Genomic DNA, 46,901 nt, shown 5'->3' with positions numbered 1-46,901 from the left:
AAGCTAGTAAGATCCCTGAAAGATGATCAGGTTGATAGGTTCGAGGTGGAAGCATGGTGACATGTGGAGCTGACGAATACTAATAGATCGAGGACTTAACCATATAATATGAAGCAATGTTATCTAGTTTTGAAAGAATATAAAAAACTTGTTGACTTTCGAAAGTAAATAAGTTATAATAATTCTTGTCTTAAATGAATACAGTCTGGTAATGATGGCAGAGAGGTCACACCCGTTCCCATACCGAACACGGAAGTTAAGCTCTCTAGCGCCGATGGTAGTTGGGACCTTGTCCCTGTGAGAGTAGGACGTTGCCAGGCAAATGGAGGATTAGCTCAGCTGGGAGAGCACCTGCCTTACAAGCAGGGGGTCGGCGGTTCGATCCCGTCATCCTCCACCATTTAGCCGACTTAGCTCAATTGGTAGAGCAACTGACTTGTAATCAGTAGGTTGGGGGTTCAAGTCCTCTAGTCGGCACCAGAAATCATGGCGGTTGTGGCGAAGTGGTTAACGCACCGGATTGTGGCTCCGGCATTCGTGGGTTCGATTCCCATCAGTCGCCCCATTTTTCTTAAATAAATTAATATGCGGGTGTGGCGGAATTGGCAGACGCACCAGACTTAGGATCTGGCGCCTTTGGCGTGGGGGTTCGACTCCCTTCACCCGCACTTTTAATTAAATAACTCATACATGTCTTGCGGAAGTAGTTCAGTGGTAGAATACAACCTTGCCAAGGTTGGGGTCGCGGGTTCGAATCCCGTCTTCCGCTCCAATTTTCAATATGACATGCCGGGGTGGCGGAACAGGCAGACGCACAGGACTTAAAATCCTGCGGTGGGTGACCACCGTGCGGGTTCGACCCCCGCCCTCGGCACCATATGCGCCCGTAGCTCAATTGGATAGAGCGTTTGACTACGGATCAAGAGGTTAGGGGTTCGACTCCTCTCGGGCGCGCTTTTATTAACGGGAAGTGGCTCAGCTTGGTAGAGCACCTGGTTTGGGACCAGGGGGTCGCAGGTTCAAATCCTGTCTTCCCGATATTCCTAAAAAACATGGGGCCTTAGCTCAGCTGGGAGAGCGCCTGCCTTGCACGCAGGAGGTCAGCGGTTCGATCCCGCTAGGCTCCACTTATATTAATATCATTTATGGCGGTGTAGCTCAGCTGGCTAGAGCGTACGGTTCATACCCGTGAGGTCGGGGGTTCGATCCCCTCCGCCGCTACCATAAAGGACCTTTAGCTCAGCTGGTTAGAGCAGACGGCTCATAACCGTCCGGTCGTAGGTTCGAGTCCTACAAGGTCCACCATTAGACGTATATATCTCGGAGGTATACCCAAGTTCGGCTGAAGGGATCGGTCTTGAAAACCGACAGGCGGCGAGAGTCGCGCGGGGGTTCGAATCCCTCTACCTCCTCCATTTTTTCTAAAGTAAATATTTTATCATCGCGGGGTGGAGCAGCACGGTAGCTCGTCGGGCTCATAACCCGAAGGTCGCAGGTTCAAATCCTGTCCCCGCAACCAAATGGTCCCGTGGTGTAGTGGTTAACATGCCTGCCTGTCACGCAGGAGATCGCCGGTTCGACCCCGGTCGGGACCGCCATTTTTACATAAAGGCTCGGTAGCTCAGTCGGTAGAGCAGAGGACTGAAAATCCTCGTGTCGGCGGTTCGATTCCGTCCCGAGCCACCATTTTGAAGTCGCAAGCCGACTTAGCTCAATTGGTAGAGCAACTGACTTGTAATCAGTAGGTTGGGGGTTCAAGTCCTCTAGTCGGCACCACTTTCAAAATGAGCCATTAGCTCAGTTGGTAGAGCATCTGACTTTTAATCAGAGGGTCGAAGGTTCGAGTCCTTCATGGCTCACCATTTACAATTTAATGCGGGTGTAGTTTAGTGGTAAAACAAGAGCCTTCCAAGCTCTGGTCGAGAGTTCGATTCTCTTCACCCGCTTTTCAATTATGGGCCTATAGCTCAGCTGGTTAGAGCGCACGCCTGATAAGCGTGAGGTCGATGGTTCGAGTCCATTTAGGCCCACCATAATTGTTCCGCAGTAGCTCAGTGGTAGAGCTATCGGCTGTTAACCGATCGGTCGTAGGTTCGAGTCCTACCTGCGGAGCCATATTTATAGAGAAGTACCCAAGTGGCTCAAGGGGCTCCCCTGCTAAGGGAGTAGATCGCGAACGCGGTGCGAGGGTTCGAATCCCTTCTTCTCTGCCAGAAATGGCCCGTTGGTCAAGTGGTTAAGACACCGCCCTTTCACGGCGGTAACACGGGTTCGAATCCCGTACGGGTCATACTAAAAGAGATAGCATAATCTGCTATCTCTTTTTTGTTGTATAAAAATGGACTTTGGATAGTCTGCTTTTTTATGCAATAGAAGAAATATGAAGTATTCGCTGTTGCAGTTGGGTACATAGAGAGCCGTAAATACAATCATGTTAATTATTTGGACCTGTATGAATATGAAGGAATTAACTTCAACTTGAACTTTTACCCCAGCTGTATGGCTGTAGCCTCCTACACTTGGAGAAACCGATGAAAAATGCATCTGGGAGCTACTGTGGAAAATAAATAATATATAGAAGAAGTTGCTTTCTCTCAATAGCTGTGATCTACTGAAGACAGTTTTTTTATGTTGTCAGTATTGTCGAGTTTTGTCGGTAAGTCGATATATTGCAAAAATCGCTGATATAATTTGAGTTACGATCGATAAATTTTAATAATCGCTGATATATTTGGAGTTACGGTCGATATATTCTAAAAATCGCTGGTATAATTTCACTTACCGACAAAAACCACAAGAAAATCCCTTTCACAATCTAAAGAAAACGCCTCCATTGAAATGGATTCCACACCTATTCCAATAACTTTACACTCTATGTGAAAAAGTTCACAAATAGGTCATAATTTGTGAAGTAATTCACAATAATACGTGCTACAATATGAATGTAAAGAAGTTAAACAACATTAAATTAGTATTTTAATTAATTACTTAAACAATCATAAAAAAATATATGTGAACAATAGAGAGGGGAAATTACCATGAAAAAAGGTATCAATCGTGTAGTATTAGTAGGAACAGGAGCTGTAGGTTGTAGTTACGCTTACTCAATGATCAACCAAGGTGTAGCTGAAGAATTCGTATTAGTAGATGTTAATGAAGCAAAAGCAGAAGGGGAAGCAATGGACTTAAGCCATGCGGTACCATTCTCTCCATCACCAACAAAAGTTTGGAGCGGTAGCTATGCAGATTGTAAAGATGCAGATTTAGTAGTTATCACTGCTGGATTACCACAAAAGCCAGGTGAAACTCGTTTAGACTTAGTTGAGAAAAATACAAAGATCTTTAAACAAATCGTTCGCGGTATTATGGATAGCGGATTCGATGGAATCTTCTTAATCGCAACTAATCCAGTTGACATTTTAACTTACGTAACTTGGAAAGAATCTGGTTTACCAAAAGAGCGCGTAATTGGTTCTGGTACTACTTTAGACTCTGCTCGTTTCCGTTACATGTTAGGTGACTACTTAGATGTAGATCCACGTAACGTTCATGCTTACATCGTTGGTGAACACGGTGATACTGAACTTCCAGTATGGAGCCACGCTACTATCGGTGTACAAAAACTAGAAACAATCTTAGCTAACAACGAACAGTACAAACAAGAAGACTTAGATAAAATCTTCGAAAATGTACGTGATGCAGCTTACCATATCATCGAGCGTAAAGGTGCAACTTACTACGGAATCGGTATGTCACTACTTCGTGTAACTAAAGCAATCTTAAACAACGAGAACAGCGTATTAACTGTATCTGCATACCTTGAAGGCCAATACGGTGAGAAAGATGCTTACGTAGGTGTTCCAGCTGTAATTAACCGCGAAGGTGTACGTGAAATCGTAGAGCTTGAGTTAAATGAAGAAGAAAAAGCGAAGTTCGCTCATTCTGTAAAAGTATTAAAAGAAACAATGGCACCAGTACTATAATAATTGCTAAATCATTCAGGGGCGGGACACTGCTTCCTACCTCTGAATTCATATAATTTAATATAAATTCCTTTTCCGGTTTCCCTTGTATATCCCCAATATACCCCTTTTGCTGGATCAGGGTCGTTTATAGAAAAGAGCACCCTACTTTAAGTAGAGTGCTCTTTATTATTATTTTTTAGGCGTTAATCCTAATTTCTTTAAAATATCTGCCAGTGTACCGCTTTTTGATTTTTCAACAGGTGTTTGTGATTTAGATGCATCTGGACCTTTTTTCAAGAAGTTCTTTTCAACGAAGCGAATATCTTTTTCGTCGACAATACCATCTTTGTTAAGGTCGCCGTCTTTCACAGATAGTCCTTTTTTACTATAGTTGCTAGCGATAATTTCAGCATCTTTTATATCAATTACTTTATCGCCATTTACATCACCTGCAAGGTTTTCATCAAGGCGTGCATAATAATATTGGCCAAGTAGCTTGCCGTCTTTTTCAGTACCTAGTTTCGTAGTTAGGCGGCTTGTTAAATGCCCTGGTACTTCTACATATAAGTTGTAGTCGCGTTTATTAACAGGAAGTCCATTTAATTTGAAGTATCCGTATTTATCTAGTGAGCCTTCAAACTTATGACGGTAAGAATCAGTCGCATATACTTTTACGCCAAGCTTTGTATAATCTAACTTTTCATCTAAATATCCACGTTCATTTAAGAATGCACCAGGTTTAATATTTCCTTCTACTAGTGAGTTTAAGGACATTACTGAGAATGATTGATCTTGAAGGACACGCATTCTATTTGGCTCTGTTTCTCCTGGTTTCCAGTATACAAACACTGGTGACTCTAATTGAGCAGTTGCTTCATAAAACTCATCGTTTTCTACTTTGAACGTTACATCAATGAACGGGAAATCACCATCTAATCCAGCGAAGTTTTTGTCATCGATAGCACCGCCAACTGTAACAGAGCCTGCTTCTAGCTTCGGTTCATTTACTTTTGCTGTTACCCCTTTTTCAGAAAGAAGTTTTTCAAAGGCAGGATTCAATTTCGCATTTGCAAATTTGAAGTTCTTCTCTAGGAAGTTTACATTAAATTGCCCAGCAACAAATTGTTTTACGTGTTTCGCGTTTAGTGTTACTGTGAACTCGTCATTTTTATATAATTCTTTTTTATCGTAACTAGTTTTTGCATATTGAGCACCTTGCGGGATAAACCAGTAGTTATTTACACCGTTTGGATAGTCAGGACCTGCAGTTGCATAATCGAAAATATATACGCCTGTGTTCATTGGACCTTCCGTTCTGAAGGAGTCAGGTGTAATGCCAACTTTAAAGTCGCCATTTGCATTAATCGGTAAAAACTTATGCAAGTATGGAGAATAGTCATAGTACATAACGCCATTCGCTTCTTGTGTAATGTTTAATCCTTTTCCTCTTAAGTAATCAACGTTTGAATCGTATACATTTCCTTTAATCCATAGTGCTTTTTTGCCATCTTCTACTGTATAATTTTCTTCATTTAACTCGTAAATACCAGGTTTTAATCCAGTTAATTTCACTTCTGGTGGTGTATTATCAATTACGATATAATCACCTTTCACACGTGCTTTTCCAGCTTTATCATAGCCAACAAACTCAATTGTGTAGTCTCCTTCTGGTAAGTTGATTTTCTCATCACCGATTGGTTTTGCAGGATCATTTGTAAAAGGATACACTTTTCCGTTAAAGAAGGATTCTAAGTAGTAATACACATCCGTTTTTAGGCCACTCGTGTTTAATGTTCCAATGAAGCCGAGTGCTTTATTTGTTTTCGAATCTTTCACGATAAGGTCTAACGTTTCAAGTTCGCTATTTAATTGGAATGCCCCGTGAACATATGATTCACCATATGGATTAAACTTTGATGTATCAGTTGAAATTGCTTTTCTTGATAATATGGCATTTTCAATACCAGGCTCTGATACACGAATAGAGAACGGAATTTGATACGTTTCTTCTTTATTTTTCGTATTTGTAATATGAATATATCCTTCATATCGGCCTTGTTTTACACCGGTTGGAACATTAATTTTTGCTTCAATTTCATCTGTTTTGCCAGCATCAAGAGTAATTGTTTCTGGAGCAGAGATTTTTACACCGTTTGCGACAGCATCGTTAATAGTAGACGATGCTGGTGTATAAGAAATTTCTGTTTTAAATTCTTTTTTCTCTTGTTTATTATGATTAGTTACTTTTATATTTCGTTTTTGTTCAAGAGCTTCACCGTCTTTTTGATAAAACTTACCGAATGCAATAGATCCAGTTTCTTCGGGTACTTCAATTACTTCATCATTTACAACAGTTTGTGTCGTATCTAATACTTTAAAGCTTGTTTCTGTACGAACGGCGTTGTAAGCATCTACTCGCCCAGCTCCAACTTCATATACGGAATATTTTTCTTTTAAATCATTAGCTGTGTTCATAAGAGACGCTTTTACATCGAACGGAGAGTAGTCTGGCTGTTCTTGTAAAATTAGAGCAGCAACGCCAGCGATATGAGGAGAAGCCATAGATGTTCCTTGCATACGCTCATAGGAAACAGCGTAGTTTTCACCCTCTTGCGGGTCGTTAATATATTCAGGAACTGTTGAAAGGATAGCGACACCAGGCGCTGTAATATCAGGCTTAATATCATCATTTGCTGTAACAGGACCGCGTGAGCTAAAGTCTGCAAGATGATCGCCTTCTGTTTGAATGTAATTAATTTCATCGAGAGTTAAGGAGGTGCTACCTTGTTCGATTTGAGCTTTTAGTTTTTCACCTTCTTCTTTCGTTAGGCGGAATGCTGGAATGTATTTTGTACTTTCGCCAACGTAGAAAGGAATTTCTCCATCCACATTGTTATAAATAATAACGGCTTTTGCACCTGCTTGTTTTGCATTAGCAATTTTTTCATCAAATGACAGTGTACCGCGTGCAACGAGAGCGATTTTTCCTTTTACATCTTTTTTACTAAACTCGTCAGGCGTACCAATTCCTACATATTCAATAGGTAAAGTTTGTCCCTTGAAATCTTCTATTTTATCAGTGAAGTTTTTGCCGAATAGAATTAGGTTAGGAAATTGTAATTGTCCAGCATGACCTGATAGTTTCGGTAAGGAAATAGAGCTATCACTTGCTCCAACCGTAATTGCAAATGGTGAAGCACCTGGTGATCCGAGTGTTGATGGATTTGGTCCAGAGTTACCAGCAGCAACGACTGTAACAACGCCTGAAAGCATTGCATTATTAACAGCGATAGATGTTGGATCGAGTGGATTGTTGCTATCATCACCTAACGATAAGTTAATAACGTTCATACCGTCAGAAATGGATTTATCAATTGCAGCGATAATACCTGAACTATCTCCACTTCCGTATGGGCCGAGTACACGATAGTTATACAGTTCAATGCCAGGTGCAACACCTTTTACTGCTGAATCAGATTGGTTCTTCTTTTGTGCAGAAACGATACCTGCTACGTGAGTGCCGTGGGCTGTGTAGAAGGAAGAACCACGGCTATCAAATTCAGGAGCACCAGATTGTTGCCATTCTGAATAAGTAGTTTCCATTGGATCTGCATCGTTATTAATAAAGTCCCAACCCTTTACTGAGTTTGGGTCTACTTTGCTAGAGTCCTCACCAGGTTTCGCGCGATAGCCTTTATATACGTCTTTTAAGTCAGGATGATTGTAATCAATACCTGTATCTAATACACCAACTTTAATTCCTTTTCCGGTAATGCCCTCACTATGTAACTTATCTACTCCAATTTGCGGGATGCTATCTGTTAGTTTTTGAGGCGCTTTTTTCTCAGCTTGTTTTGGTAAATTTAATTTCACTTCGTAATCTTTCCAAATACGTTTTACAACGCCAATTCGTAACAATTCTTCTACTGTATTTGCTGGTAATGTCATCGCAACACCATTTATCGCATGCTTATAAGAACGTTTAATTTGTACAGACTGGAAGTTTCCTGATTTTACTGATGGGCTGAATTGATAAAGACGTTTTAGTCCTTTTTCGAATTCTTCATGTTCTTGATCAATACGTGCTTTTATATTTTCAGGAGCAGACTGTAATCCTTTTTCTTTTTGTTTTAATTCATTAATCTTTACTGGAGCAGTTTGAAATTCTACGATGATATTTACAGGCTCAGAACTACTCGTATTAATATCTGGTGAAATTGTAAAACCAGGGTTGGCATCTACCGTTTGTAATGCCAGGCGTTGTTCTTTAGAAAGCTTAGATAATATAGAATGAGCATTTGAAGATTCAATTTGGTTAATAGGACTTTCAGCAAGTACATTGAACGGAATAGCAGTTGAAAACAAAACGCCAGCTGTTACAATTCCGGTAACAAAACGATTTTTCTTTTTCATTTATAGGCCTCCGGTAATTTATATTTTTAAAAATTATTTCTCCACGCCAGCTGTTTGCTCAGTATGGAATGTCCAGTTTAGCTGCAGGGAATCACCTTGAAATTTATTTTGATCTCGGTCGTTATCTTCAAATGAGAAGAGGACGTGTAAGTAATCTGTTTCACCAGATTTAATACCATCTATTAAGTTATGACGTTCTAGAGACGTAGCGACATCTTCAGGTTTCATAGTTTTTAATTGTGATAGTTTTGTTTCCCACACAATCTCATGATCATCGTTTGGATTAGATGGCTGTCCATCATTTACTAGAAACTTGACGATAATGTGATCACCTAAATCTTCACCGTCATTATTTTGCTTTGCATCTGTAACTTCATATGATGTTTCAAGTGCTACTTTTGCGATATCCAATGTACCTTTATTTTCAAGCTTGAAGTTCCTTTCAATAAAATCACCTGGTTTTAAATCTTTCACATTAACGATTACACTTGGATTAATAGAAAGATCTAGTGTTCCAGCTTGAAATGAGTTACTTGATGTTTCTGAATCACTGAAATAGGCGAATACACCGCCGAATGTAAGGGATAAGCCAAGTGAAGCGGTGATAACTCCCATTCCTACTTTTTGTTTTAATGACATAAGAAAGCCTCCTAGTTAAATTTGTATAGCAACCGTTCGCAACAAGGATAAATAAGTAAACATAGTAGTCCGCTATGAATTGTAGTTACGAAAGATCGATGTTCTTTATTGAGAACAAGTATATGCTTATGAATTTCGCATTTCAATAAAATTGTGACAAAAAATATTGAGAAACATTTTTTTATGACAGATTATTTTGTTTTGATTTTGAGTGGAAAATAGCATGAAAAATAGGATAGACATAATAAAATAAAGGTTGAGAAAAAATAATTGGTAAAAATATAGAAGAATAATAAAGCGTTTTCAATGAATATTCGTCAAAATTCGATATTTTACACGGAAATGTGAAGGAAAACTAACATTTTTAAGAAAAAAACGAATGTTTTTTATAAATTAACAAGGATATTGCAGTTTTTCGCAGAAATAGTTAAAGTATAAAAAATTCTGTCATCTAAGTGAGGTGAGCATATTGAGTGTAATAAATTGTGAAGAAGTGAAACGAGATGAGTTTCATACAGAAAAGTACTATAAAAGTTATAACATCTTTGGCGCACATGTTGTGACGGAAGGTGAGATTCAAGGGGTACGATTTACAGTGTGGGCTCCTCATGCGAAAGCAATGAGTGTTGTTGGAGATTTTAATGAGTGGGATTATGAGCAACATAAAATGCTACAAGTGACAGAAGAAGGCATTTGGTCCTTGTTTATACCGCATATTGAAGAAGGAGAAATATATAAATATGCGATTGAAACGTTGGCTGGTGACGTCATTTTAAAGGCAGATCCGTATGCTGTATATGCAGAAGTAAGACCGAATACGGCATCTGTAGTTTTTGATATAAAGGGATATGAATGGAATGATAAAAACTGGACTCGTAAGAAAAAGAAAAAATCGATTTATAAAGAAGCGATGACAGTTTATGAATTGCATTTTGGTTCTTGGAAAAAGAAAGAAGATGGAACACTGTATTCTTACAGGGAAATGGTAGAAGAACTCATTCCATATGTGGTGGAACATCAATTTACACATATTGAAATTATGCCGCTTGTTGAGCATCCATATGATCGTTCTTGGGGATATCAAGGAACGGGATATTATGCAGCGACGAGTAGATTTGGTACACCGCATGATTTAATGTATTTTGTCGACGAATGTCATAAATATGGAATCGGTGTCATTTTAGATTGGGTGCCGGGGCATTTTTGTAAAGATGCTCACGGTTTATATTTGTTTGATGGCACACCGACCTATGAATATAAAGATAAAGATGTACAAGAAAATCCAGTATGGGGAACTGTCAATTTTGATTTAGGAAAGAGAGAGGTACGTAATTTCTTAATTTCAAATGCGTTATTTTGGATGAGATATTTCCATATTGATGGTTTCAGAGTAGATGCAGTTGCGAACATGTTGTACTGGAATAAAGAAGGACAAGAGCAAAGTAATGAGCATGCTGTTTCATTTTTAAGAGAGTTAAATGAAGCAGTGTTTGCAGAGGATGAAGATTTTCTTATGACGGCAGAAGATTCAACAGCTTGGCCACTTGTAACAACTCCAACGTATGAAGGTGGGCTTGGATTCAATTACAAATGGAACATGGGCTGGATGAATGACGTGCTGAAATATATGGAGTGTGCGCCTGAATATAGGAAACACATTCATGAGAAAATGACGTTTTCTTTGCTATATGCGTACTCTGAAAACTTCATATTACCGCTTTCTCATGATGAAGTCGTTCATGGGAAAAAGTCGTTATTAAATAAAATGCCAGGTGATTACTGGGATAAGTTTGCTCAGCTTCGTTTATTATATGGATATTTCTTTACTCACCCAGGAAAGAAATTACTTTTCATGGGAGGGGAATTCGGACAGTTTGATGAGTGGAAAGACCTTGAAGATTTAGATTGGAATTTACATGATTTTGAAATGCATCGTTATATGCATGATTACTTTAAAGAGCTCATAGCATTGTATAAGCGCTCAAAACCACTTTGGCAGCTTGATCATTCGCCTGAAGGTTTTCAGTGGATTGATGCTAATAATAACGAGCAAAGTATTTTCTCGTTTATCCGCCAAGGGGATAAACAAGAGGATGCGTTAGTTATCGTATGTAATTTTACGAAAGCTACATATGAAAACTATAAAGTAGGTGTACCAGATTTCGAGTATTATAACGAGATTTTAAACAGTGATGCACAGCAATATGGCGGTTCGGGGCAAGTGAATAAGAAACGTTTTAAGACGATTCTAGAACCGTACCATAATCAAGCAGCACATGTAGAGATTACAATTCCACCATTTGGCGTATCCATATTACGACCAGTGAAGACGAGAAAGGGGAGCAAAAAACAAGATGGCTCAAAAACAAAAGTGCGTAGCAATGTTACTAGCAGGGGGAAAAGGTAGTCGATTAAGTGCATTAACAAAAAATTTAGCCAAGCCAGCTGTTCCATTTGGTGGTAAATATCGCATTATTGATTTTACGCTAAGTAACTGCGCAAATTCTGGTATTGAAACGGTTGGGATTTTAACGCAATATCAACCACTAGAACTTCATAATTATATCGGAATCGGCAATGCATGGGATTTAGACCGAGTAAGCGGTGGAGTCACAGTATTACCTCCTTATGCGGAGTCTTCAGGTGTGAAGTGGTACACAGGTACGGCAAGTGCCATTTATCAAAACTTAAACTATTTAAGTCAATATGAACCAGAGTATGTTCTTATTTTATCAGGCGACCATATTTATAAAATGGATTACAGTAAGATGCTAGATTACCATATTGAGAAAGAATCGGACGTATCCATTTCTGTTATTGAAGTACCTTGGGATGAAGCGAGTCGCTTTGGCATTATGAATACAAATGAAGAAATGGAGATTGTTGAGTTTGAAGAGAAACCACAATTTCCAAGAAGTAATCTTGCATCAATGGGAATCTATATTTTTAATTGGTCAATTTTGAAAGAGTATTTAGAGATGGATGCAAGAAACCCTGAATCTAGTAACGATTTCGGAAAAGACGTACTTCCGCTTTTATTGGATGAAGGGAAGAAGTTAATGGCGTATCCGTTTGAAGGATATTGGAAAGATGTTGGAACGGTGAAGAGCTTATGGGAAGCGAATATGGATTTGCTTCGCGATGAAACATCACTGAATTTAAACGATCGTAATTGGCGTATTTACTCTGTCAATCCAAACGAGCCGCCTCAATATATTGCTGAAAAGGCGAAAGTAGAAGAATCGCTTATTAACGAAGGATGCGTCATTGAAGGGGACGTGAAGCATTCTGTGTTATTCCAAGGAGTGACGGTGGAAGAAGGAAGTATGGTGATTGATTCTGTCGTTATGCCAGGGGCTAAGATTGGTAAAAATGTTGTGATTGAAAGAGCGATTGTTGGATCAGAAATGGTTATCGAAGATGGAACAATCATTCGTCCAGAAAAGAATGTTGACGATGTAGTATTAATTGCTGAAGGGAAATAGAAAAGGGGGATGAAATGAATGGGAGAAAAAATGTTAGGAATTATTAATGCAACGGGAAGTTTTCCTTCCTTAAAGAAAGTAACAGGGCATCGTTCACTAGCGGCGTTACCGTTTGGGGGCCGTTATCGACTCATTGATTTCATGCTTTCAAATATGGTGAATTCTAGTATTCATAGTGTGGCAGTTTTTACAAGCCATAAAAATCGTTCGTTAATGGACCATGTTGGTTCAGGAAAACAGTGGGATTTAGATAGAAAACGAGACGGACTATTTTTATTCCCGCCAAACTGCCAATGTGACCAAGATGAATTTGGGTCTTTTGCACACTTTAGAAGACATATTGATTATTTTCTAAGAAGCAGAGAAGAGTACGTTGTTATTACGAATAGCCATCTCGTAACAGCATTAAATTTTCAAGCGGTGTTAGAGCGACATATACATACGGCAGCTGATATTACAGAAGTTTGCCATGAAGGGGTTTCGCTTCAAACATACGTGTTAAAGAAACAATTATTGTTAGACTTATTTGAGTCATATAAAGGTGTGGAACAATACAGTTTATTTGATGTAGTGAGAGAAAAGCGCGGGAAATCATTACACATTGCTACATATGAACATACTGGATATGTAGCAATTATTGACTCGATTGAAAGTTACTATAAACATAGCTTAGAAATTTTGCAACCTGCTATTTGGAAGCAATTATTTAAGAAAGAAGCACCGATCTTTACGAAAGTAAAAGATGAGCCACCAACTCGTTATTTAAAGGGTGCAGTCGTGAAAAATACAATGATTGCAAATGGCAGTATTATTGAAGGGGAAGTCGAAAACAGTGTTGTTTCCCGTTCGGTTAAAATTGGAAAAGGTTCAATTATTCGTAACAGTATTATTATGCAAAAGAGCCAAATTGGAGATAACTGTATAATAGACGGTGTTATTATTGATAAAGACGTGAAAATTGGCGACGGTGTCGTATTAAAAGGAAGCGCCGATGAGCCGTATGTTGTAGAAAAAGGAAGCGTACAAAACAGTACGATTAATAGTTATTCCTAAAGAATCAGTGGGGGCTTTTTCCTCCACTGATTAAAGTTTTAATTTAAATGAAAACTCGAAGGGAGGAAGCTGCAAGAGGAGTAATAAAAACTTTTCGCGCAGTGGGACAACAAGTGAATATTTTATTTGCAGTATCAGAATGTGTACCGTTTGTGAAATCGGGAGGATTAGCTGATGTAGCGGGTGCGCTCCCAAAAGAGCTAAAAAAATTAGGAGTGGACGTTCGTATTATACTTCCGAATTATAGTCTCATTCCGCAAAAGTTAAGAGATGGATGTACGTTACATAAAGTAATTAACGTCCCTCTTGGGTGGAGAAATCAATATTGTGGAATTTTAAAAGGTGAGCAAGACGGAATTACGTATTACTTAATAGATAATGAATATTATTTTAAGAGAGATTCTCTGTATGGTCATTACGATGACGGAGAGCGTTTTTCTTATTTCTCAAAAGCAGTGTTAGAGTGTATTCCGCACCTTGATTTTGAAGTGGATGTTCTTCATAGCCATGATTGGCATACGGCTATGGTTAATTTCTTACTTCGTGAAAAGTATCAAGATAACCCGTTATATGAGCGTATTAAAACGGTATATACGATTCATAACTTGCAGTTCCAAGGTGTATTTCCTCCTGAAGTGATGTACGACTTGTTAGAGCTTGGTGATGAATATTTTCATAGTGAGCAGCTAGAGTTTTATGGAAACGTAAACTTTATGAAAGGTGGTATTATTGCTTCGGATCAAATTACAGCGGTGAGCCCGACGTATAAAGAAGAAATTCAATATGAATTTTTCGGTGAGAAGTTAGATGGATTACTGCGAAAATATAATGATAAGCTTAGCGGCATTGTAAATGGTATTGATACGAGCGTATATAATCCAGAAACGGATTCGTATATTAAGGCCCAGTATGATGCAGAGTCATTATATGAAAAGAGTGAAAATAAACGCGCCTTGCAGCGTTATTTTGGTTTGCCAGAAAAAGAGGATACACCAATTATTTCAATGGTAACGAGATTAACGAAGCAAAAAGGTCTTGATTTAGTACGTACTGTATTCCGCGAAATAATGGAAGAAGATGTACAATGTATTATTTTAGGTTCAGGTGATTCGGAATATGAGCAATTCTTTGAGTGGATGGCATATGAGTATCCGGAGAAGGTAAAAGTTTATATCGGATTTAATGAAGAATTAGCTCACCAAGTGTATGCGGGAAGCGATTTGTTTTTAATGCCATCGCTGTTTGAACCGTGTGGACTTGGACAACTTATCGCATTAGCATACGGTACGATTCCAATTGTAAGAGAAACAGGTGGGTTAAACGACACGGTACATTCTTATGATGAAGAAACTGGAGAAGGAAATGGTTTCAGTTTCACGAATTTTAATGCACATGACATGCTGCATACGATTCATCGTGCAATTGAATTCTATCATGATAAACCAGTGTGGGAGCAGCTTGTAAAACAAGCGATGACTGAAGATTATAGCTGGGAGCAATCGGCTCTTGCTTATAAGGAATTGTATAAAAGTCTCATGGAATAACATGTAGGTGGTGAAAAAATGTTTACTCATGTTGAAAGTTTTAAATCAACTTTTCTAGAAAAGTTAGAGACGATGTATGGTAAAAGTTTTAAAGATTCTACAACTCGTGATCAATATAATACGCTTGGCCATATGGTACGTGAGTATATGAATAGTCAATGGATTGCAACGAACGAGAGTTATCGATCCGGAGAGCAAAAGCAAATGTATTACTTGTCTATTGAGTTTTTGCTTGGACGTTTGCTTGGAAGTAACATCTTGAATTTAGGTATTCGAGATGTATGCGAGCAGGGGTTATCTGAACTAGGGATTTCATTACAAGAGTTAGAAGAAGTGGAAGCAGATGCAGGCCTTGGTAATGGTGGGCTTGGACGCTTAGCAGCCTGTTTTCTCGATTCACTCGCATCTTTAAACTTACCAGGACACGGCTGTGGAATTCGTTATAAACATGGTTTGTTTGATCAGAAAATTGTTGATGGTTATCAAGTTGAATTTCCAGAACAGTGGCTTCTTCATGAAAACGTATGGGAAGTAAGAAGGTATGATCAAGCTGTAGAAGTAAGTTATTTCGGCAGTGTTGAACCGCTAGAAATTGACGGGCGTTTAGAGTTTAGGCATACAAATGCAGAAGTCATTATGGCCGTGCCATATGATGTGCCGGTAGTTGGCTATGAGACGAGTACTGTAAATACACTTAGACTTTGGAATGCTGAACCAGTTCCTTTCCCGCAAAACTGCAAAGATATTTTGAAATATAAGCGTGAAACAGAGGCTGTATCGGAGTTTTTATATCCAGATGATACGCATGATGAGGGAAAAATACTTCGTTTAAAACAACAGTATTTCCTCGTATCAGCAAGTTTGCAAAATATCGTTCGAATGCATAGAGAAAGATATGGTGACCTTCGTCAACTACATGAAAAAATTGCGATCCACATTAACGATACACATCCGGTTTTAGCAATTCCGGAACTGATGCGTATTTTACTAGACGAAGAAAAGTTAGCATGGGAAGAAGCTTGGCACATAACGACGCAGACGATTTCTTATACGAATCATACGACGTTATCAGAAGCGCTCGAAAAGTGGCCAATTCACATTTTTAAACCGTTATTACCGAGAATTTATATGATTATTGAAGAGATTAATGAACGTTTCTGTCATGAACTGTGGGAACAGTATCCGCATGAGTGGGATCGTATTGAAGCAATGGCGATTATTGCACATGACCTTGTGAAAATGGCTCATTTAGCGATTGTCGGTAGCCATAGCGTAAACGGTGTAGCAAAAATTCATACGGAAATATTAAAGCAGCGGGAAATGCGATTGTTTTATGAATTTTATCCAGATAAGTTTAATAATAAGACGAATGGAATTGCTCATAGGCGCTGGCTTATGAAAGCAAATCCACAGTTAACAAATCTCATTTCAGAGGCGATTGGAACGGAGTGGAAGAAAGAACCGATTAAGCTTCAAGAGCTACAATTAGTTCAATATGATGCGAGTTTCCAAGAGAAATTTGCAGAGGTAAAACAAGAGCGTAAAGAGATTTTAGCGGAGCGTATTCATAATACAATGGGGATTACCATTGATCCAAATTCTATTTTTGATGTGCAAGTGAAAAGATTACATGCTTATAAACGACAATTATTAAATGTTCTTCATATTTTATATTTGTATAACCGTTTGAAAGAGGATGCTAGTTTTACATTTTATCCGCGTACTTTTATTTTTGGAGCGAAAGCATCACCTGGCTATTATTACGCGAAAAAAATTATTAAATTAATAAATGAACTCGCAAGAAAAGTAAATAATGACCCGTATGTCAGTCAATATATGAAAGTTATCTTTCTAGAAAACTATCGAGTTTCTTTAGCTGAAGATATATTCCCAGCAGCGGATGTAAGTGAACAAATTTCAACGGCGAGTAAAGAAGCATCGGGAACAGGTAATATGAAATTTATGATGAATGGTGCGATTACACTCGGAACGCTAGACGGTGCTAACGTTGAAATAAAAGACCGGGTCGGTGAGGATAACTGTTTTATTTTCGGTTTAACAGCCGAAGAGGTTCTTCATTACTATCAAGATGGTGGGTATCGTGCAAGTGATTATTATCACCACAATAGGCACATTAAAAAAGTAGTTGATCAATTAACAAATGGTTTCTTTGCACAATCGGGAGCTGAATTTGAAGCGATTTACGATTCTCTCGTTATTCAAAACGATGAATATTTCGTTCTGCGAGATTTTGGTCCATATGCTGAAAGACAAGAGGCTGTCGGTAGAGCTTATGAGAACCGAACGAAGTGGCTAGAAATGTCGATTTTAAATATTGCACAGTCTGGTCATTTTGCGAGCGATCGAACAATTTTGCAGTACAGTAATGAAATTTGGGGTATCGGTAATGCAGTTAAACAGTTTTAAAGAGGTTGCTATATTGGGAGATATATTATCGATTTACCAACCGAAATGGATATTAATAAATAAAACGGGCTTAATAAAATTAAGCTCGTTTTATTTATTTTGCTTAAGAAAGAAATGGAACAGTGGTATATATGATACCTGCCCCATCATACTCTCCTGTCGCAAAGTATGAAAATGTAAAGAAACCTGTAACCGTAAAAATTACAATAAGAAAAAGTGCGAAGATAAATTTTAACATGTAAGGTCCCCTCATCCAAAAATAACTTCATACATTATTATAGTATACGAATATTTTATTTCCAATTGTTTACTGGTTAAAAATGAGAAGTCAGACATGTTTTGTATGTTGTAATGGAATGATTATTTGTAATGGATTTTGTGTTTTTTGTAAATGTCATGTTGTGATGGACGTGTGCATACTCCCAATCATGATCATTAAAATTTATGTTTCGGGGAGGGAGAAGTGGGACGACATCGAACAAGTTGACGAAACGAAAGCTACTAGCTACTTGTAGTTTATAATAATTTCGAAAAGCGATATCTCCTACTTTTGGAGAAGCGAATGTATAAAGTCCATACTGTGCGAAGGCAGTATTTATACGTGCATCTAATATGTGTAATGTGGCAAGCGCGCCACCTAGACTATGCCCAGTAGCTAGCAGTTTTTTATGTGCTGGCAATGATACGAGCATATCCATAATAGAATCACGACAAGACTCATAAATAGAGAGAAAACCGTTATGGACATTTCCGCCATTTAAAGCATAAGGATAAGGTTTTTGATTGACGAGAGAATCAATAATCCAATCGGGGTCTGTTTGAGTGCCTCTGAAGGCAACAATAATTGTATCCTCAGATTCTAATATAAATCCGAACCATTCTGTTGTTTGAATGGCCTTTCCTTGAAACCCTTGTACATATTGAAAACCATCTGGTATTTCGAAAATGCCATTTTGTTTATATTGTTCATACGTTAACTCACAACAAGAAGCTAACAGTATGGCAGTGTCTTTATCAAAGGATAAAGGAGTACGCATTAAGGAAGCCCTCCTTAAGAAAAAGTATAGTTTAATATATGCAGTGAGGAACTTGATTCATTCTTTTGGAGGTGGGGAATAGCTTGTATCGCTTATCTAAATCAGTGGAGGAAATTATAACGTCAAAATAAAACAGTGCCTGATAAGGGCACTGTTTACTCTTTTTCATCTCAAGGAATCGACTTTTTTAGTTATTCTTAATGAACTGACGCATACGTTAGTTGCATAAGTAAGAGGTTTGAAAAAATAGTCTGTATATATTTGAACGATGAATAACTTACCTATTTTCTTGTGTTTGTTTACACTATATACAGAAAAATTTGAAAAACAAAACGTATTATTTATCTGTTTGTTTTTGCTTCTTTTTCAAATACTCCGTACGCAATTTTTCAAGTTGCTGCTTTTTATCAAATTTGGCAGGTTTCTGTTTTTCATGGAACTTTGCCACAGCTACCTGACTTTTGGAATCCAATTGATATTTTCCCACTTTGTTCACCTACTTTTCTTGTCTCTAAAGAGAATCTATTCAACAAATATAATATACCTTATTTTCCTGAAGTAAACCTTATTACTTTATTTTAACTGCTTTTTCTCGTTTGTAGACGTAAATTAAAACACCCTTTCACTGCATTACTGCAAGCAAGGGTGTTTTAATTTTATTATTTTATTAGTTGATGGCCATGCCTACATAAGGGCACAGTTTACTCTTTCCCATCTAATAAACGACCAAGTCCACCTAATACACTACCTTCGCCAGTACTTTGCGCTGCTGGGCTTGTAAGGCGTGCTGCTAAGCGGCTAAGTGTTAAGGACTGAATCCAAACTGTTCCAGGACCTTCTAATGTTGCGAAGAATAAACCCTCGCCGCCAAATAGAGCTGTTTTTACTTTACCAACGAACTCGACATCATAGTTAATGTCTTTTGTCATAGCAACGAGACAACCTGTATCAATGCGAAGTTTCTCACCAGGTTTTAATTCACGTTTATATACAGTTCCACCTGCGTGCATGAAAGCAAGGCCATCACCTTCAAGTTTCTGCATGATGAAACCTTCACCACCGAAGAAACCAGTTCCTATTTTTTTCGTAAATTCAATTCCGATGGAAACACCTTTTGCGGCACAAAGAAAGGCATCTTTTTGACAAACTACTTTTCCTTGATACTCTGTTAAATCTACAGGAATAATTTTACCAGGATAAGGAGCAGCAAATGAGACGTGGCGCTTGCCGTGACCTGTATTTGTAAATACAGTCATAAACATACTTTCGCCTGTAACGAGACGTTTACCAGCGCCCATTAATTTTCCGAATAAACCTCCAGATGGGCCAGAACCATCACCGAAGATTGTTTCCATTTCTATGTAATCTTCCATCATCATCATTGCGCCAGCTTCTGCGATCACGCTCTCTTCTGGATCTAACTCAATTTCAACAAACTGCATATCATCGCCATATAACTTATACTCGATTTCGTGTGCTCTCATTTTTTTCACCTCGTATGTAATAGATACTTATATTGTACAGAATTTAATAGGATTAGAATACTTTAGTTTTGTTAATTTTCAAATAAAGTGGAACCAGCCAAAACTGATTATCAGCTCCCGCCAATCAAGCTGTCCACAAATGGCGGGATAATATATGAATATGGAAATTCAACATTATATTAAAATTATAAAAAAATGGTGGAATGAAAGTGTTCTCATTTGACGTTTTGGATATAGCGTGATATAGTGAAATCACTATTGAGCTACATAATGTGGTACGGAAATAAAGCACGTTGAATTAAAGGCTGTAAGCTTGTTATACATTCATGTCCTTTATATCCACCTTTTCATGTGGATTCATAGTTTCATTTTTATTTAGGAGGTACATGACATGCAAACAGGTAAAGTTAAATGGTTCAACAGCGAAAAAGGTTTCGGTTTCATCGAAGTTGAAGGTGGAGACGATGTATTCGTTCACTTCTCAGCTATCCAAGGTGACGGATTCAAAACTTTAGAAGAAGGTCAAGAAGTTTCTTTCGAAATCGTTGAAGGTAACCGTGGACCACAAGCTGCTAACGTTACAAAAAACTAATTAGCTAGCGATAAAAAGCATTCCGATTTTCGGAATGCTTTTTTTTATTCTTTGGAACTAGATTCATTTGAAGATAATTCACCTTTGAAGGTACGTTCTTCAAAATCATCAAGCATTTGTTCATATTCTTCATGCTCTTCTGTAGCGAAAACTTGTGGGTTTTTCCCGTACATATCCGTACCGATAAAGTTTTCAAAATCCTCCACGTAGCCTACGTTTTCTTCACTATTTACATACATGCCATTATAGTTTTTTGAATCTTGTCTTTCTAAATCAGACGGCGTTTCAGATGTTCCGTAATTTGCGACATCTTGCCACGCATCTTCCGCATCGTACTCAACAGAATGGTCCTCATCATGCTTGTGGAAAGAAGGGGATAACACTTCCTCTTCAACTGGACGCGTATCCATGTTTAATTTATTTGTCGCGTGCTGAACGCATGTTGTAGCAGTCGGCATTGCTTCTAATCTTTCGAATGGAATCTCTTCGCCAGACACTTCGCAAATGCCGTACGTACCCGCTTCTATTTTTTGCAAGGCGTGTTTCGTGTCATCAAGCTGTTTATGCCAAAGTTCAATAAGCCCGAAGTCTTTTTCACGTTCATATAGCTCTGTAGCCATATCAGCTGGATGGTTGTCATAGCTAGACAGTTCTCCTACTGAGTCACGTTCAGAAGCACGATCTGTATTTTCATGAGTTTGTATCGTTTGCTCTAGTTCTTGTTTTTGTTTTTCTAAAATGGATTTAAATTGACCTACTTGTTGTGGAGTTAACATAGTCGTCCACCTTCCTACAATTCAGTTTCTTTACATAGTATGAGCGTTGAGAGTAGGAATTATGAGATGAATTTTAGATATGAAAAAGGAGCCGCATAAGCAGCTCCTTTTATAGAAAGTATCCAAGTAATAATCCGATTCCCATTAGGAAACCGAAGATTGTATTTGTTTTTGCTGTTGCAATCATCGCAGGTACCATTTCCATCGGAATGCTTTTGCCGATAAAGCCTTTCGTCGCTTTAAATGCTTTCGGAGCACTTAAAAATACGATAAGCATCCATGGTGATACGATGCCCACGATAATTAAAGCAATTGTCCAAATGTAGGAAACGATGAACATCGAAGCAAGTACACCAACAGCTCGCTCACGTCCGACGAGAATTGCTAACGTTTTACGACCGTTTTCTTTATCGCCATCCAAGTCACGGATATTATTCGCTAGTAAAATGGCACCAATTAAAATGGAGCTTGGAATAGATAGTAAAATGACTTCTGATGTTACAGTTCCAGTTTGAATAAAGAATGAAATCCCAATAATAATGACACCCATAAATAATCCGGCTGTCAACTCTCCAAATGGTGTATATGCAATTGGAAGTGGGCCACCTGTATAAAGGTAAGCAACAGCCATACAAACAAGACCGATTGCAGCAAGCCACCAGCTAGAATTCATACAAATATAAACACCTAATAGTATTGCGATGCCGAAAAATCCAAATGCTAAGTTAAGCACTGTTTTTGGCTGAATGCCATCGCGAACGATAGCGCCGCCGATACCAACTGAACCTTCGTGATCGAGTCCTCTTTTATAATCAAAGTATTCATTAAACATGTTTGTTGCTGCTTGAATGAGAAGACAAGCAAGAAGCATCATAAGGAAAAGAGGAAGATGTATTTGATTTATACCTCCGACCTGCATCGAATATGCTGTTCCGATGAAAACAGGCACGAAAGCTGCTGTTAATGTATGGGGACGTAGTAAACTCCACCAGATGCGCCAGCCGGTTTGCTTACTTGGCTTTGGCGCCGTAGGAGAGGAATTCGTTTTGACGTTCATTTCCATGTTGAATCCTCCTTTGGTCACATATTGTACACAACTAAGTGTAGAAAAAGCATCATTTAGTGTCAACGTTTATTTTCTAGGAAGAGAAGGTGAATTTCTCAGAAATGCTAAACGTTGACAGGCCTTTCGTTTGAGGTGTATCTTAAAATCAAGCGTAATTATGACTATTTTTCGCCCATAGGGGGGAGACAATTGTGATTCAAACGAAACAAAAAGGCTTGCAAGAAGTTCTTATTGCAGCTATCAAGCGTGCAACTAACGAAAAAACATTGGTTAGTTTTGTAAAACAAATAGACTGGGTGGATCCGCTTCTGTTCTATGCAGCAGGAAAAAGGATTTCATTCGAAAATAGATGTTATTTTGCAGACCCGGCTCAGCATGTAATATTTGCAGGAATTGGCTCTGTTTTCACTATAGCAAATTCTTCTCATAAGCGCTTTCAAACCGCTCGCGAGGAGTGGGAGAAAGTAAAAGAGAATGCATTTGTCCAAAGAGATGAATATGAATTTGGAACGGGTCCGCTTTTATTTGGTGGTTTTTCCTTTGATCCAGAAAAAGAGAAAACGGACCTATGGAAAGAGTTTAAAGATACGACATTTTCACTACCAGCATTTTTATTAACTGTAAAAAATGAAAAAGCATGGTTAACGATGAATACATTTGTTTCAGCAACAGATTGTGCAGAAACTCTTTATAACGAAATGATTTCTTTAGAAGAGAAGATTTTGGGAGAGAGTAAATGTGCGCTAAACGGATCAAAATTAGCTGTTATTTCTAAAGTAGAAGTGGATCCGAAAGGCTGGATGAAAGCAATTGAAAAAGTACAAGATGAGATGAAGCAGGGTAACGTGCAGAAGGTTGTATTGGCGAGGGAACTAAAAGTAGAGATGAATCAGTCGATTGATTCTGCTCTTGTTTTAGAAGCACTTCGCATTGGTCAACCGGATTGTTACGTATTTTCTTTTGATTATAAAGGAGCATGCTTCTTAGGAGCGACGCCTGAGAGATTAATTCGCAAAGAAGATGAGAAATTTACATCGATGTGTCTTGCGGGTTCAATCGGTCATGGTCATTCTATAGAAGAAAGTAAGCGAAATAGTAATGCGCTTCTTCATGATGAAAAGAATTTAGCTGAACATGGGTATGTTGTTAACATGATCCGCTCGGTACTAAATGAACATTGCGAATACGTTAATATTCCGGAAAGCCCAGGTTTATTAATAACGAAAAACTTAATTCACTTATATACGCCTGTAGAAGCAAAAGGTGATGCGAGTCTTTTAACAATGGTAGAAGAATTACATCCAACACCAGCTCTTGGCGGGACACCTCGTTTGGAAGCGATGAAACTGATCCGTGATGTTGAATTGTTAGACAGAGGGTTGTATGGTGCACCGATTGGCTGGATAGATGATGAAGGAAATGGTGAATTTGCGGTTGCACTGCGCTGCGGATTATTAAACGGCGAGAAAGCATCCTTATTTGCCGGTTGTGGTATTGTAATTGATTCAATCCCGCAGCTTGAATATGAAGAAACAAGTTTGAAGTTTAGACCGATGCTTGGTGCTTTGGAGGAATTAATGAAATGAACAATCATATAGAAGCATTATCATATAATTTAGGCGCGTTCGTGGATGAACTGACGCGTCTAGATGTATGTGATGTTGTCATTAGTCCAGGCTCACGGTCAACGCCGATTGCTTTACTAATGGAACAACACGAAGGAATGAACACATATTTACATGTAGATGAAAGATCAGCAGGGTTTTTCGCGCTCGGTATTGCGAAAGCAAAAAAACGCCCAGTAGCATTATTATGTACGTCAGGAACAGCAGCAGCGAACTATTATCCAGCTGTATGTGAAGCTTTTCATTCAAGGGTCCCACTTATCGTCTTAACAGCGGATAGACCGCATGAATTAAGAGATGTGGGTGCACCACAAGCAATGAATCAATTTAATTTATACGGTACTTTTGTGAAACAATTTACAGAGATGGCACTGCCAGAAGCAAGTGAAGCGATGTATCATTACGCTCGTATGACGACGCAGCGTATAGTAGCAAATGCTTGTTTAGCGCCGCAGGGTCCTGTTCATCTTAATTTTCCAGTTCGCGAGCCACTTATCCCTGATTTCTCACTAGAAAGCTTATGGGATAAAGGACGTAGTGAATATACAGGAGTAGTTCAGCAAGGAAACGTGACGATGCCGAGTGAATATGTAGATTCTCTTGTAGGGCGCCTTTCACATATGGAAAAGGGGCTTATTATTTGTGGAGATGATAGTCATGCAGAAATTGCAATGTTTGCAACGCAACTAGCTGAAAAAACTGGCTATCCTATATTAGCCGACCCACTTTCTAATATTCGTAGCGGACACCACGATAAAACGATGGTAATTGACTGTTATGATACATTTTTACGAAATGAAAAGTTAAAAGAAACATGGAAACCGGACGTTTTAATTCGCTTTGGTGGTATGCCTGTTTCTAAATCATTAACGCAGTTCATAAAAAAACAAACAAAAGCAGTTCATATCGTTGTCGATGAATCAGGACAATGGAGAGATCCAGCTCTTGTTGCGACAGAAGTTGTGCAAGCAAGTGACATTGAATTCTGCAAGGCCTTAATAGAAAAAATGCCAGTTATGAAAAAGAATGATTGGTCCCTAATGTGGCAACATATAAACGAAAAAACGAAGGAAACGCTTCGTGAAATGGAAACATATGAAACTGCATTTGAAGGAAAGGTTATTACAGATATTGTGCGCGTATTACCAGAAGACGCAACGTTATTTGCGAGCAATAGTATGCCAATTCGTGATACAGACTCATTCTTCTTCACATCGGATAAAAACATCCATGTGATGGCAAACCGTGGTGTAAATGGTATTGATGGAATCATTTCGACAGCTCTAGGAGCGAGCGTTATTTGCGACCCACTTGTATTAGTGATTGGTGATTTATCATTTTATCACGATTTAAATGGACTGTTAGCAGCGAAATTACATGAATTAAATATAACAATTGTCGTTGTAAATAATGATGGTGGGGGTATTTTCTCATTCTTACCACAGTATGAGAAAAAGGAACATTTTGAATCATTATTTGGAACACCAATTGGACTTGATTATGAGCACGTTGTCAAAATGTACGGCGGTTCATTTAGCCGTGTAAATGGTTGGGAGCAATTCCGAGAAGAAGTTCGAAAAGGAACGACGACAGAAGGTTTACACGTTGTGGAAATTTGTACGAATCGTGATGAAAACTTAACATTGCACCGTACGTTATGGGCAAAAACACAGGACGTAATTACTACATCGTTGCAAGGTGAATCAAAATGAACGTAACGCTGCAAGGTGTATCGTATGAATATGAAGTAGTCGGAAGCGGGGAACCACTTCTACTTCTTCATGGTTTTACGGGAAGCATGGAAACGTGGCGTTCTTTTATCTCTTCATGGGGTGAGCAGTTTCAAGTTATTGTAGTGGATCTTGTTGGGCACGGAAAGACGGAGAGTCCTGAAGATGTTGCGCATTATGATATCCGAAATGTGGCATTGCAAATGAAAGAACTACTAGATTACCTTCATATTGAAAAAGCACATATACTTGGCTACTCAATGGGAGGAAGACTGGCGATTACGATGGCATGTCTATATCCAGATTATGTACACTCTCTTTTATTAGAAAATTGTACAGCTGGGCTCGAAGACGAAGCGGATAGAAAAGAACGTCGTGAAAAAGATGATCGACTTGCCGATAAAATTGAGCGAGAAGGCATAGAAATTTTTGTATCTATGTGGGAAAATATTCCGCTTTTTGAAACGCAAAAACGTTTAGCAAAAAACGTACAAGAAGCGGTGCGAAAAGAACGACTTGCTAACAACCCAAAAGGGCTCGCAAATAGCTTGCGCGGCATGGGAACTGGGGCTCAGCCTTCATGGTGGGATGAGCTGAAAAACTTAAAAATACCTGTTCTTTTAATGAACGGAGAATATGATGAAAAGTTCTTCCGCATATTAAAAAACATCGAAAACTGCGTGTCTGATGCGAAATTTGTCAAAATTCATGGTGCTGGCCATGCAATTCATGTGGAACAACCGGAAAAGTTTGATACAATAGTAAAGGGATTTCTAAAAACTATGCAGTGATACTTTTTTCAGTAAGAAGGAAGCCACGCTTATAGGTGAAATCAGAAATATACAAGGAGGTAGTTGTAATGGCTATTGAATGGGTAAAAGAAGGCAATTACGAAGATATTATTTATTCAACATACAATGGTATCGCAAAAATTTCGATTAACCGTCCTGAAGTACATAACGCATTCCGCCCAAAAACGGTAATGGAGTTAATCGATGCTTTTGCACAAGCTCGTGATGATGCAAATGTTGGCGTTATCATTTTAACAGGTGAAGGTGGACGTGCATTCTGTTCTGGCGGCGACCAAAAAGTTCGCGGTCATGGCGGATATGTAGGTGACGACCAAATCCCACGTCTAAACGTATTAGACTTACAACGTCTAATTCGCGCAATTCCTAAACCAGTTATCGCAATGGTAGCAGGTTATGCAATCGGTGGTGGACACGTACTTCATATCGTATGTGACTTAACAATCGCTGCAGACAACGCTGTATTCGGACAAACAGGTCCTAAAGTAGGAAGCTTTGACGGTGGATACGGAGCTGGTTACTTAGCTCGTATGGTAGGCCACAAGAAAGCTCGCGAAATTTGGTACCTATGCCGTCAATACAACGCTCAAGAAGCGCTTGATATGGGCTTAGTAAACACTGTAGTACCATTAGAAGAGCTTGAAGCAGAAACAGTACAATGGGCACAAGAAATTTTAGCAAACAGCCCAATGGCACTTCGTTTCCTAAAAGCTGCATTCAACGCAGACACAGACGGTCTAGCTGGTATTCAACAACTAGCTGGAGATGCAACGTTATTGTACTACACAACTGACGAAGCAAAAGAAGGTCGCGACGCATTCAAAGAAAAACGCAGTCCGGACTTCGGTCAATTCCCTCGTTTCCCGTGATCAAACCAAAAGCGGAAGCGGCTTGCTTAGAACAAGAGGGCGTTGGAACTCCTGACGTAGAGGCGCTTTTTGCCTCGTAGGAAGGCGTGAAACGACCGACTGTTCTAGCCGCTGTAGCTGGATGAAACCAAAAGCGAAAGCAGCTCGTTCAGAATGTGAGGGGGATGGAGCTTCTGACGTAGAGGCGCTTTTTGCCTCGTAGGAAGAAGTGAAGCCACCGAGCATTCTAGCTGCTGTAGCTGGATAAGACCAAACCGGAAACAAAACAACTAAGAGACTTGATATCATATCAAGTCTCTTTCTTTCATGAAAGGAGAATGAATGATGGAGACGATGCCAAATTGGTTAATGCAACGTGCATTTTTAACACCAGATCGCACTGCAATTGAAATAGAGGAAGAGAAAGTTACTTTTATGGAGCTGCATGAAAAAGTAGTATCTGTTTGTGAACACCTCACGCATGTTGGAGTGGAGCGAGGGCAAAAGGTGGCTGTTCTGATGAAAAATGGTATGGAGATGATTACAGTTATTCACGCTCTATCTTATGTAGGTGCAGTAGCTGTGCTTTTAAATACGCGTCTTTCAAGAGAAGAGCTACTTTGGCAAATGGATGATGCTGAAGTTGTTTGTTTAGTAACGGATCAAGATTTTGATGCTAAAGATGTTCCTGTTTATTCATTCGCCGAAGTGATGAATGGACCAAAAGAGGAAGCCTCTATACAAGAAGAGTTTTCTTTAGAAGAAACGATGACAATTATTTATACGTCAGGGACGACAGGAAAACCGAAAGGCGTTATTTTAACGTACGGTAATCATTGGGCAAGTGCGGTTGGCTCTTCGCTTAATTTAGGACTTCGTGATGATGATTGCTGGTTAGCTTGTATGCCGATGTTCCACGTTGGCGGACTATCTCTTTTAATGAAAAATATTATGTATGGCATGCGCATTTTACTCGTTCCGAAATATGATGCGGATTTTATTCATAAAGCACTTCAAACGAGAGGCGTAACGATTATTTCTGTCGTTTCTAAAATGTTAACTGATTTATTAGAGAGACTTGGGGCAGGGACATATCCCTCTTCTTTACGATGTATGTTACTTGGCGGAGGACCAGCGCCGAAACCGTTATTAGAAACGTGTGTAGATAAAGGAATTCCTGTGTATCAAACGTACGGTATGACAGAAACGTCTTCGCAAATTTGTACGTTATCAGCTGATTACATGTTAACGAAAGTAGGATCAGCTGGAAAGCCACTATTTCAGTGCCAGCTTCGTATCGAAAAGGACGGCGTAGTAGTGCCACCACATGCGGAAGGTGAAATCGTAGTAAAAGGGCCGAATGTAACAGGCGGTTATTTTAACCGTGAAGATGCAACGCGTGAGACAATTCAAAACGGATGGCTTCATACTGGTGACCTCGGTTATTTAGATGAAGAAGGGTTTTTATACGTATTAGACCGCCGTAGCGATTTAATTATTTCTGGCGGAGAGAATATATACCCAGCTCAAATTGAAGAAGTGTTACTCTCCCATCCGGCAGTAGCGGAAGCTGGTGTTGTCGGTATATCTGACGACAAATGGGGACAAGTACCAGTTGCTTTTGTTGTGAAAAGCGGGGCGGTAACAGAAGAAGAAATTCTTCACTTTTGCGAGGAGAAATTAGCGAAATATAAAGTGCCGAAGAAAGCATGTTTCTTAGAGGAATTACCACGTAACGCTTCGAAAAAATTGTTAAGACGAGAGCTAAGACAATTAGTGGAGGAGATGTAGGTGGAAATAAAAAAAGCGACACTGTATATAACAGAAATGCCACTCGTAATCCCGTTTGCTGCAAGCTACGGGACCTACGAAAAGCGTGAGAGTATAGTCATTGAATTAGAAGATGAAGAAGGGTACATTGGATTTGGCGAAGTCGTTGCGTTTTCTGAACCGTGGTATACGGAAGAAACGGTGAAGACAGCGCTGCATGTACTTCAGGATTTTTTATTACCTGATTTATTAAAAGCTGAAATTTCTCACCCGAATGAGGTACCGAGCTTGTTCCAGCATATAAAAAGAAACCGAATGGCAAAGGCCGGAATTGAAGGGGCTGTTTGGGATTTATATGCGAAGCGTCAAAAGAAATCGTTAGCGACATTACTTGGCGGAACTAGTCACGAAATTGAAGTCGGCGTTGTAATTGGGATCAATACGATTCCGGTTATGTTAAAACAAATTGAGAAGTACGCAGAAGAAGGATACGAGCGTTTTAAAGTGAAAATAAAGCCAGAGCATGATTACGAATTATTGAAAGAGATTCGTAAAGAGTTCCCAGGTATCCCGTTAATGGCTGATGCAAACTCAGCATATACATTAGGGGATACGGAGAGGCTGAAACGACTAGATGAATTCCAATTAACGATGATTGAACAACCGTTAGCGGATTACGATTTTCTTGATCACGCGGAATTGCAAAAGAAAATTGAAACGCCGATTTGTTTAGATGAAAGTATTCATAGTTTAGAAGATGCACGCGTTGCGATTACGCTTGGCAGCTGCCAAATTGTGAACATTAAACCAGGGCGAGTGGGCGGATTAACAGAATCAATCCAAATCCATAATTATTGTATGGAACATAACGTACCCGTTTGGTGCGGTGGTATGGTAGAGATGGGGATTTCACGAGCGCAAAATGTTGCTCTTGCGTCATTGCCTAACTTTACGATTCCAGGAGATATATCTGCTTCTAGTAGACATTGGGAGCAGGATATTATTTGGCCGGAAGTGATGCTTGAGGGCGGGAAAGTGATGGTGCCGCAAAGCGTTGATGCTGAGTATGAAGTAGATCGCGGAAGATTGGAAGAAATTACGAAGCAGCGGATTGTGTTTGAGCGGTAAATGGAAGTTTCATTAGGATGCCCGCAAATAGCGAGAGGATTTTGTCGTTCATTGTCGGTAAGTCGATATATTTCAATAATTGCTGATATAATTTGAGTTACGGTCGATATAATTGGAAAATCGCTGATATAATTTTATTTACCAAGGTTACTCTAACGAGTAGCCTTTTTGTATTGTACAAATTGGATAGACTAGTTTACAATCGAGCGTATAAAAATGGAATGAAAAAGGGGGAGTAAAATGAAGCGCATTTCAATTTTAATAGCGGATGATGAGGCAGAAATTGCTGATTTAATTGAGATACATTTAGAAAAAGAAGGGTACCACGTCGTGAAAGCAGCTGATGGAGAAGAGGCAATTCATATTATTGAAACGCAGCCAATCGACTTGGTAATTTTAGATATTATGATGCCGAAAATGGATGGGTATGAGGTGACGCGTCAAATTCGCACGAAACATCATATGCCGATTATTTTTTTAAGCGCGAAAACTTCGGACTTTGATAAGGTGACAGGTCTTGTACTAGGCGCGGATGATTATATGACGAAGCCTTTCACACCGATTGAATTAGTTGCACGTGTAAATGCACAACTGCGTAGGTTTTTTACGTTAAATCAACCGAAAGTAGCGGAGAGTAAATCTGCTTTAGAACTAGGCGGAGTCGTAATTAATCCCGAGCGTAGGACGGTTGATGTATATGGTGAGCAAATTGAATTAACGCCGAAAGAGTTTGATATTTTATATTTATTAGCGAGTCATCCGAAGAAAGTGTACAATGTAGAAAATATTTTTCAGCACGTATGGGCAGACGATTATTATGAAGGTGGAAATACAGTAATGGTACATATTCGTACGTTGCGGAAGAAACTTGGAGAAGATAAAAGAAAGGATAAATTAATAAAAACAGTGTGGGGAGTAGGTTATACTTTTAATGGCTAATATGATGAAAAGTTTTCGATTTAAAATGATTGCCTTATTTGCGTTAAGTATGGTACTTGCAGCAACTGTAACTTATATAATTTATAAAGGATTGCAGCTGTATTATAAAACGATGGTTCGCTACGAAGAGCCTTTAGCACAATTTAGGTCAATGGTAAGGGAATTTGGAGACATTAATTTCTTTTTAATTTTCTTTATTCCGTTATCTATTATCTTTTTCTTCTTTTTGACAAAACCGTATTTAAAATACTTTGATGAAATTTCTAATGGGATTCATCATCTTGCGAACGGTAACTTTACGAATAAAGTTCAAGTTTCATCAAATGATGAGTTTGGAAATATCGCGCGTGAAATAAATGTTGCAAGTGAAAAGTTAAAAGAAGCTGTTGAAAGAGGAGACTTTGCTGAAAGTAGTAAAGATCAGCTTGTTGTGAATTTAGCTCATGATTTAAGAACACCATTAACATCCGTGTTAGGATATTTAGATTTAATTCTTAAAGATGAAAATTTAACAAAAGAACAAATTAAACATTTCTCCACAATTGCATATACAAAATCGCAAAGACTGGAAAGTTTAATTGATGAGCTATTTGAAATTACACGTATGAATTATGGCATGCTAAAGCTGGATAAAAAGCCGATTGATATAAGTGAGTTGCTTATACAGTTAGAGGAGGAATTGTATCCGTTATTAGAAAAACATCATTTAGAAGCTAGATTGAATGTGGCTCCTCATTTACCGATGCACGGTGATGGAAAATTGTTAGCTAGAGTATTTGAAAACTTGTTAACAAATGCCGTTCGTTACGGCTATGATGGACAATTTGTTGATATGAATGGGTATGTTGATAATGGAGAAGTTGTCGTACAAATTATGAATTACGGAGATAGCATCCCGGAAGAAGATTTACCGTATCTTTTTGATATGTTCTATACAGGTGATAAAGCAAGAACTGAGAACCGTGGCGGGACAGGCCTTGGACTATTTATTGCGAAAAATATTGTCGAGCAACATAACGGTACGATTTCTGCTGAGAGCAATGTAGTTAGAACGATATTTGAAGTACGATTGCCAAAAGACGAGAATGTAACAATTTAATAAAAATTTAAACTTTACCCCACTTTTTATTTTAATAGTTTTTTCTATTCTATACGTAAGTTACGTTAAGGAGGAACTAGAAATGAAAAAGTGGGTATTTATTTCTTTTTTTATAGTATGCACAGTATGTGTAGGCGTTTATATATCACCGTTATTTCAAAAGGAAATCGACGTTAAAATTGTCGGGAAAGATGAGCTAGTAAAGGCGGCAAACACCGATGGGAAAGAGATTACGAAGGAACAAATTTATAAGGGCGATTTATTATTAGTTAACAGGGATTACCCAGTAAAAAAAGATAGTATTAGGTCTGATATTATAAATGTAAATCATAATAGTGAATTAGTGAGAGGCTATGTAATATTTGATAGAAATCTTCGTTTATCAAAGGATGTTGTGAAAAAGTTTTTGAACGTTGTCGATGCGGCTGGAAAAGAAAGTGTTAACCATTTTTTAATTAGTAGTGGCTATAGAGATTTCCAAGAGCAAAAACAGCTATATGAAAAAATGGGATCTGATTATGCACTTCCAGCAGGATACAGTGAACATAACTTAGGATTATCACTGGACATTGGGTCTACTCAAAAGAAAATGGAGAAAGCGCCTGAAGGAAAATGGATTGAAGAGAACGTATGGAAGCATGGCTTTGTATTACGTTATCCGAAAAATAAAAGTAACATTACAGGCATTCAATATGAGCCATGGCATATACGTTATGTAGGCTTACCTCATAGCGCAATTATGCAAAAAAAGAATTTCACACTAGAGGAATATTTAGAGTTTTTAAAAGAGGAAAAAGAGATTTCAACTGAAGTCGAAGGTAAGAAATATACTGTTTCTTATTATAAAGTTTCTGAGAATATGAAAGTGAACGTTCCAGCAAACAAGCAGTATGAAATTTCCGGGAACAATATGGATGGGGTTATTGTGACGGTTCAGGAATAGAGAAAAAGCTATCTGAAGTAGATAGCTTTTTTTCATGATTGGCCCCGGTCATATGCCTATCAAGCTAGCGAAATAAATCAATGGATACGAAATATAGTTGTTTTTAAACTAGCAAGTAAAAGTAGGAGTGCTAAAAAAGTTTATTAAAGTGCGATTTTTTTATTAGGTACTTGTCTATGCTTTATCGTTGTTTTATACACAATATCGGATTATAAAAATGGTCACCTTCTTATATCGATGAGATTTAAGAACATTCTTTTTAAGCAGTTGATAAAGGCGTTTGCTTGAAATAGGAACGAAAAGGAATTATTAATTATATAAATTGCTCTAGATTTGCACCGAATGAATTAGTTATGAGATTTATTTTAAATGTCATTAAATAATTGTTTTATGCAAATTAATAGTAACAAATATTGATGGTTATTAATAGACTAGTTTAATTTTTCTGAATGTTTTACTATTTAAATTGCGAGATAATAAAAGTGTATTTTTATTGTTTTCTGCTGTTATATATTTAGGAGGGAGAATGGTAGATGAAAAAGAAATTTATCAAGGGGATGATTTCTGCTGCATTATTGCTGAGCTTTACTTTACCATCAATTGCTGATGCAAGTATTGAAACGGAAGATGATGGTATTGTAACGGAGTATATCCCTGAAATTAATCTAGGCATTGATTTATCAAAGGTTGACACTTCTGACTTCGATTTTGAAAATTTTGAAAAAGAGTATGATTTTTTAGTAAATGACCCTGTTTTTTTACAACTAGAGGAGGAAGTAAGTAAACTAAGGGTTGAATCTGTTGTTGAAAAAAATCCTTTTACTGGCGAATTGGTTGTTAAGCAGGAAATATTGCCGGCTATTGTTCTTGGTGCATTAAGAGTATTAGTTTCAAAAGTAGGTAGAACTGCTGCGGATAAAGCCTGGGCGGTTGCGCGTCCATATGTACAAAAGGCACTCAATTCTCCGAAGCAATATATTTTAGAAGCAGCTAAGGGTGGAATGATAATACAAGTACGTTCTAAAGCTACTGGTAACCGAGTTTTTGCCATAGATTATCATTATATTGATGGAAAAGGTCCTATTTTACATTATCATAGTCCTCCTAATGTCGGTGCACATAAATATTTTAGATAATGTCTAAGGAGCTTATATCTATGAAAAAATATAACTTTGAAGATTCGATTCATATGCATTTATTTTATTACAGGGATATAGAAGAGGTTTTTACATATGAGGCTGTAGCTTATAAAGTATGTAATGAAAATTTATGGGTAGTATATTTTGATATTTCTTACTATGATGATTTATCAATTCATCAATTTTCTAAGTATCCATTCTATGATAAATATGGATATGAAATTCTCCATGTTCGTACAAAAGATCTAGATGAGTGTGAAGGAAATAAATTATTTACTGATTGGTTAATTAATAATTCAATTGTTTAGTTCTAGCCCGCTATTGGCGGGCAGTAAGGCTTCCACCTCAAAAGTTGGTGAAGGCTAATCCACACTGATTAAAGTTTCATTTTATAAATTTATCTATCACCAAAAAGCCTATCAATTTAAGTGCTTTTTGGTTTTTTATTTATGACGGAGAAATGTCTTAACATATAAAATTTACGAAATGCTAATGGCCTCCATTATCGGCGCTTAAACATTATAACGTTATATTTACTTCTCCCTTTTTTTGTGTTACGCTAAATGTGCGAAAGAGATATAAAAATGAAACTTTAATGTAAGCGTATTCTTATGGCTTCTTATAGAAAAGGGTGGAAGTACAATGACAGAACGATTCGTACTACGTAATGTGAAACGTGTGAACGGGGAAGAGATTGACATTGTAATTGAAAATAATAAAATCGCACAGGTGACGAAAGCTGGTGCTGGTGAGGGTGGAAAGGTTCTTGATTGCTCTGGTACTTACGTATCGAGTGGCTGGATTGATTTACACGTTCATGCTTTTCCAGAGTTTGATCCGTATGGCGATGAAGTGGATGAAATTGGCGTTAAGCAAGGGGTAACGACAATTGTTGATGCGGGTAGCTGCGGAGCTGATCGCATTGCAGATTTAGTAAAAAGTAGAGAACAGGCAAAGACAAATTTATTTGCCTTTTTAAATATTTCTCGCATCGGTTTGAAACGAATTGATGAATTATCCAATATGGAATGGATAGATAAAGAGAAAGTGATAGAAGCAGTAGAAAAGTATAAAGATGTAATCGTTGGGTTAAAGGCGAGAATGAGTAAAAGCGTCGTTTGTGATAGTGGAATTGAACCGCTGCATGTAGCGCGCTCTTTATCCCGTGAAACATCATTACCGATTATGGTACATATCGGTTCAGCGCCTCCTCGCATTGAGGAAGTTGTACCTCTTTTAGAAAAAGATGATGTTATTACACATTACTTAAACGGGAAAGAAAATAATTTATTTGATGAAGAAGGCAAACCGCTACCTGTGTTACTAGATGCAGTGAATCGCGGCGTACATTTAGATGTTGGTCACGGTAATGCTAGTTTTTCTTTTAAAGTAGCAGAAGCAGCGAAGCGTCACGGTATTGCCTTTCATACAATTAGTACAGATATTTACCGAAAGAACCGTATACACGGTCCAGTGTATAGTATGGCTCACGTTCTTTCGAAATTCCTTTATTTAGGTTATCCGCTAGAAGAAGTGATTGATGCGGTTACGAAAAATGCGGCAGAGTGGCTTAAGAAACCAGAGCTTGGCCGTATTCAAGAAGGAGATATTGCAAACTTAACTTTATTTACGGTTAAAGATGAGAAGGTTACGTTAATTGATTCAGAAGGGGATCAGCGCATTGCTGAAAGAAGGATTGATACGAAAGGGGTTGTAATTAATGGGTCATTCATTGAATGCTAAGTACGGATTAAAAAGAGTAATTAATGCGAGCGGTAGAATGAGTATTTTAGGTGTATCTGCTCCTACAGATACCGTAATGGATGCGATGAAACATGGTGGACAAAATTATGTGGAAATTGCTGATTTAGTAGATAAAGCAGGAGACCATATTGCGAGAATTCTAGATTCAGAGGCAGCGGTCGTTGTGAATTCAGCATCGAGCGGAATTGCGCTTTCTATCGCTGGTATCGTTACAGAAGGAAATCGCCGTAAAAGTGAAAGACTTCATCAAGAAGTAATCGCGAAAAACGAAGTGATTATGTTAAAAGGTCATAACGTTCAATACGGTGCTCCTGTTGAAACGATGATTTACTTAGGCGGCGGTAAACTTGTAGAAGTTGGCTATGCAAATGAAGGGAAAGCAGAGCATATTGAAGATGCAATTGGTGAAAATACAGCAGCGATTCTGTATGTGAAATCACATCATGCAGTGCAAAAAAATATGATTTCTGTTGAAGAAGCATGGGAAGTTGCGCAGCGAAATAAAGTACCGCTTATCGTGGATGCAGCAGCTGAAGAAGACATTCAAAAATATGTGAAGTATTCAGATCTTGCTATTTATAGCGGTTCAAAGGCAATTGAAGGACCTACTTCTGGTATTGTGGGCGGTAAAAGAAAGTATATTGAATGGCTGAAAGTGCAATTACATTGTATCGGAAGAAGCATGAAAGTTGGGAAAGAAACAACTTTTGGTTTACTTCAAGCACTTGATGAGTACGGAGTAAAAGAAGATAAGAGCGAGCAAGAAAAAGAATTGCTACAAGTACTTATGCCGCTAAAAGAATTAAATGGTGTAAATGTAACGATCGTTCAAGATGAAGCTGGAAGAGCAATCTTTAGAGCACGTATTCATATTAACGAAAAAGAGTTAAATAAATCGGCAAAAGACGTTGTGGCTGCATTACGCGACGGGGAAATTGCAATTTACACACGTGATTACGGAGTAAGACAAGGGTTCTTTGATATCGATCCACGTCCACTTCAAGGTGATGACATACATGTAATTGAAGAAAAAATGAGAGAAATTGTAGGGGGAAACTAAAATGACAAACATTCAAAAACGTTTTTATAAAGGCCGCGTAGCATTAAATGTATTGGCAAACAATATAGAAAATGCGAAAGATATTTTTGAAGCAGCAGAAGGTTATGTAGTAGTGGGAGTGTTATCAAAAGACTATCCAACAGTAGAAGAAGCTGTTATAGCTATGAAAGCATATGGAAAAGAAATTGATGACGCTGTATCAATCGGACTAGGCGCAGGAGATAATCGCCAAGCGGCAGTTGTGGCTGAAATTGCGAAGCATTATCCTGGTAGCCATATTAACCAAGTGTTTCCTTCAGTTGGAGCGACACGTGCAAATCTTGGCGAAAAAGATAGCTGGATTAATAGTTTAGTATCGCCAACAGGAAAAGTAGGTTACGTAAATATTTCTACTGGCCCAATTAGTGCGGCTGGAGAAGAAAAAGCAATCGTTCCAATTAAAACAGCGATTGCACTTGTACGTGATATGGGCGGAAATTCATTGAAGTACTTCCCGATGAAAGGGCTAGCCCATGAAGAAGAATATCGCGCAGTTGCGAAAGCTTGTGCGGAAGAAGGATTCGCATTAGAGCCAACAGGCGGAATTGATAAAGAAAACTTCGAAACAATTGTACGTATTGCGCTTGAGGCAAATGTAGAGCAAGTTATCCCGCACGTGTACTCTTCTATTATTGATAAAGAAACTGGTAACACGAAAGTAGAAGATGTGCGTGAATTATTAGCAGTCGTGAAGAAGCTAGTTGATCAATATGCGTAAGAAAATTGCAGCGTTCGGCGAAGTAATGATGCGCCTGCAAGTACCTGGATATGAATTGTTGTCGCAAGCTAACACGTTAAATTACTCATTTTCAGGTACAGGTGTGAACGTTGTAGCGGCACTTTCTCACTTAGGGCATGAAGGGCTTCTTATTTCAACTTTACCGGAAAATTCGGTTGGAGATGCAGCTGTATCTTACATTCAAAAGTTAGGAATTCAAACTTCTCTTGTTTCAAGAGGTGGTAAATATGTAGGTATGTATTTTTTAGAAAATGGATTCGGTGCACGTGCAAGCCGCGTTACGTATTCGAATCGACTAGAAAGTAGCTTCAATACGGCGTCTGAAGAGATATACCAATTTGAAGAAATTGCTAAGGAAATTGATATCGTTCATTTTTGCGGTATTACACTTGCGATGAATGATACGGTGCGCCATCATATGAAGTCTTTAGCGAGAGCAGTTAAAGAAAACGGAGGAACCGTCGTTTTTGATTGTAATTATCGTCCATCACTTTGGGGAGAAGACGGATATGAACAGGCAAAACCGCATTATGAAGAAATGCTGGGACTTGCTGATATCGTTATGATGAATGAAAAAGATGCAATGTTTGTTCTTGGAATGAAAACAGAAGAGACAGAGCGAGAGGCGCAACTTGTTGATCTTATTCCAAAGGTAGCCGAAACGTATCATATCGCTACAATTGCTGGTACTCATCGCTCTATTAACAGTGATAATACACATTCGCTTCGCGGGTTTATATGTAAAGATGGAACGTTCACTTTTGCAAAAACACTTACGTTTTCTGTATATGATAGAATAGGTGCTGGAGATGCTTATACGAGCGGAATTATTCATGGCGAGATAAAAGAGTTCGCACCAGAGAAAGCTGTTTCATTTGCGTCAGCAGCTGGAATGCTAGCACATACAATCGTCGGTGATACGCCAATGTCATCAGAGAAGGATATACTTCGGGCAATGACGGCATCAGTAGGTGATGTAGAAAGGTAGTGGGTGTAACGGTGAACGTAACGAGAAAAAAAGGACCATTATATTTGCAAATAAAAAATATTATTCGTGATCGAATATTGCATGGTGTATATGCGATTCATACGAATATTCCTTCCGAACCGCAGTTAGAAGAAGAGTTCAAAGTGAGTAAAATTACAGTGCGAAATGCGATTAAAGAACTCGCTCAAGAAGGATATTTGGAAAAGAAAAGCGGTAAAGGAACGAAAGTCATCCGCAATACTTCTGCGACAAAACTGTCAAAGGGTAAGAAATTTACTGAAGTGTTAGTGGAAGAAGGATATAAAGTACAGAAGAAATTGCTAAAAGCAGAAATTGTGCAGAATGAAGAAGGAACAGTGCCATTTCGATTATTCGGTAAGGAGAGTTTTCGTATTGAACGTTTATATACGTTAAATGATGCACCGTACATTCATTATACGCACTATTTCTCAGCAGGAATGGCAAGTTCAGATTTATCGGATTTTGACTTGCAATCGCTTTATGATTTAGTTGAAGACCGAGGTATTCATTTAGAAAACTTCAGAGATGAATTCGCAGTTGGACTCGCGCCTAGTTTCGTTGCAGAAGCGCTAGGTGAAAAAGAGGGGACAGCGCTATTAAAACGCATGCGTTATTCTTACGATGAAGTTGGCGAAGTAATTGAATATAGCGAAGGCTACTACAATACAGAAATGCAGCATTATGTAGTGAATTATGACGTATAAAAAAGAGGGGATTTTCCCTCTTTTTTTATAAAGTAAGGAGAATGGGAGATGGATATATACTTATTAATCGTCACGTTACTTGCAATTGCGATTGTTATTTTAGGGGTATCATGGTGGAAATGGCATGCATTTATTAGTTTAACAGTTGCGAGTTTGTTTTTAGCTATCATGTCTGGACTGAACTTAACGAAAATAGTGACTGCCTATGAAACTGGTGTTGGTAGTGTACTAGGGCATTTAGTTGGTATTTTAGCTCTCGGAACAATTTTAGGGAAAATGATGTCCGATTCAGGGGCCGGCATGCAAGTGGCAGATTTCTTTATTCGATTTTTCGGTGTAAAGAAACTACCTTGGGCTATGTTATTTGCAGGATTTGTTATAGGGATTCCAGTGTTTTTTGAAGTGGGGATCGTCATTTTATTACCACTTGTTATTTCCATTCGAAAAACGACGAAGCAAAATATATTATTAATTGCGTTACCTGTCATTGCAGGATTATCTATTGTTCACGGGCTCGTGCCTCCGCATCCAGGGGCGATGACAGCAATCGGTATTTATAACGCGAACTTAGGAAAGGTACTTTTATATTCATTAATTATCGCGTTACCAACAGCCATTATCGCAGGACCGATATTTGCAAAGTGGGTACATAAAAGGGTTATACCTGAAAATGAACCAGAGCTTATTCGAGTTACGACTGTCTCAACTGATTTGCCGAGTCGTAAAGTTTCATTCTTTATTATTTTACTACCAGTTGTATTGATGATTTTATCAGTAGTTGCACCATATATTTCATTACCGAAAAAAATGACTGAATTTTTTGTTTTTATAGGAAGTCCAGTAATCGCCTTACTTATTTCATGTTTCGCAGCATTTTATTTACTTGGTATCAAACAAGGTATTAATAAAAAGATGATTAAAAAATTAACAGATGAAAGTTTATTGCCTGTCGGTTCTATTATTTTAATAATTGGTGCAGGCGGTGGATTTAAACAAATATTAATTGAAAGCGGCGTTGGAACGGCGATCGCGCAAATGGCAGAACATATATCGTTATCACCAATCGTATTAGCTTTCATGGTAGCTGGATTAATTCGAATTGCAACAGGTTCAGCTACAGTAGCATTAACGACAGCAGCAGGGATTGTTTCACCAGTTATTCAGCACATGTCTGGTGTGAATTTAGAGCTTCTCGTTATTGCAACCGGTGCAGGTTCATTAATGTTTTCTCACGTAAATGATGCAGGGTTCTGGCTTGTAAAAGAGTATTTAGGTTTGACGGTGAAGGAAACGTTTAAAACGTGGACGGTACTCGAGACATTGTTATCATTTATTGCATTTGGTTTTGCTCTTTTGTTGAATATGTTTCTTTAGGAGAGGAGATCAGATTTAAACGAATAAAACCTACAGAGGAAATGTAATTTCTCTATAGGTTTTATTCGTTTTTTGTGCTTTCTATTACTTAATGGAACGGACATACTGATCTTCTCCATCGTCTTTGACAAAGACTCCTAGCTCATTCAAATCTTTGCGTAAATGCTTCTTTTTTTTAGAGTTTCCTTCTCGAAGGGCATTGCGCCTTTCATACAAAATAGTATTTATGCTTTTATTAAATCGCTCATCCTCTAATTTCCATAAGCTATACTCATGTTTATAAGGATCTTGTTCCACCCAGGGGAAGCCGTGCATTAAGAAAGTATCTTTAATTTTGCTTGGGGTAATGTCAGATGTTTCACGTAACCATTCTCGGTCTTCTTGATCAATGATAACCACTTGACGCTTATCTACAAAAACGGCTTTTACATTTAATCTGGTGATTTGTTTCTTTTGATCGTCCTTATTCACGTGAATGCTTTCCGAAGTAATGTTCATTTTTAAAGCTTCACTATAAATAATTAAAGAAAATAAAATTCCTGCAATAACACCAATTAGCATGAGGATAATAGGAAGCCAGAAGGGATTAATAAAATTTAAAAGTTCTATAATTTTTGAATCAGAAAAGAGAGGAATCTTTTTTATAATCTCTATTAATTTAGGTGAAAAATATCCAATAACGCCTAAAAGGATTGGACTTGCTATAGCAAGTAATTTTTCTAAAAAACCTAATCCAATGACAGATGCCTTTTTCATGTGTAGTTCATCCTTTCATATATATTTTTTTAATCAAGGCATGTTTTAAACAGTGAGTTTCTTCACCATTTTTATGAGCTCATCTGAGTAATTTTCTATGGATATAGATGAATTTGCCTTCAGCATTCTTTCTTCGATTGCTCCTAAAATAAATGAAGCTAATGTGTCGGTTTGGAAAGAATCGGAAAACACGCCATTTTGTTGACCAGTCTTCAAAATATCTAATAACATCGTTCTAAGGGCATCCTCCTCTTCGTCGTCTTCGATTCTGTAATAAGGAACGTTCTCTTCATTTCTTGCATTAAAGACAATCTCAATTAAGGCAATATTATTTTTGTAATGAGTTTCTTGATAAGCCAAATGCGCTTCAATAAAAGCCTCTAGTTTATTTATTTCAGATTGAGCTAATAGCACTCGATTACTAATAAATTCATGTTGCTTGGCAACTAAAAATTGTAATGTGCGATTCATAAGGTAAAGCTTATCATTAAAATGATAAGAAATAAGTCCGGTACTAATCTTAGCCTTTTTTGCCACCTTCGTTAAGCTTAAGTTGTTATATCCAACCTCTTCTAATGTATCAATACATGCAAGAATAATTTGTTCACGCCTAGCCTCTGCAATAAAAGAATCAGTCACGCTATTCAACTCCTAATTTATATAATTTGAATGTATAATCAAAAAATTGATTGGTCGTTCAATTAAATATTAGTAAGAAATTAAGAGTATGTCAAATGTTTTATGCTTACATCTGGATAAGGCTCATTCGCTTTTTAATAAAGCCCAATTCCTAAAACAAGCCCGTTTTTAGGTAAGCCAAGCTTCCTATTCGCCCTGAAAACATAATATAAATGGAATCCCCTCATTTAGAGCAAGGTGAACTTGTTATGAATGATACTAAAGGAGGAATAGGGTAATGAGCGAAAAGTGTGAACACAGACATGATGATTGTAACCGCAGACATGGTTGCGGAGGCGGTTTTGCGCTTCTAATTGTATTGTTTATTTTATTAATTATCATCGGTGCTAGCTGCTTCGGCGGAGGCGGCGGTTGTGGCTATGGTGGTTATGGCGGTTATGCTGGCGGCTACGGCGGATATTGCTGCTAATTATTAAAAACTATTGAAAATAGCCTTGTGCATATTGCACAAGGCTATTTTATTCATATTTTTATATGCTGTGATAATTTATTAATGTAAAGAGAACGGATTAAGAAGAAGAAAATGATCTCGATAATCCCGAAAAAGGTGAGTACGATACATGTCTCTTTTAATAAGGAGAAAGAAAACATGCTTTGTAAAAACTTAACCGCAAATAATGTGTGAACACCAGCAACGATATAAGGAACGAAAAATAAAATTCCTAATTGAATCGTTGCAGAGCGAAACATTTCTGATTCAGTTAAGCCAAGCTTTGTAATCGTAATATACTTTTGTCTTTCAGTTGTTAAGTCATTATACATACGGAAATATAAAACACTAGCTGCTCCGATAAAGAAAATAAAGCCGAGAAATGCCCAAATAAAGAATTGAGCGACTGCATTTCCTTTACTATGAACGAGTTCATCCGTAGCTGTATAAATATAAAATGGTTTAATGAAATCTTCTTCATTTTTATGTGCTTCATACAAGGTTTCTGCATCATGATTTAAGCTTTTTAATATATTTTTTGTTGGGACAATTGCATTTTCCCAATTTTCCACGAAGTAGTTATAGACTGTAATTGTTTCAATATGAGGAATCATATTTTCAATTACTTCATCTTGCATCACAATTAAGTGAGGTAATGCAAAGGGAGGCTCAATTCCTCTATTAATAAAACCTTTAATTTGAAATTCCTTTTTATTAGAGCCAAGTGTAATCGTGTTCTGCTTCGCAAATGGGTTAGACACGAGATTTAATAACACTGGTGAATAGCGAGAAATATTATAAACTTGTGAAGAATCGAGAGTGATTTTTGGTCTGTTTAATTGCTGTGCTATTGCGTTATAATCACTCATTTTCATAATGGCAATTGATTCTTTTGAAGCTGTATCTTTTAAAACGGTAAATTTATATTTGTCATATTGAAAATTAGCATTTGTAAGTTCAGTTTCAATCGTAGTAATATGCTTTTGTTCAAATGCATTAACACCTTCTGATGTATAGGTGAATGGTATTGGATATCGTTCTAGTATGGGTGCTTTCGTATTATTGTTTGCAGCAAATAACCCGATAATAATTGTAAATGCAAGTGCAGATAGCATAGAAACAATAAAGAGTACATTAATATTACTGCGTGTACGAGAAACTAAATCTGAAATCCATAACATATTTATTTGTTTTAAATAAAACTTTCTTCGTTTCTTTAAAATATAGATAAAGAGAAGAAATGTTTGTGAAAAAAATAAATACGTCCCAACTACTACAAGCGGTAAAATAGATAGCATAATTAAGAATACAGATCCATTTTGTGCATTTTTTTCCGTTATGTAGCCTTGCGGATAACCAGCAATATAATAGCATAGTCCTAAACAAGTTAAAGCAAATAGTGAAATCAGTATAGATGGTTTTTTTTCGCTCTTCTCTTTGTTAACGCCCTTAATAAGCTTCGTTGTTTTTCGAGTACGAATAAACATTGGTGTAAATGTAGAAACGATTAAAAATAAGATGATAAACGTTACGGTTGTAACGATAATCGCTTCTATTGGCCAATATAAATAGAGACCTTTCGCGTTTGTTAATTTCGAAGTGACTAATAAGAAAAAGTTAGAAAATACAAGTCCACCTTGAATGCCGATAAAGATAGACAATATCCCGATTATCATATTTTCAGTAAATAACAGTCTCTTTAATTGTCTCTGTGAGATACCGAGAATGGTGAGTATCCCGAATTGCTGCTTCCGTACATTTAAAAATGTTCCAATTGAATATAAGAGAAAGAAGAACGAGAACATAACAATCACAAGCTGTGCTGTACTAGCTAAGTTCATTAGAGGATCACGTTCTTGGAAACTTTGTACACTTTGTAACCGCGGGTGATACGCGTATACAGTAAATGAAAAGAAAACCATGATAGAAAACGCACTACTTACAAAGTAGGCGAAATATGCTTTCGAATTACGTGAGACATTTTTAAATGCGAATTGCCAAAATGTCATCCACGTCTTCCTCCTAATAATGCTAAAACATCTAATATTTCTTGATAAAATTTCTCACGGTACAATCCGCGGTGTAGTTCATTGTAAAGCTCTCCATCTTTAATGAAAATAACACGGTTACAATAACTTGCTGCAAACGGATCGTGCGTAACCATTAAAATTGTTGCATCTTCTTCTTTATTTAATTTCGTAAATAGCTCCATTACGTCAATTGCCGCTTTTGAATCTAAGTTTCCTGTCGGTTCATCGGCAAGTAGAAGTGAAGGATGATGAATGACAGCACGTGCTACTGCGGTACGCTGTGCTTGTCCCCCGGAAACTTCAAAAATACGCTTGTCCAAAATATGATCAATTCCAAGCTTTTTTGAAATGTTATCAAGCTTTTCATCCATTTCTTTTAATGGAACATTATCTAATGTTAAAGGTAGTACGATATTTTCACCGATTGTTAGTGTATCTAGTAAGTTAAAGTTTTGGAAAACAAATCCTAACTCTTGGCGACGGAAAATAGCTAACTTCTCTCTACGAAATGTGTGCGGTTTTTTTCCGTTAATCACGACATCACCTGAAGTCGGAGAATCGATTGTAGAGATAACGTTTAAAAATGTAGATTTTCCGCTACCAGATGGTCCCATAATGGCAACGAATTCCCCTTTATCCACGTGTAAATTTATATTTTTTAAAGCAGTATGAGGGACTTTTCCCTCATATACTTTTGAGACGTTTTTTATGTGTAATACTTCTTCCATAGTAATCACCTTTCTACTTTTTAAAACTTAATGTGTTGTGATAATTTTTGCATATAAAAGGAACGAATTAAAAGGAAAAATAAAATTTCAACTGTTCCAAAAATCAACAGTACGACTGTAATTTCAGCGAAGAACGAGAGATGTAATATTTCTTGTAGCATCTTTGTCGCAAACATCGTATGGATTGATGCCATAATGTAAGGTACGAAGAAAAGAATCGCAAGCTGAATTGTCGCTGAACGTTTCATTTCAGTCTCAGTTAAGCCGATTTTCGTAATCGTTATATATTTTTCTTGCTCATTTGTTAAATCTGTATACATTCGGAAGTAAAGAACACTACCAGCACCGATAAAGAAAATAACACCTAAGAAAGTACCAATTAAGAAGAATGAGGCAACATTTAGTTTTTTCTTATATAGAGAATCGCTCGCTTCACTTGCATGGAAAGGTGGGTGCTCTGCTTGAATTGCTGCATTATCGTTATCGATTTTTGTTATAAACGATGAACCGATATTATGTGCTTTTTCCCAATCCGTAACTTTGAAGTTATATACACTCATTTGTTTGGAAACGGTGGATAAGGCTTCTACATTTTCATCAGATAGTATGAGTAATTTGTATATTAAGCTGTTTGGGAATGGGCTATAACTTTTATATTCTTTCACTTGTAGTTGTAAATTGTTTTGAGTAAGTGTAAGAGTATTTTTCTGTTCTTTATTATGAAGTGTTCCAATAACTTGATCATCTAAGTCTTTCATAAGAATATAAGATTCATTCTTATTTACCGTGAGCGTTTCCCAATTTAAAGTCTTAGCAAGTACATTATAGTCACTTTGTTTAATTGCGTAATAGAGCTGCGTGTTATCTTCAGCTGAAGATACTTCATATATATCCGTTTTAAATTTCGTATAAGTAAAATGCTCTTCATTAAATTTCTGCTCTAACCAGTTTAAATGTTCATCAGCTAATGTATTTTCAGTATGCGATAAATACGTAAACGGGAAAGGGTTTTGTCTAATCGCATCAAACTTTGTAAACTTCCCGAATCCATATAAGAA

38 protein-coding genes, 22 tRNA genes and 2 rRNA genes (1 of these 62 cut by a window edge) are annotated in these 46,901 nt (G+C 37.8%); 49 read left to right on the top strand and 13 right to left on the bottom strand.

Annotation, left to right across the window (positions count from 1 at the left end):
• The 25 genes from ACTFN4_RS06905 to ACTFN4_RS06785 form a co-directional block, all read left to right on the top strand.
• Positions 1-103 (top strand): 23S ribosomal RNA (locus ACTFN4_RS06905); the annotation flags it as partial.
• Between the two features lie 101 nt (positions 104-204).
• Positions 205-320, top strand: a 5S ribosomal RNA gene (gene rrf / locus ACTFN4_RS06900).
• 4 nt (positions 321-324) lie between these two features.
• Positions 325-400, top strand: a tRNA-Val gene (locus ACTFN4_RS06895).
• Positions 401-404: 4 nt separating this feature from the next.
• Positions 405-480: transfer RNA gene (locus ACTFN4_RS06890), tRNA-Thr, on the top strand.
• Between the two features lie 9 nt (positions 481-489).
• Positions 490-565: transfer RNA gene (locus ACTFN4_RS06885), tRNA-His, on the top strand.
• Between the two features lie 22 nt (positions 566-587).
• Positions 588-668 (top strand) — tRNA-Leu (locus tag ACTFN4_RS06880).
• A 29-nt stretch (positions 669-697) separates the two neighbouring features.
• Positions 698-772, top strand: a tRNA-Gly gene (locus tag ACTFN4_RS06875).
• Between the two features lie 16 nt (positions 773-788).
• Positions 789-877, top strand: a tRNA-Leu gene (locus ACTFN4_RS06870).
• Positions 878-880: 3 nt separating this feature from the next.
• Positions 881-954 (top strand) — tRNA-Arg (locus ACTFN4_RS06865).
• Between the two features lie 10 nt (positions 955-964).
• Positions 965-1,038: transfer RNA gene (locus ACTFN4_RS06860), tRNA-Pro, on the top strand.
• Between the two features lie 16 nt (positions 1,039-1,054).
• Positions 1,055-1,127 (top strand) — tRNA-Ala (locus tag ACTFN4_RS06855).
• Positions 1,128-1,147: 20 nt separating this feature from the next.
• Positions 1,148-1,224, top strand: a tRNA-Met gene (locus ACTFN4_RS06850).
• 4 nt (positions 1,225-1,228) lie between these two features.
• A tRNA-Ile gene (locus tag ACTFN4_RS06845) sits at positions 1,229-1,305 on the top strand.
• Positions 1,306-1,322: 17 nt separating this feature from the next.
• Positions 1,323-1,415 (top strand) — tRNA-Ser (locus ACTFN4_RS06840).
• 27 nt (positions 1,416-1,442) lie between these two features.
• Positions 1,443-1,519: transfer RNA gene (locus ACTFN4_RS06835), tRNA-Met, on the top strand.
• 3 nt (positions 1,520-1,522) lie between these two features.
• Positions 1,523-1,598 (top strand) — tRNA-Asp (locus ACTFN4_RS06830).
• Positions 1,599-1,610: 12 nt separating this feature from the next.
• Positions 1,611-1,686: transfer RNA gene (locus tag ACTFN4_RS06825), tRNA-Phe, on the top strand.
• A 14-nt stretch (positions 1,687-1,700) separates the two neighbouring features.
• A tRNA-Thr gene (locus ACTFN4_RS06820) sits at positions 1,701-1,776 on the top strand.
• Positions 1,777-1,786: 10 nt separating this feature from the next.
• Positions 1,787-1,862: transfer RNA gene (locus ACTFN4_RS06815), tRNA-Lys, on the top strand.
• Between the two features lie 13 nt (positions 1,863-1,875).
• A tRNA-Gly gene (locus ACTFN4_RS06810) sits at positions 1,876-1,946 on the top strand.
• A 10-nt stretch (positions 1,947-1,956) separates the two neighbouring features.
• A tRNA-Ile gene (locus ACTFN4_RS06805) sits at positions 1,957-2,033 on the top strand.
• Between the two features lie 7 nt (positions 2,034-2,040).
• A tRNA-Asn gene (locus ACTFN4_RS06800) sits at positions 2,041-2,115 on the top strand.
• 7 nt (positions 2,116-2,122) lie between these two features.
• Positions 2,123-2,213 (top strand) — tRNA-Ser (locus tag ACTFN4_RS06795).
• A gap of 5 nt (positions 2,214-2,218) precedes the next feature.
• Positions 2,219-2,290, top strand: a tRNA-Glu gene (locus ACTFN4_RS06790).
• Between the two features lie 748 nt (positions 2,291-3,038).
• Positions 3,039-3,983, top strand: coding sequence for an L-lactate dehydrogenase (locus ACTFN4_RS06785; RefSeq protein WP_000715339.1), 945 nt, complete (start codon positions 3,039-3,041; stop codon positions 3,981-3,983).
• Between the two features lie 171 nt (positions 3,984-4,154).
• Here the strand turns inward: ACTFN4_RS06785 and ACTFN4_RS06780 are convergent, their stop codons facing one another.
• Positions 4,155-8,378, bottom strand: a complete 4,224-nt coding sequence (locus tag ACTFN4_RS06780) for a S8 family serine peptidase (RefSeq protein WP_439962165.1) — start codon at positions 8,376-8,378, stop codon at positions 4,155-4,157.
• A 33-nt stretch (positions 8,379-8,411) separates the two neighbouring features.
• Positions 8,412-9,017, bottom strand: a complete 606-nt coding sequence (locus ACTFN4_RS06775; protein ID WP_000053932.1) for a CalY family protein — start codon at positions 9,015-9,017, stop codon at positions 8,412-8,414.
• A 469-nt stretch (positions 9,018-9,486) separates the two neighbouring features.
• Here ACTFN4_RS06775 and glgB point away from each other — a divergent pair, with 469 nt between their 5' ends.
• The 5 genes from glgB (at position 9,487) to glgP (ending at position 17,526) form a co-directional block, all read left to right on the top strand.
• On the top strand, positions 9,487-11,424 hold the full coding sequence (gene glgB / locus ACTFN4_RS06770) for a 1,4-alpha-glucan branching protein GlgB (protein ID WP_439962164.1): 1,938 nt from the start codon (positions 9,487-9,489) through the stop codon (positions 11,422-11,424).
• On the top strand, positions 11,372-12,502 hold the full coding sequence (gene glgC, locus ACTFN4_RS06765) for a glucose-1-phosphate adenylyltransferase (protein WP_000057619.1): 1,131 nt from the start codon (positions 11,372-11,374) through the stop codon (positions 12,500-12,502). The genes glgB and glgC overlap by 53 nt, the downstream gene beginning before the upstream one ends.
• 18 nt (positions 12,503-12,520) lie before the next feature.
• A complete protein-coding gene (glgD, locus tag ACTFN4_RS06760) occupies positions 12,521-13,555 on the top strand; it encodes a glucose-1-phosphate adenylyltransferase subunit GlgD (protein WP_000504168.1) in 1,035 nt (344 codons plus the stop codon).
• Positions 13,556-13,668: 113 nt separating this feature from the next.
• Positions 13,669-15,099, top strand: coding sequence for a glycogen synthase GlgA (gene glgA / locus ACTFN4_RS06755; protein ID WP_023901191.1), 1,431 nt, complete (start codon positions 13,669-13,671; stop codon positions 15,097-15,099).
• An 18-nt stretch (positions 15,100-15,117) separates the two neighbouring features.
• Positions 15,118-17,526 (top strand): glycogen phosphorylase, encoded by a 2,409-nt coding sequence (gene glgP / locus ACTFN4_RS06750; protein ID WP_439962163.1) that lies wholly within the window; start codon positions 15,118-15,120, stop codon positions 17,524-17,526.
• A gap of 103 nt (positions 17,527-17,629) precedes the next feature.
• Here the strand turns inward: glgP and ACTFN4_RS06745 are convergent, their stop codons facing one another.
• The 4 genes from ACTFN4_RS06745 to ACTFN4_RS06730 all read right to left on the bottom strand — a co-directional run bounded on the left by ACTFN4_RS06745 (position 17,630) and on the right by ACTFN4_RS06730 (position 20,047).
• Positions 17,630-17,764: a hypothetical protein gene (locus ACTFN4_RS06745; protein WP_000911075.1), complete on the bottom strand. Its 135-nt coding sequence runs from the start codon at positions 17,762-17,764 to the stop codon at positions 17,630-17,632.
• A 76-nt stretch (positions 17,765-17,840) separates the two neighbouring features.
• The gene (locus tag ACTFN4_RS06740) at positions 17,841-18,563 is read right to left on the bottom strand and encodes a lipase family protein (RefSeq protein ID WP_001260111.1); all 723 of its coding nucleotides are present in this window, start codon (positions 18,561-18,563) and stop codon (positions 17,841-17,843) included.
• A 337-nt stretch (positions 18,564-18,900) separates the two neighbouring features.
• Positions 18,901-19,050: a hypothetical protein gene (locus ACTFN4_RS06735; RefSeq protein ID WP_000521639.1), complete on the bottom strand. Its 150-nt coding sequence runs from the start codon at positions 19,048-19,050 to the stop codon at positions 18,901-18,903.
• A gap of 214 nt (positions 19,051-19,264) precedes the next feature.
• Entirely contained in the window at positions 19,265-20,047 is a 783-nt protein-coding gene (locus tag ACTFN4_RS06730) for a TIGR00266 family protein (RefSeq protein WP_001201257.1), read from the bottom strand.
• 391 nt (positions 20,048-20,438) lie between these two features.
• Between ACTFN4_RS06730 and cspD the strand changes: the two genes are divergently transcribed.
• On the top strand, positions 20,439-20,639 hold the full coding sequence (cspD, locus tag ACTFN4_RS06725; RefSeq protein WP_001193054.1) for a cold-shock protein CspD: 201 nt from the start codon (positions 20,439-20,441) through the stop codon (positions 20,637-20,639).
• Between the two features lie 44 nt (positions 20,640-20,683).
• On the opposite strand, the gene ACTFN4_RS06720 is transcribed toward cspD, so the two are convergent.
• Positions 20,684-21,415 carry a yteA family sporulation protein gene (locus ACTFN4_RS06720; protein ID WP_071740500.1) on the bottom strand — a complete coding sequence of 244 codons (732 nt, stop codon included), beginning with the start codon at positions 21,413-21,415 and terminating at the stop codon, positions 20,684-20,686.
• A 109-nt stretch (positions 21,416-21,524) separates the two neighbouring features.
• Positions 21,525-22,478 (bottom strand): 1,4-dihydroxy-2-naphthoate polyprenyltransferase, encoded by a 954-nt coding sequence (locus ACTFN4_RS06715; RefSeq protein ID WP_000425770.1) that lies wholly within the window; start codon positions 22,476-22,478, stop codon positions 21,525-21,527.
• Between the two features lie 194 nt (positions 22,479-22,672).
• On the opposite strand from ACTFN4_RS06715, the gene ACTFN4_RS06710 reads away from it, so the two are divergent.
• The 17 genes from ACTFN4_RS06710 to gntP all read left to right on the top strand — a co-directional run bounded on the left by ACTFN4_RS06710 (position 22,673) and on the right by gntP (position 41,200).
• A complete protein-coding gene (locus ACTFN4_RS06710; RefSeq protein WP_439962162.1) occupies positions 22,673-24,067 on the top strand; it encodes an isochorismate synthase in 1,395 nt (464 codons plus the stop codon).
• Complete coding sequence (gene menD, locus ACTFN4_RS06705; RefSeq protein WP_439962161.1) at positions 24,064-25,818, top strand: 2-succinyl-5-enolpyruvyl-6-hydroxy-3-cyclohexene-1-carboxylic-acid synthase; 1,755 nt, start codon at positions 24,064-24,066, stop codon at positions 25,816-25,818. The genes ACTFN4_RS06710 and menD overlap by 4 nt, the downstream gene beginning before the upstream one ends.
• Positions 25,815-26,627 carry a 2-succinyl-6-hydroxy-2,4-cyclohexadiene-1-carboxylate synthase gene (gene menH / locus ACTFN4_RS06700; protein WP_144560725.1) on the top strand — a complete coding sequence of 271 codons (813 nt, stop codon included), beginning with the start codon at positions 25,815-25,817 and terminating at the stop codon, positions 26,625-26,627. The genes menD and menH overlap by 4 nt, the downstream gene beginning before the upstream one ends.
• 68 nt (positions 26,628-26,695) lie before the next feature.
• Positions 26,696-27,514, top strand: a complete 819-nt coding sequence (gene menB / locus ACTFN4_RS06695; protein WP_000963881.1) for a 1,4-dihydroxy-2-naphthoyl-CoA synthase — start codon at positions 26,696-26,698, stop codon at positions 27,512-27,514.
• Between the two features lie 324 nt (positions 27,515-27,838).
• A complete protein-coding gene (locus ACTFN4_RS06690; protein WP_226368653.1) occupies positions 27,839-29,284 on the top strand; it encodes an o-succinylbenzoate--CoA ligase in 1,446 nt (481 codons plus the stop codon).
• The gene (gene menC, locus ACTFN4_RS06685; RefSeq protein WP_439962160.1) at positions 29,285-30,391 is read left to right on the top strand and encodes an o-succinylbenzoate synthase; all 1,107 of its coding nucleotides are present in this window, start codon (positions 29,285-29,287) and stop codon (positions 30,389-30,391) included.
• A gap of 240 nt (positions 30,392-30,631) precedes the next feature.
• On the top strand, positions 30,632-31,330 hold the full coding sequence (locus ACTFN4_RS06680; protein ID WP_000822489.1) for a response regulator transcription factor: 699 nt from the start codon (positions 30,632-30,634) through the stop codon (positions 31,328-31,330).
• Positions 31,323-32,429 carry a sensor histidine kinase gene (locus tag ACTFN4_RS06675; protein ID WP_000002598.1) on the top strand — a complete coding sequence of 369 codons (1,107 nt, stop codon included), beginning with the start codon at positions 31,323-31,325 and terminating at the stop codon, positions 32,427-32,429. Before ACTFN4_RS06680 ends, ACTFN4_RS06675 begins: the two co-directional genes overlap by 8 nt.
• 82 nt (positions 32,430-32,511) lie before the next feature.
• Complete coding sequence (locus ACTFN4_RS06670; protein WP_000759406.1) at positions 32,512-33,372, top strand: D-Ala-D-Ala carboxypeptidase VanY; 861 nt, start codon at positions 32,512-32,514, stop codon at positions 33,370-33,372.
• 533 nt (positions 33,373-33,905) lie between these two features.
• Positions 33,906-34,508 (top strand): hypothetical protein, encoded by a 603-nt coding sequence (locus ACTFN4_RS06665; RefSeq protein ID WP_000726217.1) that lies wholly within the window; start codon positions 33,906-33,908, stop codon positions 34,506-34,508.
• A gap of 20 nt (positions 34,509-34,528) precedes the next feature.
• Positions 34,529-34,819: a DUF3986 family protein gene (locus tag ACTFN4_RS06660; RefSeq protein ID WP_000760464.1), complete on the top strand. Its 291-nt coding sequence runs from the start codon at positions 34,529-34,531 to the stop codon at positions 34,817-34,819.
• A gap of 334 nt (positions 34,820-35,153) precedes the next feature.
• Positions 35,154-36,254 (top strand): amidohydrolase/deacetylase family metallohydrolase, encoded by a 1,101-nt coding sequence (locus ACTFN4_RS06655; RefSeq protein ID WP_000139930.1) that lies wholly within the window; start codon positions 35,154-35,156, stop codon positions 36,252-36,254.
• Complete coding sequence (locus ACTFN4_RS06650; RefSeq protein WP_000510099.1) at positions 36,232-37,335, top strand: DgaE family pyridoxal phosphate-dependent ammonia lyase; 1,104 nt, start codon at positions 36,232-36,234, stop codon at positions 37,333-37,335. The genes ACTFN4_RS06655 and ACTFN4_RS06650 overlap by 23 nt, the downstream gene beginning before the upstream one ends.
• A gap of 1 nt (position 37,336) precedes the next feature.
• The gene (dagF, locus tag ACTFN4_RS06645; RefSeq protein ID WP_439962159.1) at positions 37,337-38,092 is read left to right on the top strand and encodes a 2-dehydro-3-deoxy-phosphogluconate aldolase; all 756 of its coding nucleotides are present in this window, start codon (positions 37,337-37,339) and stop codon (positions 38,090-38,092) included.
• On the top strand, positions 38,085-39,101 hold the full coding sequence (locus ACTFN4_RS06640) for a sugar kinase (RefSeq protein ID WP_439962158.1): 1,017 nt from the start codon (positions 38,085-38,087) through the stop codon (positions 39,099-39,101). Before dagF ends, ACTFN4_RS06640 begins: the two co-directional genes overlap by 8 nt.
• On the top strand, positions 39,101-39,826 hold the full coding sequence (locus ACTFN4_RS06635; RefSeq protein ID WP_000539278.1) for a GntR family transcriptional regulator: 726 nt from the start codon (positions 39,101-39,103) through the stop codon (positions 39,824-39,826). Before ACTFN4_RS06640 ends, ACTFN4_RS06635 begins: the two co-directional genes overlap by 1 nt.
• Before the next feature lie 48 nt (positions 39,827-39,874).
• Positions 39,875-41,200: a gluconate permease GntP gene (gntP, locus tag ACTFN4_RS06630; protein ID WP_025686764.1), complete on the top strand. Its 1,326-nt coding sequence runs from the start codon at positions 39,875-39,877 to the stop codon at positions 41,198-41,200.
• Between the two features lie 84 nt (positions 41,201-41,284).
• Here gntP and ACTFN4_RS06625 read toward each other — a convergent pair whose 3' ends face one another.
• Complete coding sequence (locus tag ACTFN4_RS06625; protein ID WP_439962157.1) at positions 41,285-41,956, bottom strand: YqeB family protein; 672 nt, start codon at positions 41,954-41,956, stop codon at positions 41,285-41,287.
• A 45-nt stretch (positions 41,957-42,001) separates the two neighbouring features.
• Positions 42,002-42,595, bottom strand: a complete 594-nt coding sequence (locus ACTFN4_RS06620) for a TetR/AcrR family transcriptional regulator (protein ID WP_000132248.1) — start codon at positions 42,593-42,595, stop codon at positions 42,002-42,004.
• 277 nt (positions 42,596-42,872) lie between these two features.
• Here ACTFN4_RS06620 and ACTFN4_RS06615 point away from each other — a divergent pair, with 277 nt between their 5' ends.
• A complete protein-coding gene (locus ACTFN4_RS06615) occupies positions 42,873-43,064 on the top strand; it encodes a YjcZ family sporulation protein (protein ID WP_001290392.1) in 192 nt (63 codons plus the stop codon).
• 53 nt (positions 43,065-43,117) lie between these two features.
• On the opposite strand, the gene ACTFN4_RS06610 is transcribed toward ACTFN4_RS06615, so the two are convergent.
• The 3 genes in view from ACTFN4_RS06610 to ACTFN4_RS06600 are tightly spaced (at most 20 nt apart) and all read right to left on the bottom strand, a layout consistent with a single transcriptional unit that may run on beyond the window.
• Positions 43,118-45,094, bottom strand: coding sequence for an FtsX-like permease family protein (locus tag ACTFN4_RS06610; RefSeq protein WP_439962156.1), 1,977 nt, complete (start codon positions 45,092-45,094; stop codon positions 43,118-43,120).
• Positions 45,091-45,843 (bottom strand): ABC transporter ATP-binding protein, encoded by a 753-nt coding sequence (locus ACTFN4_RS06605; protein ID WP_000393250.1) that lies wholly within the window; start codon positions 45,841-45,843, stop codon positions 45,091-45,093. The genes ACTFN4_RS06610 and ACTFN4_RS06605 overlap by 4 nt, the downstream gene beginning before the upstream one ends.
• Positions 45,844-45,863: 20 nt before the next feature.
• Positions 45,864-46,901, bottom strand: partial view of an FtsX-like permease family protein gene (locus ACTFN4_RS06600; RefSeq protein WP_439962155.1) — the 3' portion only. It continues 918 nt past the right edge of the window; the window shows 1,038 of its 1,956 coding nt (coding positions 919-1,956); its start codon lies beyond the right edge, outside the window; the stop codon is at positions 45,864-45,866.

It is taken from the genome of Bacillus cereus group sp. MYBK95-2 (genome assembly GCF_051915225.1).
In the GTDB taxonomy this organism is placed as follows: Bacteria; Bacillota; Bacilli; order Bacillales; family Bacillaceae_G; genus Bacillus_A; species Bacillus_A cereus.
This window is presented reverse-complemented; position numbering and strand designations above follow the sequence as displayed.

Coding starts and splice junctions, on each gene's coding strand:
- ACTFN4_RS06785 (WP_000715339.1), top strand. CDS start 3,039: ATGAAAAAAGGTATCAATCGTGTAGTATTAGTAGGAACAGGAGCTGTA.
- ACTFN4_RS06780 (WP_439962165.1), bottom strand. CDS start 8,378: ATGAAAAAGAAAAATCGTTTTGTTACCGGAATTGTAACAGCTGGCGTT.
- ACTFN4_RS06775 (WP_000053932.1), bottom strand. CDS start 9,017: ATGTCATTAAAACAAAAAGTAGGAATGGGAGTTATCACCGCTTCACTT.
- glgC (WP_000057619.1), top strand. CDS start 11,372: ATGGCTCAAAAACAAAAGTGCGTAGCAATGTTACTAGCAGGGGGAAAA.
- glgD (WP_000504168.1), top strand. CDS start 12,521: ATGGGAGAAAAAATGTTAGGAATTATTAATGCAACGGGAAGTTTTCCT.
- glgP (WP_439962163.1), top strand. CDS start 15,118: ATGTTTACTCATGTTGAAAGTTTTAAATCAACTTTTCTAGAAAAGTTA.
- ACTFN4_RS06745 (WP_000911075.1), bottom strand. CDS start 17,764: ATGTTAAAATTTATCTTCGCACTTTTTCTTATTGTAATTTTTACGGTT.
- ACTFN4_RS06740 (WP_001260111.1), bottom strand. CDS start 18,563: ATGCGTACTCCTTTATCCTTTGATAAAGACACTGCCATACTGTTAGCT.
- ACTFN4_RS06730 (WP_001201257.1), bottom strand. CDS start 20,047: ATGAGAGCACACGAAATCGAGTATAAGTTATATGGCGATGATATGCAG.
- cspD (WP_001193054.1), top strand. CDS start 20,439: ATGCAAACAGGTAAAGTTAAATGGTTCAACAGCGAAAAAGGTTTCGGT.
- ACTFN4_RS06720 (WP_071740500.1), bottom strand. CDS start 21,415: ATGTTAACTCCACAACAAGTAGGTCAATTTAAATCCATTTTAGAAAAA.
- ACTFN4_RS06715 (WP_000425770.1), bottom strand. CDS start 22,478: ATGGAAATGAACGTCAAAACGAATTCCTCTCCTACGGCGCCAAAGCCA.
- menD (WP_439962161.1), top strand. CDS start 24,064: ATGAACAATCATATAGAAGCATTATCATATAATTTAGGCGCGTTCGTG.
- menH (WP_144560725.1), top strand. CDS start 25,815: ATGAACGTAACGCTGCAAGGTGTATCGTATGAATATGAAGTAGTCGGA.
- menB (WP_000963881.1), top strand. CDS start 26,696: ATGGCTATTGAATGGGTAAAAGAAGGCAATTACGAAGATATTATTTAT.
- ACTFN4_RS06690 (WP_226368653.1), top strand. CDS start 27,839: ATGGAGACGATGCCAAATTGGTTAATGCAACGTGCATTTTTAACACCA.
- ACTFN4_RS06680 (WP_000822489.1), top strand. CDS start 30,632: ATGAAGCGCATTTCAATTTTAATAGCGGATGATGAGGCAGAAATTGCT.
- ACTFN4_RS06675 (WP_000002598.1), top strand. CDS start 31,323: ATGGCTAATATGATGAAAAGTTTTCGATTTAAAATGATTGCCTTATTT.
- ACTFN4_RS06670 (WP_000759406.1), top strand. CDS start 32,512: ATGAAAAAGTGGGTATTTATTTCTTTTTTTATAGTATGCACAGTATGT.
- ACTFN4_RS06665 (WP_000726217.1), top strand. CDS start 33,906: ATGAAAAAGAAATTTATCAAGGGGATGATTTCTGCTGCATTATTGCTG.
- ACTFN4_RS06660 (WP_000760464.1), top strand. CDS start 34,529: ATGAAAAAATATAACTTTGAAGATTCGATTCATATGCATTTATTTTAT.
- ACTFN4_RS06655 (WP_000139930.1), top strand. CDS start 35,154: ATGACAGAACGATTCGTACTACGTAATGTGAAACGTGTGAACGGGGAA.
- ACTFN4_RS06650 (WP_000510099.1), top strand. CDS start 36,232: ATGGGTCATTCATTGAATGCTAAGTACGGATTAAAAAGAGTAATTAAT.
- dagF (WP_439962159.1), top strand. CDS start 37,337: ATGACAAACATTCAAAAACGTTTTTATAAAGGCCGCGTAGCATTAAAT.
- ACTFN4_RS06640 (WP_439962158.1), top strand. CDS start 38,085: ATGCGTAAGAAAATTGCAGCGTTCGGCGAAGTAATGATGCGCCTGCAA.
- gntP (WP_025686764.1), top strand. CDS start 39,875: ATGGATATATACTTATTAATCGTCACGTTACTTGCAATTGCGATTGTT.
- ACTFN4_RS06625 (WP_439962157.1), bottom strand. CDS start 41,956: ATGAAAAAGGCATCTGTCATTGGATTAGGTTTTTTAGAAAAATTACTT.
- ACTFN4_RS06615 (WP_001290392.1), top strand. CDS start 42,873: ATGAGCGAAAAGTGTGAACACAGACATGATGATTGTAACCGCAGACAT.
- ACTFN4_RS06610 (WP_439962156.1), bottom strand. CDS start 45,094: ATGACATTTTGGCAATTCGCATTTAAAAATGTCTCACGTAATTCGAAA.
- ACTFN4_RS06605 (WP_000393250.1), bottom strand. CDS start 45,843: ATGGAAGAAGTATTACACATAAAAAACGTCTCAAAAGTATATGAGGGA.